Genomic DNA, 57671 nt, shown 5'->3' on the forward strand with positions numbered 1-57671 from the left:
GAAAAAATCGAACAAGCTCTGACGGCGATTTTTAAAGATGTACCCGTTTTACGAATAGATCGTGATAGTACTCAACGGGTTAATTCGTTTGCCAATATGGTTAAACAAATAAATCAAGGCCATGCCGCTATTTTGGTGGGTACTCAGATGTTAGCCAAAGGCCATGATTTTCATGATGTGACATTGGTTGGGGTAGTTGATGCTGATCTGGCATTGTTTAGTGCAGATTTCCGGGCCACAGAAAGTCTTGCACAATTAATTACTCAGGTTACTGGCAGAGCTGGCCGTGGTAAAAAAGCTGGTGAAGTACTGATTCAATCTGAACAACCTGAACATCCATTCTGGCAAAATCTTTTACAACATGGATATGAAAGCGTTGCTGATAATTTATTATCCGAACGAATACAGATGGAATTACCTCCACATGGGTTTTGGGCAGTATGGCGAGCTGAAGCAAAAGAGAAAGACTTGGCGATTGAGTTATTACAACAGGTGGCTGGTTTACTGCAACAATCAAATTCATCCGTTTTAATTTTGGGGCCAGTGCCTGCATTAATGGAAAAAAGGGCAGGTCGATATCGTGCTCAATTACTGATGCGATCCGCAGATCGTGGTGCACTGCATCAATTAATCGATCAACACATTCATTCGGTAACGAAGCTTAAACTGGCGCGAAAAGCTCGTTGGTCGATAGACATTGATCCGACGGAACTAATCTAATCCCCAGGATAGTGTCATCCGTCTGCCTGATCGGTTAAAATTCGCCATCACATTTCTGTTATCTGGACTTCATTGCCTTGAAAGACCAATTGAAAAAAATTATCGACAGCACATTAGCTTCGCTGATATCACAACAAAGCCTTCCTGAAGATATTTCATCGATTGAAGTTAAGCTGGAACGAACCAAAGATCGCAGTCATGGTGATTTTGCCAGCAATATTGCTATGGTATTGGCGAAACCCACCAAAATGAATCCACGTCAGATCGCAGGATTGATTGTAGATGCCCTGCCATCACATGAATTGATCGATAAAGTTGAGATTGCCGGTCCAGGTTTTATCAACTTCACCTTATCAGCAACTGCCAGACAACAAGTAGTGGCTGAGGTATTGAAAAATGCCGGTCAATTTGGCTTGAGTGATTACGGTAAAGGCCATAAAGTCCAGGTTGAGTTTGTTTCTGCCAACCCAACAGGGCCCTTACATGTTGGTCATGGTCGTGGTGCAGCCTATGGTTCAGTGGTCAGCAGTTTACTTAAAGCCGTTGGTTTTGATGTGCATCGCGAATATTACGTTAATGATGCCGGCCGGCAGATGGATATTCTTGCGACCAGTGTCTGGCTGAGATATCTGGAAAAATGTGGCGAACAATTTACTTTTCCAAGTAACGGCTATCGTGGCGAATATGTGTTTGATATTGCTGAAACATTGAAAAACCAGCATGGCGAAGCGTTATTACATCCTGCTGCAGTGGTGTTTGAAAGTGTGCCAACTGACGAACCACAAGGTGGCGACAAAGAATTACACATTGATGGCCTCACAAACCAAGCTAAAAAATTACTCGGTGCTGAGTTGTATCGCCAGTTGTTTGATTTGGGATTAAATGCCATTTTGGATGATATTCGTAATGATTTGGCAGAATTTGGCGCCGAATATGACGAGTGGTTTTCTGAGCGATCGCTGGTTGAAACCGGCGTGGTTGATGAAGCGATTGAACAACTGAAAGCTGCCAATATGCTTTATCAGCAGGATGGTGCCTGGTGGTTCAAATCAACAGAATTTGGTGATGAAAAAGACCGTGTTGTAGTCCGTGATAATGGCCAGGCAACTTATTTTGCTTCAGATGTTGCCTATCATCTTAATAAATTTCAGCGTGGTTTTGATCAGATCATTGATATCTGGGGCGCCGATCATCACGGCTATATTCCACGCGTAAAAGCGGCCATGGCTGGTTTACAGCAAGATGTTAGCAAATTAAAAGTTCTACTTGTTCAGTTCGCAGTGTTATATCGCGGTAAAGAAAAAGTCGGTATGTCGACCCGTAGCGGTGAATTTGTCACCTTACGTGAACTGCGAGATGAAGTTGGTAAAGATGCCGCCCGTTTCTTTTATGTGCTGCGTGGTGCGGATCAGCATATGGATTTTGATCTGGAGCTGGCCAAATCACAGAGTAATGATAATCCGGTATATTACGTGCAGTACGCTCACGCTCGGATTTGCAGCGTGTTCCGTCAATTAGCAGAAAGGCAATTGAGCTGGGATCAACAGCTTGGATTACAGAATTTGTCTTTACTTAGCGAAGAACATGAACAAGCCTTATTGACCATGTTGTCGCGTTATCCTGAAGTCGTGGAGCTGGCGGCAATTACCCACACGCCGCATTTGTTAGCGCATTTTCTAATGGATCTGGCACGTGATTTTCACACGTATTACAACGCGCATCAGTTTATGATCGATGATATCAATGTCAGTCAGGCACGTTTAACGTTAATCACCGCAGTCCGGCAGGTTATTGCTAACGGTCTGGGTTTAATGGGCGTTTCAGCGCCACAATCGATGTAAGAGGTTTTTTGTGGCGGCGAGAAGAAATACCCGTAAACCGACCCCGAAACAAGGTGGAAGTATGCCTTGGGGACCAATGCTTATCAGCTTTGCGGTCGGTGCTTTTGTGATGTTTTTACTGCATCTGAAAGACAATGTGCCTGCTGATCAACAACAGGCAAAAACTACCCAACAACAGCAGAAAAGAGCAGGTGTTGAGCCTACATTTGATTTTTATACTTTACTGCCTGAAACGGAAGTGGTCGTCGAAAAGCCAAAACCTATCGCCAATCAACCGCAAAAACCGATAGTATCATCACCACCGGAAGAGATGGCTGAACCACCACAACCGTTAAACGAAACTCCGCAGCAAACCCAGCAGGCGGCAGTTGAGCAACCGGTAGATGCAGTAACTTATATGATTCAAGTAGGTTCATTTAAAAAACTTGAAGACGCGGATGGATTCCGGGCACGGTTAGCCTTTTTAGGTATTGAATCAAAAGTGCAAACCGTCACAATTGACAATACCGATACCTGGCATCGGGTACAGGTGGGTCCGGTGGCTGGGCGTGAAAAAGCCGATGCTTTACAGAAACAGTTACGAGACAACAATATTGATTCGCTTTTATTGCGAGCAAAACACGGATAGCGATTATCAGTATTGCTGCTAAAAGCTTATTGGAGTTGAAGCAGGTCATAACGACCCAAGTTTATTAAAGCAAGAACTATCGAGGACAGCGATATGACAGAAAACAGCACGGCAACCGTTTGGCATGAAGTTGCCAGTCCTTTTTGTGGGATAGCGTCTGATGATCTGACAATAGAGGTCAACGGAAACAACGTTAAAGTGCTGGAAAACGGCGATGCTGTCACTCGACCCGGATTTGAAACTCCCATTAGCGATATCCAGCCCCGCATCAATGGCAAAGAAGTAACATTGGAGCAGGCGGTATCTCACATTGCAGAGTTATTGATAAACAGTAAACAACCGTTGATTGCCGGTTTAGGAACAGACCTAAATGGTGCTCGTGCTGCAATGGCATTAGCCGATAAAACCGGTGCGACCATTGATAGTTATTATTCCCCAGCCGCTTTTCGCAATATTCTGGTGTTGCAAGACACAGGCTACATGACCACCACTCTCACAGAAGTTAGAAATCGGGTAGATGTGTTACTGGTGGTTGGTACCGATATCGAATCGACTTTCCCACGTTTTTTTGAACGCATGGTGTGGAATAAAGAAAGCATGTTTGGTCAGGAGATTGAGTCTCGTGAAATCATTTATCTAGGCAAAAAACCTAGTGGCGACGCATCCACCTCACCAAACGGTAAAAAAGCTCAGGTCATTGCCTGTGATAATGCGGATTTACCGGAAGTGGTATCAGTATTACGTGCTTTATTGAAAGGCAAACAGATTCAGGCAGAAACTGTTGCTGGTTTAGCAGTCAGTGAGTTACAGGCTTTGGCTGAAAAATTAAAGGCAGCTAAATATTCGGTAGTGACCTGGTCAGCTGGACAATTAGATTTCGATCACGCTGAAGCTACTATTCAAAACGTTTGTGAAATGATCAAAGAAATTAACGCCACCACACGCAGTAATGGTCTGCCATTAGGCGGAAAAGAAGGTGATACCACAGTCAATGCAGTTGCTTCCTGGCAAAGTGGTTATCCGATGCGTACAACGTTTAATCGTCGTTTTCCAGATTACGACCCGTTTTTAAACGATGGTCGACGTATTCTTGTTGATGGCGAAAGTGATGTCGTTATCTGGGTTTCCAGTTTCAACACAGCTGTTACACCACCCGAATCATCAGCTTCTACCATTGTGCTCGGACGTAGTGGCATGCAGTTTAAAACTGAACCGGAAGTTTATATTCCAGTTGGCGTTCCAGGAATTGATCATGAAGGACGCACTTTCCGAACCGACAGCGTTGTTTCAGTTCCGCTTAGAAAATTACGTGACAGCGGCTTACCTAGCGTGTTTGAAGTACTTAGTGCGGTCGAACAGGCCCTGTAAACGGAGATAAAGATGCTTTTAAAACTAACAGGCGGACGTATTTTTGATCCGGCACATGATCTAAACGATGTAGTGCGGGATATTTATATCCGTGATGGCCGCATTGTCGACAAACCGGCTGATGGTCGCATTGATGAAGAAATTGATGTTCGTGGCAAAGTCATTATGGCGGGTGCCATTGATATGCATACCCATATCGGTGGCGGTAAGGTCAATATTGCCCGCACCATGTTGCCGGAAGATCATGCCCAGGCTGTATATGAGCGCACAGAGTTATTACGTTCAGGCACCGGTCATGCGGCCCCCAGCACCTTAACGACCGGTTATCGTTACGCAGAGATGGGCTACACCGCAGGCTTTGAACCAGCCGTATTGCCGATTAATGCCCGTCAGGCTCATATGGAAATGCATGACACGCCGATTATCGATAAAGGTGGTTATGTGATGCTTGGCAGTGATGATTTTCTGCTGCGTATGATGGCAGCAAATTCCGATCAGGAAGCCATTAATAACTATGTCGCTTGGACCATTAATCACGCTCAGGCAGTAGGCCTCAAAGTTGTTAATCCTGGCGGTATCAGCGCCTTTAAATTTAATCAGCGTAAGCTGGATTTAGACGAAAAAAATGAGTTTTATGGTGTCACGCCTCGCGATATTCTGCATAGATTGTCGCGTGCAGTGCAGGAAATTGGCGTACCTCATCCTTTGCATGTACATGGCTGTAATCTAGGTGTACCAGGCAATATGCAAACCACTCTGGATACCATTCAGGGTGCGGAAGGTGTGCCGATGCATCTGACGCATATCCAGTTTCACAGTTACGGCACAGAGGGCGATTTCAAATTTTCCTCCGGCGCAGCTGAAATTGCGGAAGCGATTAATAAACATAAAAACATTACCGTGGATGTCGGGCAGATTCTGTTCGGTCAGACAGTAACTGCTTCTGGCGATAATATGCGTCAGTTCGCTGGAGCACCGCATGCCCACCCTAACAAATGGGTGTGTATGGATATTGAATGTGAAGCCGGTTGCGGTGTAGTGCCATTCAAATACAAAGACCAAAGTTATGTGAACGCATTGCAATGGATGATAGGTCTGGAAACCTTCTTGATGGTCGATGATCCATGGCGTATTTTCCTGACCACCGATCATCCTAACGGTGCACCATTCACCAGCTATCCGCATCTGATTAAGTTATTGATGGATAAATCTTTCCGTAACGATATGCTGTCAACCTTGCATCCGGAAGCACAGAAAGCCACTCATCTTGCGTCTTTGGATCGTGAATATTCGTTATATGAAATTGCCATCATGACCCGAGCAGGCGCAGCCAAATTGGTAGGTCTGGCAGATCGTGGACATCTTGGAATTGGTGCGGCGGCAGATATCACCGTGTATACCGATAACAGTGATCGCGAGAAAATGTTCGAGAAACCGGACTATGTTTTTAAAGATGGTCAGATGGTGGTGCGCAACGGCCAGGTCATCAAAATTACTTGGGGTACAACCCATGTGGTCAAACCGGAATATGACGTCAGCATTGAAAAACCGCTGCAGCAATATTTCGATAAATTCCATACCTTGAAAATCAGCAACTTCAAAATCAGTAACGATGAAATCATCGATGATGGTCGTGGTAGCTTAACCATTCAGCCGCTGCATAAGGGAGGCAGACTATGATCCTCAATGGTGTAAGCATTGATAAAACCTTTGCCGAAGCCTTTCCGATGAAAGAGCACGCGAATCATCATCACAGCCCAGAATCTTGAATGGGCGATGCATTCTGCTACAGCGTTCACCGGGTTTGCGACATCGGTTATTGCCTGCGGTTGTGAAGCAGCTATTGAACGAACTTTGGATCCATCAGAAACCCTGATGGTCGTCCCGGCGTCGCTTGTTTGATTTTTGCCATGGGTGGTAAAGGCTTAGCCAAACAAGTTGAAACTCGTGCCGGTCAGTGCGTACTTACTTCCCCAACATCAGCATTGTTCTCTGGTATTGAGGGCGATGATGGTGCCGAAATCGCATTGGGTAAAAACCTGCGTTTTTTTGGTGATGGTTATCAGATATCCAAAATGATTGACGGTAAACGCTACTGGCGTATTCCGGTGATGGATGGTGAATTCCTTACCCAGGAAAATACTGGGGTAGTTTCATCTGTTGGTGGTGGTAACTTTTTGATTCTGGCCGAATCTCAACCGCAAGCATTGGCGGCGTGTGAGGCAGCTGTTAAAGCGATGAAACAGCTACCGAATATCATTATGCCATTCCCAGGCGGGGTGGTTCGCAGCGGTTCAAAAGTAGGCTCCAAATATAAAGCGTTAAATGCTTCAACCAATGATGCGTTCTGTCCAACCTTAAAAGGTCAGACCAAATCCGAGCTGTCTCCGGAAGTAGAATCGGTAATGGAAATCGTTATTGATGGGTTGAGCAAAGAAGATATCGATAAAGCTATGCGAGTCGGCATTCAGGCTGCCTGTGAGCTGGGCGCGGAAAATGGTATTCGCCGAATCAGCGCCGGTAATTATGGTGGCAAACTGGGTCCATTCCACTTTCATTTGCAGGAGATCATGGCATGAGTGCGCTGACTCTTAAACTCAAAACCGATTTGGCACAGCGTGTCGATTGCTCACCATTAACTCCAGACAAACTGGCGGGTAAAGATGTTGCAGATATCGCGGCGATGGAACTGGTCAGTGGTCGTTTAACGTTACCGGTTGATCAGCTGTTTGATATCAGTGGTGATGATGTAAATGATATTCGTTTTGAAAACAGCTCTGCCAAACTGGATCATATTGGTCATGCAATGAGTCAGGGCCGTATCACCATCGAAGGTGATGTTGGTGCTTACCTGGGTCAGTTTATGACCGGTGGAAATATTGAAATAACCGGAAACACGTTTATTTACACTGGCTGTGAAATGAAAGGTGGCCAAATCAAAATTAACGGTAATGCTGGTGATTTTGTTGGCGCAGCCCGCAGCGGTTATAAAAATGGTATGACCGGCGGCATCATTATTGTGACGGGAAATACCGGAGCCCGTACCGGCGATCATATGCGTCGCGGCATGATTCTGATTGAAGGTAATGCTGGTGAATACTGCGGATCACGGATGATTTCCGGCACTATCGCGGTATTGGGAGATGTCGGTAAGCATTTGGGTTATGCGATGAAACGTGGCACCTTGCTGCTCACTAAAATGCCGCAATATGGCATCACCGCCAACTTTAATGATTGTGGATCGCATACCTTGGCATTTTTACCATTGATGTTTGCATCGTTTAAAAAACTCGACAGCCAGTTTGCCAATGTTGAAGGTTTTTCTCGCGTACGACGTTACGCTGGTGATGTTGGTGGCATCGGTATGGGCGAGATTTTAATTAAAATTTAAAGGCTTTAAACAGGGAATTAGCGTGCTAATTCCCTGAAATCTCTGTTAAGCAAAACGCTTTCTTGGCATTATGCCGTTTTCTGGTTTACTCTCTCATTATCCGCTGTTCAGCATCAGCTCAACCTCAACACCCCCAGCAAAGAGAGAAATTCCATGTCTGATATCGGTAAATCAGTTAATCAGTTTATTGTTGAAGAACAAAGGGCTCATCCCGCTTCGACAGGTGATTTGACTGGCTTGTTGAACGATATCGTTAGCGCCTGTAAAAAAATATCTCACTTGGTTAGTCGCAGTAACATCATTGGCCTAGGTGGTTATGCCGACAGTGAAAATGTACAGGGTGAAACGCAGAAAAAGCTGGATATCGTCACCAATGAAGTGATGGTCGATCATCTGAAATGGACAGGACATCTGGCGGCCATGGCTTCTGAGGAAATTGAAGAAATTATTCAAATTCCCAGCAAATTCCCTAAGGGCAAATATTTGATCTGCTTTGATCCGCTGGATGGATCATCGAATATTGATATTAATCTTTCAGTAGGCACAATTTTTTCCATTCTGCGTTGCCCCAATGATTGCAAAAACCCGACCTTGAAAGATTTTATGCAAAAAGGCACAGAGCAGGTTTGTGCCGGGTTTACCGTATACGGGCCGGCCACCATGCTGATTCTTACCACAGGTAATGGCGTGAATGGTTTTACGCTGGACAGTGATGTTGGTGAATTTATCCTGACCCATCCCAATATGCGTATACCTAAAGATACCGCCGAATTTGCCATCAATATGTCCAACCAGCGTTTTTGGGAAGCTCCAGTGCAGAAATACGTTGAAGAATGTATGAAAGGCTTGGAAGGCGACCGTGAGAAAAATTTCAATATGCGTTGGGTGGCATCGATGGTTGCCGAAGTCTATCGCGTGCTGACACGAGGCGGTATTTTCATGTATCCGATAGACTCTAAAATCGCTAAACAAGGTGGTAAATTACGCTTGATGTATGAAGCAAACCCGATGAGTTTTATTGTTGAACAGGCGGGCGGGGTAAGCTCCACTGGAACAGAGCGTATTCTGGATATTCAACCGGAAAGTATTCACCAGCGAGTCCCAGTTATTATGGGATCGAAAAATGAAGTCGACAGAGTTGTTCGCTACCATCAAGAAACCTAGTTTTATTGCCATCCAATAGATGGCAATTTTTTACCAACTCTGCGGCGATCTTTTGGTCGTAATAATCCATTCATGATTTTTAGGAGATAGCATGTTGCTGAAAAAATGCGTATTGCTGGGCCTCACATGGTTTTCGTTGTCGGCTGCGGCTGGAAATATTGATTATCAGATTAATGGCGAAAGCTACGAAGGTTATTACGTCAGCCCGGCTCAGAATTCACCACTGGTTTTGCTAATTCATGATTGGGATGGTTTGACCGATTACGAGATTAAACGAGCCAATATGTTGGTCGAAGAAGGTTATGCGGTATTCGCTGCAGATTTATTCGGAAAAGGCATTCGTCCGACAGAGGATAAAGATAAAAAACAACATACCGGCGAGTTGTATCAGGATCGGCAGAAAATGCGGTTATTGATAAATGCTGCTTTAGATAAAGCGGTTGAGTTGGGGGCGAATCCACAGCAAGTTGTAGTGATGGGCTATTGTTTTGGAGGTGCAGCGTCGCTAGAAATGGCCCGTTCCGGCAAAGATCTTAAAGGTTTTGTCAGTTTCCATGGCGGTTTAACAACTCCAGAAGGACAGGATTATGCCAATACCACAGCGGAGGTTCTGGTATTGCATGGTGCTGCTGATAAAGCCATCAGCATGCAGGAGTTTGCTCAGCTGAGCACTGAACTTGAAACGCATAATGTACCAAATGAGATGATTGCCTACGGCGGTGCAGATCATGCGTTTACCGTATTTGGTATCGATCGATATCATGCTGCAGCCGATGAAAAATCATGGCAGCGCTTTTTAGCTTTCCTGAACGAAAAACTGAAAAAATAATAAACCGATAGGGCTATTAATTAATGGATGATCATTGGACCTGATAATGGCCTAACTCCCTGATATAAAAGTCAGGTTAATTAATTGATCTCAACGTCTACAACAGATTTGTGGCATGATCCTCAACTAGAATCTGTCGTAAACCGTTTTCATCCCATCAATTGATTTAATGTTCACTGGAGTGGTACATGCCTGCCTTGTTTATTGTGTTATTTATCGTCTCGTTTTTTCCGATGATATTGGCATTTATTGGCGGCTACCTACGCTATAAACACGTTGATATATTTGATAATCGTCATCCCAGGGATCAACAGGCAGAGTTAACCGGTGTGGCTGCCCGCGTATTAGCAGCACAGAAAAATGCTTGGGAAGCGCTGATTTTTTATTCAGCAGTAACCTTGCTGGCTTTTTATTCCAGTGTGAATTTACGTGAGTTAAGTGGTGCTGCCATTCTGTTTTTAGCTTGCCGAGTGTTACATCCAATTTTTTATGCATTGGATATGGCGGTGTTCCGCAGCTTGATTTTTATGGTCGGTTGGTTAAGTTGCGTTTATATTGCGATAAGAGCTTTTACTGCCGTTTAATAAAACGCTAGCGGCTTAGCGTGGTTTATATTGAGTCGGGCAGTAGGCCCGCGAAATACGCGGATCACGCAAAGCTTGATGTTTGGTTTTTCGCCCGGCAACCCGTTCCCGCCATAAACGAAACGAACCAGGTTTCATTTGACGTTGCATTAATTTAATCACCTGATTCTCCGGTAAGCCATACAGCCGGAAAATCGCTTCAAACGGTGTACGATCCTCCCAGGCCATTTCAATGATCCGGGAAATATCCGCCAAACTTAGCGTCTCATTCATACATGTTGTCTCAGATATAAATCCGTAAATTAACCAAAGGTGTGTGAAATATGCGTCTATTTACCTTTCTCCTGCTATCACTGGTGTTAACTGCTTGTACAGGAACACCTAAAGGAGTTGAACCAATCAGTGGTTTTGAACTGGAGCGTTATCTAGGTAAATGGTATGAAATAGCCCGGCTCGATCATTCATTTGAACGCGGCTTAACCGCCGTAACCGCTGATTACAGCTTGCGGGATGACGGCAATGTCAAAGTGATCAACCGCGGCTATGACCAGGGAAAAACTAAGTGGAAAGAAGCAGAAGGTAAAGCCAAATTCGTTAAAGACGCCGACATCGCACAATTAAAAGTATCGTTCTTCGGACCATTTTATGGCAGTTATATTGTGTTTGGTCTGGATAAACAGGATTATCAATACGCTTTTGTGGCAGGCCCAAACCATGGCTATTTATGGTTGTTGGCCCGCACACCGCAGGTGGATGAAGCAATAATTGAGCGCTTTATTAATGAAGCATCACAACGTGGTTTTAATACGGACGACCTAATTTTTGTCGAGCATGATCAGGCAGGTGATGATTGAATCGGTCGACCTCGTTTGCGTTCTGCCCAAGACAAAATCGTTACCAATAAACTTGGTAAAAATGTCAGTGTGATCAATGTGGAAACCGCAATGCCGACCAGGACAACAATACCCACACCACGGTAAAGCTCGGTTCCCGCCCCAGGTATAAATACTAATGGTGCCAGACCGAAAATAGTGGTCAACGTCGACATTAAAATTGGTCGCAGCCGAGTAGCTACCGCTTGATTAACCGCCATATGCACTGAGATAGCTTTATCGGTCAGATTACGTCTGGCTTGTTCGACGATCAGAATCGGATTATTAACTACCGTACCTAATAAAATGACAAAGCCCAGCATGGTAATCATGTCAAACGGCTGAATCAGTGCCGGTAAACCAATCGCGTTTAATAAACTTCCAGACGCATTCACTGCTACTAATCCCACAATACCGCCAGCAATACCTAAAGGCACAGTGGTAAGAATAATTAATGGATAGCCCCAGTGTGAGAAGATCGCCACCAAGACCAGATAAATCAAAATCACTGCGACGATGAGATTTTCAGATAACGATTCCCGGGTTGCATCCAGCTGATCCGAGGCACCCGAAATGGAGAGGTTGATCCCCTTGGCGACTTCACCTTCCGCCTGCATAGCTGGAATCATCTCGTTTCGCACTTTATTGACGGCTGTTTCCAGCGCTACATCACGGGGTGGAATTATCAGTAACGTGACAGTTCGACGACTATCTACTCGTCGAAGCGTTGCACTATCAACCGTTTCAACTAAATCTGCCAAAGCATTCAATGGCAGAATATCGCCATTAGGGGTGAGTACCGGTAAACCGGCTAAGCCAGATAAGTTTTGCTGTTGTCCAGAGGTGCTAAAGAGAAATATATCGACCTTATCATCATCAATAAAAAACTCGTCGACAAAAGCGCCATCACTCAATGCGGCGACAGAATAGCCAAAATCATCCGCGGTGAAGCCGGTTTCCGTTAAACGTGACCAGCGAGGGCGTACTTCAATTAACGGTTGATCCAAAGACAATGATCCCGGAATGGAATCAATCTGCGGGTTTTCAAATAATTGTTCAGCACGTTTGAGAGCAAACTCGGCAGTGCTGTATAGGTTTTCCATATCCGGACCCGCAATATCCAGACTGACGGCACGTGTTCCGCCTTGATCACTGGAGATAATGGAACCGCGACCTGAAAATGCCCGCATTCCCGGATAACTCTCAAATAAGTCCGTTAACGCGTTCATCATTAATTCGATATCCTGGGGTCTGGTCGGTTCGCTAAGTACACGTAAACCAGTCGGTGTCGTCCTTATAAAGTAATAGGCCAAAGAGGGAAGTACAGCTTCACCACGGTCAAATAAGGCAGGATCTGCCCCCTTGGCATCACTGAGAACTTCAATAACCTCCTCACTGATTCGTAACATTTCAGAAATGTTATAGCCTGGGGGAGGGATCATGCTGGTAAAGGCTTTTGGTTCTTCGCCTTCAGGCAGATATTCTGCTGGCGGCATTAAATGCCATGCTGCAACCAGGGTGGCACATACTGTAATCAGCATGGTCATCATTCGCCTGATAACACCGCCGGTCAACCAATTAACGGTATGCAGAATAACGCCACGTCGATGTAAATCCTCCTGCGTACCACGACTTTTGCCAAGTCCGAAATGGGCACATGCCGCCGGTACCACGGTTACCGCAAATATCATGGAAGCCAGGATAGCCACTGAAATCGCAATGGCGATATCGGAATAAAGTTGCCCAGCTTCTTCCTGGACAAATAACACTGGGGCAAACACCAGAATAGTGGTCATACTGGAGGCTAATACAGCGGTCCAGACTTCACGAACACCGGTAATAGCCGCTTCAATTCGATCGAGACCTCGTCGCCGAGCCTGTTCAATGCTTTCTAATACAACAATAGTGTTATCTACCGTCATACCTATCGCAAAAGCGATACCAGCCAGCGAAATAACATTAATGGTGCGATCAAACAGCAGTAACCCAAGAAATGCAGCAATGATACAAACCGGCATACCCATCAAGCCGATCAAGGTACCTCGCGCACTGCGGAGGAATAAAAACAGGATAATGGTAGCCAGCAGAGCGCCCAGCAATAAGTTCTGTGACACATTGCGAATAGAGGATTCGACATAACGCACGTCATCGCCAATTAACACCAAATCCAAACCATTTGGCTGTAACAAGTCTCGTCGCATCTCCTCGACGACCTGCATCATTCCAGCCTTGATATTGATTACATTTGAACCGGGCTCGCGCTTAACGGCCATTGTTAGTCCACGTTCGTTATTAACCACGGCAACTTCGCGCACCTCGTAATGACCCAAATTAATCGTGGCGACATCTTTGAGGAAAATATCAGTGCCATTGCGATGCGCCAGAATCAGCTCTTCTAATTCCTGTTTATTATCAAAACGACCAACCGTGCGGATTAAATAACGTTTTTTCCCGTCATCCAAATCACCAGCCGATGTATCGCTGTTGCGCGCACGAATAGCCTCACGCACTTGCGTCAGGCTTAAGCCACGCTGGGCCAGTTTGGCGGGATCAATAAAGATCTGCATTTGCCTTTCAGCACCACCGCGAAGTTGGACTTCGGAAACTCCCGGCACGCGTTCCATCTGAGTGCGAATATTGTCATCAATGAAATCGGTAATCATGTCGATATCAAGGTTTAACGGGTTGCCCGCCATTGGTGATACCGCAAAGTACATAAATGCATTTTCTGAAAAAGAGTTGCTACGGATACTCGGTTGGTCGACATTTTCCGGATAACTCGGCACTTGGCTCAGCGCATTGGAAACCTCTATCAGAGTTTCATTGATATCCACGCCGAACGGAAAGTCCAGCTCAACGTAGGAGACGCCAGTTTCAGCAAAGGATTCCATGCGACGTAAATTGGGAATATTGCGTAAATACCGCTCTTGTTCAATCAGGATTTCTTTTTCAATATCCTGAGGTGTTGCCCCCGGCCATTGGGTAACAACGCTAATAGTTCGCACATCCAGGTCCGGGATCATCTGTATCGGAATCATGCGTGCCGCAGTGATGCCGAGCACGCACACAATCAGCACCATGACAGTCAATAGTTTTGCGTTACGAATTGGTGCTTCTAACATGTGCGTTGAATTCCCTTATCTAGCATCACTGACGATTTCAACTTCATCGTTGTCGCGAAGTACCTCATTACCACGAACCACCACTAAATCTTCAGCCGTTAGACCATCGGTGATAATAATGCCCTCAGAACTATCGCTTCCCACATTGACACTGCGACGTTGCGCCCGGTTGTTGCTATCGATCACAAAGACACTTCGACCGCCATCAGGGTGACGTAAAACGGCATCACGCGGTACAAGAAAGCCCTTGGCTTTGTCGCCACCGATATAAATGACAGCACTGGCGGAGGTACCGGGCAATAAAGTCACATCCTCTGAATCCACCACGATACGGACTAAAAACGAACGGGCTTGGGCATTGCTTACAGGAACTAAAGCAGTAATTTTTCCGGAAAGTTTTCGTGAAGGCAGTGCATCAGGCAAAATTTCTACCCGTGTCTGCGTGGTTATTTCAGAAAAACGTTCTTGAGGCACATTCACATCCAGTCTCACAGGCTCCAGAGCAACTAATTCCAGTACTTGATTGCCTCGATTAACCCATTCTCCCACTTCGGTCATTTTGGCGCTGATAACGCCGCTGAACGGGGCCGGTAACTCATGACGGCGCAGTTGCTCTGCAGTGGTATTTTGCATGGCTTGGGCTGCGGCAAGAGCAGCCTGACTCAACATAAAGTTAGATTCACGATTAGCCAGTTCTGATGCAGAAATATAATTATCACCACGCAGACGTTTAGCTTCCTCGACCAAGCGTTCGGCTTCATTAGCCGCAGCTTGTGCTTCATTGGTCGCCGCTTTGACCTGTTCTAGTTGCTGTCTGGCAATGGCCGCATCCTGGCGTAGCAGAATGTCGCCTTGTTTCACTTGATAGCCGGCATCTACCAGAACCTCTTTAACCAGCCCATCCACGCGAGGTGAAAGTAAGGCTCTACGCTCAGCGGTTAAAGAGCCTGATAAAGTAAGGGTTTCGGTTGATTCTGATACTATCGGTTTACTGACACTTACCGGGGTTGCTGCAAGACTGGTTTGACTGATGAGCAGTAAAACGAAACTAAAACCTCGCAGGTTATTTGACGAAAATGATTTCAACATGTTTATTCGCATGATTAGTGAATGCAGTTAATGAACAATACCTTAAAGGATAGTTCCTTAAAGATGATATTTAAGCGAGCTTAATACGCCACAAGAGTTATTGGGGTATGCCAAAATAGTAACAGACATTATCAAAGACGAAGAACAGGACCAAAACAGATATGACATTGCGAGCTGTTTTCAAAAATTGGGCAGAAAGATATTTTTCTGATGAAGAAGCGGTCATTTTACTGATTGTTCTGATCATAGGCTTTGCTGCCATCATTTGGTTGGGTGGCATGTTGGCGCCTTTTTTCACAGCTTTGGTTATCGCTTTTTTATTGCAGGGTGTAGTGAATATGCTAACCAGAAGGCATGTTCCGGAAATGATTGCCGTGGCGATAGTATTTCTCGGGTTTGTTGGGGTAATGCTGGCTTTGGCTTTCCTGCTGATGCCGTTGTTGTGGAATCAGTTAGTCAATCTGGTACTGGAAACGCCGAGAATGCTGACCAGTGGGCAGCAATGGTTAGATGAGCTCCAGGCTCAATATCCAACCCTGATAACCCCGGATGAAATTCAAAACTGGATTTCAATGATGGCAAGAGAACTGAGTATGTATGGTCAGCGTGCACTGACTTTGTCCTTATCATCACTTGGCAACGTGATTGGGTTAATTGTTTATCTGGTTCTGGTGCCAATTCTGGTATTTTTCATGCTCAAAGATCGTGAAAAGCTGGTGGGTTTTATTTTATCCATGATGCCGGAAAAACGCGGCTTGATGAGTCGGATCTGGAATGAGATGGATGGCCAGATCGCCAACTATGTTCGTGGCAAGGTGGTCGAGATCATTATTGTGGGCACCGTGGCGTTTATTACTTTTGCTTGGTTTGGTTTGCCGTATTCCGCTTTATTGGCTGTTATCGTCGGCTTTTCAGTATTAATTCCTTTTATTGGTGCAGCCGTTGCAACATTGCCTGTAGCTGCAGTTGCAGGTTTTCACTTTGGTCTTACAGAAGAATTTGCCTACGTGCTGTTGGCCTACGGCATCATCCAAGCCTTAGATGGTAATGTGCTGGTACCTATACTGTTCTCAGAAGCGGTTAATCTGCATCCGGTTTCAATTATTCTGGCTGTGTTGTTCTTTGGCGGAATTTGGGGGTTTTGGGGGATCTTCTTTGCTATTCCACTGGCAACACTATTGAAGGCGTTAGTAACGGCTTGGCCTCGAAGTTTAAAATCGCAATTTGCTTCAAGTTAAGTAAACCTATTTAACTTTTTGATACAAATCTAGCTTTGATTAAAGCGGGATTTATCTATGGATATCAATTTTGGTCTTATTTGGTATCACTCTTATCAGCTTGGGATTGCATTTGTATTGGCTTTACCGATGGCTTTAAATCGTGAATATAAGGCCAAAGGCGCTGGAATGCGAACGTATCCATTAGTATGTATCGCCTGTTGTGCCTTCATGTTGGTTGCTAGAGAGGTCTACAGTGGCGATGATCCAGAAGCCAGGGTTATGTATGGCATTATCACCGGGATGGGGTTTATTGGTGGTGGCGCCATTATGAAAAATAATAGTGGCGTGAATGGCACTGCCAGTGCTGCTGGAATATGGTTAACGGGAGCTATCGGGTTGTCTGTTGCATATGCACGCTATGAGATTGCTATCGTACTCTCAGCTATGGGTTTTTTAATTTTCCAAATAAGCAGTTTCTTTAAGCATGATGACATTTGCTAAGAAACGAATAACGATTAAAAGCCTTTGATTTGTGCTGCAAAACTTAATTAACATAGGTTAATGCTCAGGTCAGGAAAAACTCCCACCATAAAATCGTATAAATCTTTTATAAATCAATTAGGGAACATGCCGTTATTCGTCAGGTCATAACCTTGGATTAAGGAATATTTCCTGGTAGTGTAAAAATTTATTTATTATTTACTCAGTTCAGCATTTGTTCCAATAACTAAAATTTACTGTACAGGAGGCTATATGCCGAAAACTAAACTTGCTTTAACAATTCCTGCAGCGCTACTTTTTATGGCTCAATCGGCATTTGCTGAAACGCATGTTGTCACTGCTGAAGGTATGAAATTTACGCCATTAGTTGTGAAAATTGCACCGGGTGATACCGTTCGTTGGGAGAATATGCCTACTCATAATGTTGAAACGATTGATGGTTTAGTACCCGAAGGAACGGAAAAAATTAATTCGCCTATGGGTGAAAATTATCAGCATACCTTTGAACAAGAAGGTATTTATGTTTACAAATGTACTCCCCATATCGGGGTAGCTATGGGCGGTGCGGTGATTGTTGGAGAGCCTGTAAATCTTGACGATATCAAAGCAGCCGAGGTGTCCGGTGGGGAAGCCCGGATTGTTCGGCAGACGATCAAAGAAGCCGAAGCGATGTAACCCTGAAATTTTTTCTTAAGATAAAACCTTCCGTTGTCATGACGGGAGGTTTTTTTATGTCCCTTGTTTTTGGGATTGTCATCCACATTTAAGTTGCTATAACGGTGCTCGTTATTATATGGTAATAATTCTTATTAACGTTTAGGGGTCAAAATGAAAGTTTTTAATTATCTTGCAGCTGCCGCATTAAGTTTTGGTGTGGCAACAATGGCAAAAGCAGAAACGGTAGAGCATTTTAAAGGTGAATCTGTAGAAACATTGGAAGAGGCGGTTACCCACTTCAAACGTTATAATCATCGGTTGGAAACCTTGCTCAAAAAAGATTCCATGTCAGCAGATGATGTGACGAAAGTACACGAACTGACTTACACCTTGGAAAATGCACTGGCGAAAATTAATGAAGAATTGGATAAGTTAGCCGCGACACTGGAAGAAGTTCATTTGGCGTCTGAAAAGTATGACGCTGATGCAGTCCAAAAGCATGGAGAAGCGTATATGGAAGTCATCAAAACCATAAGCAAGATGGGTGAGTCTTAATTTAATTAATTAAGTCATGCTTTATAGGATTATTAGGTCGCAAGTTCAGTAGTAAAAGCCAAGCCTAAAATTCCAACAAAAAACCTAAACCCACCTTTTCAGGTGGGTTTTTTTGTGCAAAAAAAAGCCCATCTTTAAGAGATGGGCTTGTCGGCAATAGTGATGCAGAAACAGCAAATCTGGGAGAAATGGCTGTTTTTGTTACATATTTAAAACATGTTCTGCATACCGTCTCCGTCAACGTTGAAGCTGATTAAAAGTCGTAAGTAATACCGCCGAAGAACAGACGTTCACGACCTGGTAATTTACCCTCGGTACGACTTGCCAGATATTGTTTATCAAACAAGTTTTCGACACTGGCAAACAATGTCACACCAGTATTTTGTACACGGTAGTTAACAGTAGCATTCCAAATAGTGTAGCTAGGAATGATGCCTGATACGCCTGTGCGACGATCTGGTCTCGGATCATCTCGAATTTCATCGCGGGTGTTAACGTCATCAACAAACTGTTTGCCAACGTGTTGCACACCGATGCGAGCATCAAAACCACTGACATGTTCGTAACCAAAGTCAAGATTCAACAGGTTGCGAGGTGAGTACTGCATGCGGTTACCGCTGATATCGATTTCATCTCCATCATCTACCAAAACGGTGCTCTTATACTTGGCTTGAGGAATATGTGTGTATGCACCAGAGATGTAGAAGTTATTGGTAGTGTTGAAAATTTCACCAAAGTTTGCACGACCAGCGACTTCAAGACCGGTTTGTTGGCTCTTGCCACCATTGGCAAAAAAGTCACCGTAGTCAATGATGGTGTCTTTAATACGATTGTGGAATAGCGTTGTTTCAAAGCTAATACCAGTGAATGACGCATTTCGGAAACCAACTTCATACAAAACGCTTTGTTCTGCATCTGTTTCAGATTGGATGCTTGAGTCACGATTGGCGCGTGCAGGTGACATGCCTTTATGTACCCCGGCAAATACGGTGGTATTAGCAATACCATTCCAGGCCACGCCGATGCTAGGCAGGAATTCAGTATCGCTGTCGCTACCGCGTTCCCCGCTAATGTTGTTGGTATCGCTGCTGCGGATATGTTCCACTCGGAACCCTGGTGTTACAGCCCAATCGCCAATAAATGTCGTGTTTTGAGCGTAGTAGGATGTCGCTTGAGCTTTCAGTGTTTCATGAGTGAATGAATTATTCGCCAGTGCTAAATTATAGTTTTTACGTTCAGCGGCATTTTCAGCAAATACTTGTTTACGGACAGCGGTATCTTCGTGATAACGGATACCGACAATCGCGTCATTCTCAAGACCGAATAAGGTATGAGCAAAGTCTGCGCTAGTTTCAAGCCCCCAGGAGTAATATTGACGTGGCGCATGTCGACCACCGCAAACGCCTACGTCATCAACCTGATCGACTCGTAGGCTGTCGCTGCCATTACAGCGGCGAAGCCTTGACCATGACACACCATCTGCATCAGGCCTACCAGTATTGGATGCACGAAGACCATTGCGGAATACATCCGTGTAATAAGCTTGTGAATTAATCGTTAAGCGGTCGTTAACTTCAAACGCATGGGTTAATTGAATCGAGTCACGATCCTGTTCCCACTCATCCAGATCAACAGTTGGGTGTCTGAATGGATCGCGATCATATTCATCAATCGTAAGGTAATTCTCGGTTTGATTACGGCGATCACGTGTATGAGTAAGTTTTAAACCAAGGGTTTGGCGATCAGTGATATTCAGCTCGCCTTTAAAGCGATAATCTCTTACATCAAACTCACCGCCCTTGAAGATGCCATCACCTTTGTTCTGGGTGAAGTCAAACATCACGCCACCAATTTCGTTACCGAAGCCGACGCTACCATGTAATAAGCGATAATCCTGATTACCAAAAGCGGAAGTTACGCTGCCTTCTATCTCACCATTACGGGGTACAGGTTTTGTGAGAAAGTTGACTGCGCCACCTAAGGTTTGTGGTCCATATAAAATTTGTCCAGCACCTTTAACAACTTCAACACGACTTAATACTTGTGATGGTGGAGAGTAATGATTGACGGGATCAACGTAAGGCGCTAATTGCAACGGCATTCCATCTTCCATCACCATCGTTTTGGCGCTACGGCGTGGGTTTTGACCACGAATACCGATATTTAAATCAAAACTCATGCTGCCATCAGGAACAACCATCACACCTGGTACAGTTCTTAATTGTTCGTTTACGGATACCGGACGGCGTGACTCTAGATATTCTTCGTCGATAATACTATAAGAGCCTGATACTGCTTCAAGGTTATCCGGAAGGATCCCGGTAACCGTCATTCTTCCAGTGTCGATTGCATCTTCTTCAGCTATGGCTGCGTATGGCATCAACATCAGCGAAGACATTATCGCTGTGCTGAGTATTTTTGGTTTTAGGTTCATTTCTCTCTCCAGTTGTAAAAAGCTCATGAAATCTAGCTTTAGCGAATTCAGCTTCATATAGGAAAAATTCCTAAAACAACCAATTTCACAGAGAGAAATTGAAGGATTTTAATGCGATAAATCACGATATTTTTGTGTGGTTATAAACAACCGTTTTGGTTTGTTCGTTTATTTCTCCTGAGCCCTTTTAAATAAAGGTCTTTTTAGTGCAGTATCAAATAGTGGTTATATTTAGCATCTAGATGGTTGTATACAAACTACTCTGTAACTTGTTGTTTCAATGAAAAAAATAATACGCTTTGTTGTTTAAATGCTACGAAAAATGGAAATTTGTTAATTTTTGTAAGGTATTTTTGGGAACTTGCGCACAGATATTCAGGAGTAATGCCCTTTTTTTTGTTAGTAAAACACTTAATTACTTATGAATAAGTGAGCAATTAAGTGAGGGTGTTGTAAAAAAGCCAAGTATTTGAAATGTTGACTTTGAATTGTTCTAGGTCAAGAAAAAGGCGGGAATTGCTTATAAATAGGATCAGGGTGATGGTATGATCGGTGAAAATTTCATTGTTGGAGAGTCAAATGCGTCATTCCCGTTCAATTATTACTGTGAGTATCATTATTGCCATTGCTGTATTTGTGGTGGCTGCCGTTTCATCTTTTATTTCTGGTAGCAGTGAACATTATGACCGTCCAAGTTCACCAGCCGAAGTAATTGAAAAGATGACTGAAGTAGGCGAGTCACTAACTGAAACGAATCAGATCGAAGAAACAACTGAATCCAGCGAGCAGCTTGCTGAAGCAGCGCAGCAAGAAGCAGAAGCTTTGGAAAGCCGTACACAAGAAGAAGTTGTCGAGAATACAACCCAAGCCGTTGAAACGGCTATCGAATCTGCTCAAGAAACAAGCCAAAGTGTCACTGAGCGGGCTAATGAAGCTATTGCTGCCGCTGAAAATGCCGCTGCTGAAGGTCGAGCTGAAGCCGAAGCAAGACTGGAAGAGGTCACCAAAGAAGCAGGAATTTCGGAAGAACCAGCAGAAGTTGCTGCACCTGCTACAGTTGAGTCTAAAAACCACACCGTAACCGCTCAAGGTTTGATTTACGATCCTTTAGTTGTAACTATCGCACCGGGCGATTCGGTATCTTGGACCAACATGAGTACACATAATACTGAATCACTGGAAGGTTTGATTCCTGAAGGTACAGAGATGTGGATATCTGCGATGAGTGAAAACTACAGCCGCACTTTTACCGAAGAAGGCATCTACATTTATAAATGTACACCACATTTTGGTGCTGGAATGGGGGGCGTAATTATTGTTGGTAACCCGGTAAATCTGGATCAAATCAAAAGCTTTGATGCTAAAGGTGCAACTCGCCGTTTAGTTAATCGAGCCATTCAAGCCGCGGAAGCCATGTAAAAAATTTCCCCCGGTTCCACCCGGGGGATATTTTGTCCGAAATTCATCGCCAAGCTAACGGTTTTACTTTCATTAAAATTGCTTAATAGTTTGCATTTCAAAGGCTTATAAAGCGTGCTTAGCTTTTTTCTGACGAACACTAACACCTTTTGAAATTTTGCTGTATTCTTGCACGCTTCCTGACTGGTTAAGTGTTAACCATCAGGTCGCGGAGCGGTAGTTCAGTTGGTTAGAATGCTGGCCTGTCACGCCGGAGGTCGCGGGTTCGAGTCCCGTCCGCTCCGCCATTTTTATGGAAGACCTTCCCATCTAAGTTAAAGCTGTCTGGTTATCAAATTTGTTTCGATCTTTAATCGAGTGAAACATGTGATACACCAGAGGAACCAGTAACAAACTCACCATCATCGAAAAGCTTAATCCCCATACCACGGCTATGGCCAACGGTTGCAACATTTCTGAACCTTCGCCAAATCCAATCGCCAGCGGCAACATCCCCATTACAGTACTCAATGTAGTCATCAAAATTGGCCGCAAACGCAATCTCACTGCTTCAATAACAGCTTCGGTTAAGTTGTTATTATGACGTCGTTCAAGCTCAATATAATTCACCAATAAAATTGCGTTATTCACCACAATACCTATCAACATGATAGTGCCCAGCCAGATTGGCATCGATAAGGGCAGATCAATCCAATAAATTCCCATAGCTACGCCAATGGCGGCAAACGGTACACTCAATAAAATTATTATTGGATTTAACAAAGACTCGTATTGGATTGCCATCACTACCAGAACCAGAAATAACGCCAGACCCAGCAAAATAAGATTTTGATATTGCTGCTGTTCCAAAGCTTCTCGTTGGCCGCCATCATAAATGGTATATCCGGTCGGCAGCTCTATTTCTTGACGCATTTGATCCAGCTGAATCAATGCTTCACCCAATGTAGCGCCATCAGCCAAAGCAGCGGATAGCTCGACAATTCGCATCTGATTTTCCCGACGAATCCGAGAGGGTGTATCAAGCAGTTCTATTTCGGCAACATCACCTAAATATAACGGTGAGCTTCCATCCGACGAAGGAAACAGAATGATGGAACGTAATGCCTGCGGATTATTCATCTCTTCCTGTGGAAGCCTTAGACGGATGTCATAAGAGCGATTACCCTCAAGGAAATCACTGATAACACGACCCTGCAGAGCGGTTTGAGCTGCTTCAGCAAGATCCTGCATATCCAAACCCAGTTCCTGAGCTCTATCCCGATTCAGCTTGATTGAAATTTCAAAGCGTTCCTCCTCTGCAGAATGCTCTACATTCGTCAGTAAGGGAATTTGCCGCATTTTATCGGCGATCTCATCAGCTACGGTTTTCATTACTGCGAAATCCTCGCCTTGTAAGCGCAAGCTGATATCTTCATCACCACTATGAGTGCGTAATCCACGAATACCGCGCTGAAACAAAAATACCCGTAACCCGGCAATCTGTAATTCATCAATTTGTTTACGGATATCTTTTATCCATTCCTGGCTGGAGATATCTCGTTGGTCCGCTGGCACCAGTTCGATGGTCATTTCCGCGCGACTGGGTTCTTCACGTTGAGAACGTCCAAAAACGCTACCACCGACCAGAGTAAAGATGGTTTCCGTTTCTGGTTTCGCATCCATTATCTGTTCAATACGTTGAACATAACTATCCATTTCATCAACAGAAATGCCTGAATCTGAAACCATCCGCACTTCAATACGGCCATCATCAATATTCGGCAGCAAAATCTGATTACCACTGGTAAAGATGGGCAGACTTAAAGCAAATCCACCAATAAATAACGCAATAATAAGCAATTTAATTTTGAGGAAAAAACGAATGACCTTGCCATAGCCAAGCTGTAAAAATCCGATTAAGCCATCCATCATTTTTCGGATGGGGTTATTGCTGATTTGGGTGACTTTGGCGGCATAGGCTGGCACTAGAGTTAGTGCAATCACCATGGACGCAAAAATGGCCGCTGAAATAGTAAAGATCAATTCGCTGAACAACAGGCCGGTTAAGCCCCCAATAAATAAAAACGGCAGAATAGCAGCAAGATTGGTAGAGGTTGAAGCGATAATCGGTCCATTAACTTCTGCAGCAGCGTGTGTGCCGGCTTCTAATGGCTTTTCATGTTTGCATTGATGGCGGTAGATGTTTTCCAGCATAACGATGGTGTTATCAACTAGCATGCCCACGCCTAATGCTAAACCGCCTAGCGTCATGATATTGAGTGTCAGTCCGCCAAGCCCCATCAATACAAAAGTAAACATAATGGCAATCGGGATAGCACTGCCGATGATCAGAGTACGCCGTAAATTACCGAGAAACAGATACACCACCAGCATAGCTAAGATTGCGCCACTGATGGCCGCGGTTGCAGCATTTTTCAAAGATTGCTTGATATACACCGATTGGTCGGTAACCGCCGTCACATTGATACCTGGAGGAATAACATTCTGCTCTTCAAGCCAATCCAGCTGCCGGTTTACCACTTCAACTACATTATTGGTATTAGCATTAGGCTGTTTTTGAATAGCCAATTTAATGCCGCTGATGCCATTAGCTCGGATCCGCAATCTTTCATCCTCACTGCTGTCCACAACCTTAGCGACTTCATGCAATTTGATGATGTTATTGTCTGTGCGGCCAATTGGCAGTTGGCGAATTGCTTCGACTGAATTCAGTCGACCCCCGATTCGTCCAGTGATTTCACTGCCAGGCATTTGTAATCGACCAATCGCAATATCATCATTGGCGCTCTGAATTGTTTCAACAATATTCCGATAACTTAAACCCATTGCCGCCAGGCGTTGTTGATCGGGGATGATCTGAATTTCCCGTTCAACACCACCACCAATCTCTGCGGCGGCAACCCCAGGCAAATTAATAAACCATTTACTGAGAATATCGTCGGTCCAGGTCCGCAAATCGACTAAAGACATCAAATCTGAACTGACGACAAACTCAATAACGGGTATCTGCGAAGGATCGCGTTTGAATATTTCCGGCGGCTGAATCGAGTCAGGTAATTGTGTTTTGGCACGATCCAGTCGGGTGCTGGCATCGCGAAGTGCTACATCAATGTCTTTGCCATAATCGAAGGTAATATCGATTTCAACAATGCCCAGATCTGTTGAGGATTGAACATTTAAGGCATCTTCAGTAATCGCTAGCTGCTCTTCGACAAACCGCGTGACCTGATCTTCCATAACGGTCGCTGGCACACCTTCATCCAGAATTCGAATACGGATATCGGGATAGATAATTTGTGGCAGTAAATCAATCGCCAAACGGCTTAGCACGGCCAAACCCAGCACAATTACTGTCATGGCAATCATCGATACCCCGATAGGGTGTTTAATCGACCATGCTGCCAGGCCGCCACCTTGAATTTTCATGGGGTATTCTCAATGTCCGTCAGGGGTAGCGGTTCCGTCGCAGAGGGAGCATTAACGATTTTGACTTCTTTGTTATCACGAAGATTGGTAAAGCCACGGATCACGACTAACTCACCACCTTCCAGGCCTTCCAGGATCTCTATCTGATCACCAATTTCAAGTCCGGTGGTCACAGGTGTCATTTTTACTCGATTGTTTGCATCAACTGTAAAAACATATTCCTCTTCAACTGAGCGACGCAAAGCAATAAAGGGAACTAACAATCTTTCGGCTTGCTGACTGGTCAGTGTGACTCGAACAAACTGACCAGCTCGTGCGCCTGGAGGAACGGGTGTCAGGGCTATTTCAAGCGTGCCGGTTCGTGTTAATGGATTGATATCTGGGTAAATTCGACTGATTCTGCCGGGCAGAGTTTGATGTTCGCTTTTACCGGCACGCAAAGCATCGATTTGAATACGGACCTCATCGCCAACCTGTAAATTATTTAATAGCAGTTCTGAAAGCTGGACTTCAGTAATCAATGTTTGCTGATCGGCAATGGTCATTAAATGGGAATAGCGCTCGGCAATATTGCCCGGTTCAGTATTTCGATGCGTCACAACGCCGGAAATGGGAGAGCGGATAACAAAATAAGAGAGGCGGGTCTGCAACGCTTCTTGTTCTGCTTCAGCAACTGCCAGCTCCGTTTCGATACGGGTTAATTCATTTTGCGTGGTCAGTTTACGGGCAACCAGATCTTTAATCTGTGCCAGATCGGTTGCAGATTTTCGGGTTAAGGCTTGAGCACGGGTGAGTTGGGAGCGCAGCAAACGATCATCGAGTCTGGCGATAATCTGGCCTTTCTCAACACGATCCCCTTCAAAAAACGGCAATTCAGAAACTTGACCTTCTTCCTGATTAAAGATTTGAATTTCCTGAATGGCTCTTAAACTGCCATTACGTTCTCTTGTAACAGAAATATCTTTTACTTCAGCACGGACGACTTCGACTAAATGCGGTTTGATTTGAGCTGTTGCTGTTGGTCTATCACGCTCACACCCTGTAAGGCTCAAAACAGTAAGCAGCAGAGCTGGCCATAATAGTTTTTGCTTCATTTAAAAGAATGATCTCGAATATTGGAGTAAAGCCGGGATAGGGAGTATTTAAGTCATTTTATGGGCAATTTTCCTATCCCTTAGTTCCTGGTCGATGTTATCCCATCAATGTGTCAAATTATGTAAAGAGGGCGTTTCCAGTGTGGTGATGCGAGGATTATGCATTGCCTGTTTTTTGTCAGCTGACGTGTTATAGCCCCAGTTAGCAAAAAATAACTTAATAGCTGACAGTGATGGCGTTTGAATCACATCCAGCAACGTCGGCAGCCGATCTTCAACAAACAAAATGGTTGCGATTGGGTTTAACCGTTGTAGATCTTCGAGGATTTGTGGTTTTTTCAGCTTACGATCCAAACCATAGATTTGTTGCGGCAAAATATCTATTTGATTGGCTGAGAGGATCTCGGTGACAAAGCGCTCTTGTTTGGTGGTAATGATAAAGCGCTGCTGCAATGGGATTTGTTGTAAAAACTCTCTTACACCAGGATAAAGTGGATTCATCTCTATCCAGCTGGCAAGATCGGTTTTAATCCAGTTATCCCGATATTCACCAAACTGCTTTTTTAAATCAGCGACAGCTAGGTTCTCCCGAAGCAGAATAAGGTTTATCTGCTTGGGAAAGTCATCAATTAGCAGATCTGATGGAGTGCCCTCATACAGCAATCGGCAAATTAAAATGGCCTCATAACCCGTTTCCATAACCGGTCTGACAACGCGAAAATCGCTGAGGATTTGCTCAGGCATTTGTGTTGGCATATCGGGCCAAATTTGGCTTGCCACTTGCCAACCACTGAGTCCTGTTTCAAGCGCGCTATCACAGAGAACACCATCAAAATCAAGCGCGAATAACTGGGTCTGCATGACTTTTAAAGCAAACAATGCTCTGCATAATCACCCGCTTCATTAGCCGTCCAGTCACCTTTCGGTTTTTCTTTCATATGCACACACCAGGCATCTGAACCAACTTCAGGTGTGCAGGCTGAAAATAGCAGGGTTAATAACGCAATAGCAAAAAAACGCTGAATGTTCATTTTATGACTCCGAAAAGTTATTAAGCCGAGCGTTGATAAACGACTTTGCCTCTTTGCCCTGAAACAGGGTATGGCTGACTTGATGTTGAAACAACCATCCACCAAACGGACTGTTTTTGCCGGCACTGATAAATGATGAAGGCTGACAGTCGTATTGCACATCCGCATCGATAATACAGATATCGGCGCTGGCACCGACTTTAAGTTGTCCGGCATCGATGCCCAAAATCGCTGCTGGTTGGCAGGTCAAACTTGCAATAGCTTGATGCAAGGTGATTTCATCATCTTCTACCAATTTCAGTGTCAACGGTAACAAGGTTTCCAGTGCTGAAAGACCTGGTGTTGTCTCAGCAAACGGACCTAATTTGGCATCAGCATCCAATGGCTGATGATGAGACGAGACAGCTTGGATAACGCCATCGCGTAATCCTTGTTTGAGTTGTTCGCGATCTCTTACACCTCTTAACGGCGGCATAACATGACTGAAACTGTCGTAATTACCTAAATCATGTTCGCAAAGATGTAGATGATGAGCACTGACATCAGCAGTCACTGGCAGGCCACGTTCTTGTGCTTCACGAATAAGTTTGACTGCTTTTCCTGTTGATAAACTATGAAAGTGAGCGCGTACTCCGGTTTGTTCAATCAGAATCAAATCACGACTTACCGCAATAGTTTCGGCGCTTTCTGGAATACCCGATAGACCTAACCGGGCACTGACCGTACCTTCGTGAACACAACCTTGTTTTTGTAGCCATGGATCGGCGGCGTTAATAAACACGGTTAAATCCAGCGTGGCTGCATATTCAAGTGCACGACGCCAAACCACGGTATTTTTGATTTCGGACACACCATTACTGACACCAACACAACCCGCCGCTTTTAGTGCAGCCATCTCGGCTAGCAGTTCACCATTTAATTTTTGTGTCAGTGCTCCGATGGTAAGCACCATCGTTCGGCCAGCTTTTTTGGCCCGATCTTCAATTAATTCCACTACCGCTGGTGTATCAATAACCGGATCAGTATCGGGGGGAACAGCCAATGTGGTAATACCACCAGCGGCTGCCGCACGAGTTTCACTTTCAATAGTCGCGGTATGCTCCTGACCGGGTTCACGTAATCTGGCACTCAGATCAACGAGTCCAGGACAGACGATTTTATTGTAGGCGTCGATTTCAATATCGGCATCAAAGCCAGCCAAATCTTCAGCTATAGCCACAATCCGCCCATCTTCAATATAGACATTGTGATCAACATCCAGCTGGCTGGCAGGATCAATGACACGACCATTTTGAATACAAATCTTCATTATTCAATCTCTGCCTGTTCTGATTGGCTGGCTAGCGCCATCGACATAACGGCCATACGAATAGCGATACCGTGAGTGACCTGCTCGAGGATAACTGATTGCGGTCCATCGGCAACAGATGAGGCGATTTCAACGCCGCGATTAATAGGTCCTGGGTGCATCACAATGGCATCCGGTTTGGCGTATTTGAGCTTTTCTTCGGTCAGTCCGTAACAACGAAAGTATTCACGAGCACTGGGTAGTAATGCACCTTGCATACGTTCCAGTTGCAAACGAAGCGTGATGATTACATCAACGTCTTTCAAGCCAGAAGCCATGTCATGATAGACATGCACGCCTAATGTATGGCTGTCACGAGGTAATAAGGTTTGTGGCCCAATGACCCTAATTTCACCTACGCCAAGCGTCGCTAATGCCTGAATTTGTGAACGCGCAACCCGCGAGTGCAAAAGATCGCCGATGATAGCTACCCTAAGGTTGGCAAAGTCCTGTTTATGACGACGAATGGTAAACATGTCCAGCATCGCCTGGGTAGGATGTGCATGACAGCCATCGCCAGCGTTGATGACACTGACATGAGGTGCAACATGCTGGGCAATAAACTCGGCAGCACCACTCTGATCATGGCGAACGACAAACATATCGGTATGCATGGCTTCGAGGTTATGCAGTGTATCGAGCAGGCTTTCGCCTTTGGAGGTAGCAGAGGTGCTGATATTAAAGTTCATCACATCCGCTGATAGGCGTTTAGCCGCAAGCTCAAAGGTAGAACGGGTGCGTGTACTGTTCTCAAAAAACAGATTGATAATGGTTTTACCGCGTAATAGCGGGACTTTTTTTACCTGGCGATGACTGATGCTGGAAAACTGCTCAGCTCGATCCATGATTTCGGTTAACAGTGGGCGTTTCAGACCTTCAATTGTCAGAAAATGCCGAAGCTGGCCACTCTCTGTCAGTTGATTACTCTGCATATGGCGCTCCTGCAGCGCGGATTTCCAACTGCAAACCATCTTTATTACGTAATTTCAGATGTTGGTTACGGGGCAATATCACTGAGGCACCGACAATATCCGGTCGAATAGGTAATTCACGGCCATCGCGCTCAATCAGTACCGCGAGTGTCACACTGGCCGGACGCCCATAATCAAAAATCTCATTCAAAGCGGCTCGTGTGGTTCGGCCGCTGTAAAAAATATCGTCTACCAATACCAAATGACGATTATCAACCTCAAAGGGCAGGTCGGATGGAGACACTTGTGGATGCATGCCGATACGGGTGAAGTCGTCGCGATAATAGGCGATGTTCAAAGTGCCCAGAGGCGCATCAAAAAAGTCTTCTCCAAGAATCTTCTGCAAGGCTTTTGCTACCCATACACCACCAGTATGGATCCCCACCAGCAGAGGATCTTTATCGGCAAGTTCCTCGCGTATGGTTTCAGCCATTTCTTCGAGCAGGTTTTGAATTTCCGCTGTAGTTTTGGGCATTGTCATTGTTGGTCCAACCATGATTGAAGAATAATTTGAGCCGAGAGTTTATCGACATCACTGCGTTTATCGGTGTGCATTTTACTGCGTATTCCCATTTGATCGAGCGCTTCAAAGGTAGTTAAACGCTCATCCTGCCAGACCACCGGAATATTAAATCGATTGTTCATGCGGTTGCCAAATTTACGCGCGGCAGCGGTCATTAATTGTTCTGTGCCATCCATATTCAGCGGCAAGCCCACAACAATCAGTCCAGGTTGCCATTCGGCCATTATTTTAGCGATGTTATCCCAGTCTGGAATACCATCTCGGGCGGATAAGGCGGCAATACCTCTGGCGGAGTTTGTTAATTGATGGCCAACCGCCACGCCAATGGATTTCATACCAAAATCAAAGCCGAGAATGTTTTTATCAGAACTCATGCATGGCCTGTGGTATTAGACATCAGATTGATGTCGATGCCCAGTAATTTTGCTGCAGCATGCCACCGGTCTTCTGCACGGGTTTGATAGAGCAGTTCAGCGGTTGCCGCAACCGTAAGCCAACTGTTTTCGGCTATTTCCTGTTCCAATTGACCTGCTTCCCAAGCGGCATAACCCAGAGTAACAATGGAATTTGGTGGTCCTTTATCGGTACCTAATGACTCTAAAATATCGCTGGAAGTGGTTAAAAAAGTTTCATCGGTAATCTTCAGGGTATTTTTCCAGCGTTCACCGCCATCATGCACCACCATACCTTGGTCTTTTTGTACTGGGCCACCAAATAAGACGGCGGTGTTATTAGCCCATTCGGAATTATTGGTGATTTGAAGATGGTTGAGCAGCTCTCGCATCATGATTCGGGTGGGGCGGTTAATGATTAGACCCATTGCACCATCTTCATCGTGTTCGCACAGATACACCACCGAGTGATAGAAAAAACTATCTATCAGCGTGGGCATGGCAATGAGGAAATGGTGTTTGAGATAGGTCATAAGCGTTAAAAGAACGTAAATCCGACCTGGAATAGTCGTTCTACTTCCTTGATATAACGCTTGTTGGTCAAAAACAAAATGACATGATCTTCAGCTTCGATCATGGTGTTTCGATGCGCGATGATAACTTCGTCACCCCGGACAATGGCACCGATTGAGGTGCCCGGCGGTAAATCGATTTCATCAATCCGTCGGCCTACTACCATTGATGAGCCTTTATCGCCATGAGCAATGGCTTCCAATGCTTCGGCTGCACCGCGACGCAATGAATGTACCGCTACAATATCGCCACGGCGTATATGGGCAAGCAAGCTACCGATAGTCGCTTGTTGTGGTGAAAGTGCAATATCGATGGTACCGCTTTCAACCAAATCCACATATGCGGCACGATTGATTAACGATAAAACTTTGCGGGCACCAAGCCGTTTGGCGAGCATAGCCGACAAAATATTTGCTTCGTCATCATTGGTGAGAGCACAGAACATATCCACATTGTCGATTTCTTCTTCGAGTAATAACTCCTCGTTCGCGACATCGCCCAGCAAGACAATACTTTTAGATAATTCTTCTGATAGATAATCGGCTCGGGCGCTATTGGCTTCGATAATCTTGATCTGATAGTCGTTTTCCAGTGCTCTAGCCAACCGGATACCAATGTTGCCACCACCAGCTAACATGATGCGTTTATAAGGTTTTTCCAGGCGGCGTAATTCAGCCATTACCGAGCGAATATCTTTACTGGCAGCGATGAAAAACACTTCATCATCGGCTTCAATGACGGTTTCGGCTTCCGGCAGGATGGCTTTGCCATTACGGAAGATTGCGGCCACACGGGTTTCGGTTTTAGGAATATGTTTACGTAAATCGCGTAGCGGATTGCCGACTAACGGTCCGCCATGAAACGCTCTTACTGCCACTAATTGAACCAAGCCATCGGCAAAATCCAGTACCTGTAACGCATTAGGATGGCTGATTAGCCTTTCGATATATTCCGTGACCAATTGCTCAGGGCTAATTAATACATCAATGGCAAAGGCATCATTGTTGAATAGTTCTGGTTTTCCAAGATATTCCGGTGCACGAATCCGAGCAATTTTGGTGGGCGTGTTGTAAAGCGTATGGCATATCTGACAGGCAACCATATTGGTTTCATCGCTATTGGTCACTGCCAGTACCAGATCTGCGTCAGCCGCTCCGGCCCGAGCCAGAACATCCGGATGTGAAGCTAGGCCTTGAATGGTTCGTATATCATAATGATCCTGGAGTTTGAGCAGGCTATTGGCGTCAGTATCCACTAAGGTGATGTCATCATCTTCACGGGCCAGCGTGGCAGCAACTGAGGCACCCACTTGACCGGCACCGAGAATGAGAATCTTCATTGCAAATCCTTAAACTTGTTTACTATCAATGCCTAGCGCCCGCAGTTTCCGGTATAGATGGGTGCGTTCCATCCCCGCTAATTTAGCGGCTTTACCTACATTACCATCGGTTTCCTGTAATTTTTGCAGCAAATAAATTCGTTCAAACTGTTCGCGTGCTTCACGTAACGGTTGATCAAAATTGATACCGGTTACATCATCGGCCTGGGGGGGCTGCTCGGCTTGCAGGGCGGATTCCACATCCTCAACATCAATATCATCTGAATCCCCGAGCACCAATAGTCGCTGAATAACATTTTTCAACTCCAGTACATTGCCCGGCCAAGCATAATTTCGCAGACGATTCTGGGCTGCCACAGTAAAACGACGATAAGGCAGATCGGCCTGTGTGGTTTGCTGATCGACAAAGAAATGCACCAGTTCAGGGATGTCTTCAACATGATCGCGCAGAGCCGGTAATTGCAGCGTGATGGTATTCAGTTGATAAAACAAACCTTCACTGAAGTCACCGCGGGCAATCACTTTGTCTAAGCCAAGTTGGGTAGCGCAAATCAACTGACATTCTTTGAGGCGACCGCTTTCCAAGAGATGTTGCAGCAAAGCTTGAGCTTCATCACTGAGCAAGGCAACGTCATTAATGTAAAGCGTGTTGTTTTGGGCCAGAGAAACTAGTTTATGACTATCAAGCGGGAAACTCTCAGGGCTGACTTCAATAAACTTACCGCTGTTGTATAAACCCAGTCGATGCAGATAATAAGCAAAGCAGTGTTTACCTGTACCGCCTTCACCAATCAGTAAAATCGGCATTTCATGACCGGCAACCCGTTCAGCCTGTTCACGAAGTTGTGCCATTTTTGGGCTTTTGCCAACAGGTTCCAAAGCAAACTCATGGCGTTGGGCTGCTTGTTTAGCGCGGTTTTCTATGGCTAATTCCACGGCGCGAAGTAATTTCGCCATCGATAACGGTTTTTCAATAAAATCACTGGCACCGGAACGGGTGGCTTCCACGGCAGTTTCGATAGTGCCATGTCCAGACATCATAACGATCGTAACACCAGGATTTTGTTGCTTGAATTCTTTGAGCAGGCTGATACCGTCAACATCAGGCATCCAGATATCGAGCAACACTAGTTGCGGTTGTTGCTGGGTAAAAACCAGCCGAGCTTCTTCTCCATTACTCGCAGTGACGACCCTGTAGGCTTCATCTTCGAGAATGTCTTTAATGAGCTCCCGGATATCCGGTTCATCATCTACAACTAAAATAAGTGGTTTTTCAGTACTCACGCCTAATCTTCCTCCAGTGGTAGCCGAATTATTATACCTGCTCCGTCGGGGTTAAGGTTTTCTGCCCAGACATCCCCGCCATGTTCTTCGATAATTTTTTTGACTATTGCCAAGCCCAATCCGGTGCCTTTGATTTTGGTGGTGGCATAGGGCTCAAACAGTTTGTCCACCATGTCTTTTGGGAAGCCCGGCCCATGATCGTTAATGATGATTTCCAGCCACGGTAAATGTTGCTGCATTATTAAGTGGTAACTGATCACTATATCAACGGGTTTATTTGCTTCTTCGCTGGCTTCGATAGCGTTTTTCAACAAATTGTGGAAGACCTGTCGCATCCGGTTTTTATCAACATTGACACGAATTTCAGCCGGACTGTTCAATAAGGTGAACTGATGGTTGGCATGACTTTGATACAAGGTCAAAACTTCACGGAGTAATTGGCCAATCGACACTTTTTCCAGTTGTAATCCAGGGCTACGGGCATAGTCGGAAAACTCGTTGACCATATCTTTCATTGCTTCAACTTGCTGCACAATCGTATCGGTGAGCTTTTGTAATGTTTCGGTTTGATCAGGTGGTACCAACGAAGCATATTTATGTTGTAAACGTTCAGCCGATAGCTGGATTGGCGTTAACGGGTTTTTAATTTCATGCGCTAACCGGCGTGCTACTTCACCCCATGCCGCATTGCGCTGCGCCTGAAGCAATGTGGTGATGTCGTCAAACACGATGACCCAGCCAGTTTCGGCCGGTAAAGGCGTGCCATGGCACATCAGCGTTTGTCGCCCTTTGGTTTGCTGCAGTTCAATCTGCTGTTGCCAGGCAACAGCTTTGAAGGTGTAGTTTTGGATTAATAAGGAAAAGCTATGCAAATTATCGTTGAGCTTTCCTAAAGAATCCAAAGAGCTTTCCAAACGTTGCTGCAGATTAACACCAAGGATCTTGCTACTGGCAACATTCGCTGTTCGAAGATACAGATCGTTATCAATGGTAATAACGCCACTGGATAAACTGCCAAGTACGGTGGTTAGATAGCTGGTTTGTTGTTCAAGTAACCGATGACTTCTGTCCGAGGCGTTTCGGGCTTGAGTAAGACGTTGTGTCATCTGATTGAATGAGCGCACCAGAAAGCCGATTTCATCGTGCCCCGAAGCGGTAAGTTGCATATTGTAGTTACCGGAAGCAACCGCCTGCGTACCGGCAGCCAGCTCTTGTAACGGCTGAACCATGCGTCGGGAAATCCAAACCGCAAACCAGATAGAAGCCAGCATGGTCAGGAACACGATCAGACTTAAAGTTAAGGTAAAAATGGTGACCAAGGGTTTGCGTAAATAACTCAATTCTTTGTAGTCGGTATAAGCATCCTGAACATTTTTACCCAGAGAGCTCAAATGATCATTAACCGGAAAAGACACATGTAAATAGCGTTCTTCGGTCAGTATCGATTTCCGCGGTAACATCACTGCGGCACTTAATTCCAGCTCATCATTCGCGGCCGGGTCCAGACCAATATAGTCTTCGCCCTGTAGCAAGCGACGAACGATTGATTCATCCGGTGCTTCAGGAATAAAAATAGCCGGATTTTCGATGCTGGAAACCACGAGTTGTCCATTAGTATTCCAAATAGTGATTTCCAGCGCGCCACTTAACTGTGTCAGTTCTCGCAAACTATGTGAAAGGCGTGCATCCGGTAATTCAGACAATACGCCAGCCATCATTCGGGTCTGCCTCAATAATGTGCGCATGCGGATACCAAAGGCATTACGACTTAATTCCAGTGAATCTTCTAACGCCTGCTCCACTTTTACATCGAACCAACTGTTGATGCCTCGTTGCAGAAAGTGAACAGAGAATCCGTAAACAATGCTGGTGGAGCCAACGATCAATAAGACAAATAAACTGACCAGTTTCAGTGTGAGTCGAGAACCAGGTGCTTTGCGTTTAAAATCGCGATAAAGCCGGTATAAGCCTCGGCCAAGAATGATGGCCAGCAGTAACAGACATACCAGCCCTAGTCCGAAGATATAGAGAAATAAATCGCTCAGTCTGGAAGTATCCTGGGTCGCCGCACTAAGTAGATAGGCCAGAACAAGTAATAATAAGGCCAGTGAAAAATACGGCGCGGTCCCGCTACTTAGTCCTCTAATTAATTGGAAGGCCATGCCACCTCATACCAGTCGCTGGCTAAGTCCCACTTACTGGACAAAAAGGCCCCTGGACGCATCGGTGATGGAAGGGCATTCAAATCAAGTTGACTGCGTAATCTTAGAATTAGGTTATCGGTTTCAAGAGTATGTTGGGGCGGCAGACTTAAATCTTTTATCTCTCCCATAGCATTTAATGCGCCCTCCATCGTAGGAAAATTACGATGGGTTTTAGTTGCCATGGAATGTAATAAATACTGTTGCGACAGATCGTGGTAACGCAACACATAACGTATTTCAGTTGACCAGATATTGTTGCGCCATTGCCACCATTCACCCAGCACCGGGTAAACCCGAATGAGTTGAATTTCCTGAACAAAGGTGATGGGTACGCCGTTATAGAGCGCTTCTTTTACCCGAGCGTTTAGTGGGTAATTAATTTCGGCATTCAGTAAATAGCCATTGCCGGCGGGAGAGGTGTGTGCATCAGCTATGTAAAACGATTCTGCCTGAACGGTTTGTACCGATACAAACACAAATACAATAGACGTCAGTAGACGTTTAACGGTGACGTAAGCAGGCATAATAGAAACCATCCAGATCGTTATCTCCCGGTAGCAATTGATAGCCGAAGCCTGCTCTTCGTGCTGGAGCCATCGCTGGAATATGCTCCATCGCATCAGGCTGACGTAACAAAAATGCTTCTATCTGTAATTCGTTTTCCTGCTTAAATGCAGAGCAGGTGGTATAAACCAGCAAGCCATCGGGTTTCAGTAATGGCCACAATTTATCCAGTAAATCTTGTTGTTGTCGTGCTAATTGCTGGATATCCTCATGCTTTCTGAGCAGCTTGATATCCGGATGCCGACGAATGACTCCACTGCCGCTGCACGGCGCATCGATCAATATACGGTCAAATTGCTCACCATTCCACCAGTTTTGTGTGTCGCTGGCATCTGCTGCCAAACAAGTTGCACTCAAATGTAATCGAGACAGGTTTTCGTCGACCTGTTTAAGCCGCTCATCACTGATATCAAGCGCCGTCACATGGTTGGTCGGAAATCTTTCCAGAATATGACAGGTTTTTCCGCCGGGAGCTGCACAAGCGTCTAAAATGCGCAGCCCTTGCTGTAAATCAAGTAAATCAACAACTTGTTGCGCAGCACCATCCTGGACCGATACGGCACCATCGACAAATCCCGGCAAGCTAAAAACATCACAGGCTTGTTCCAATAAAATGCCTTGAGCACAATTTTCAATCGCTGAGGCGGCGATGTTTGCCGCTGCTAATAATTCCAAATACTCTGTTTGTGAATATTCTCGGCGATTGACTCGCAGCATCATTGGCGGCTGCTGGTTATTAGCCTCCAAAATCTGCTGCCAGTGATCCGGCCAATCGCTTTGGTATTTTTCAATCAACCAGGCTGGGTGAGCAAAGTTGCTGACGAGCTGTTGTTTAACGGATTTTTCCAGTACATCTTGTTGACGCTGATAATTACGCAGACAGGCATTGATTAATCCGCTGGCCCACTGTTTGTTGAGCAGTTTGCTGGCGTTAACGGTTTCAGACAATGCTGCATGATCTGGAATTCGCAATGAGCGCAGTTGATAGATGCCCATCAGCAATAAGGCAAAAACATCTCCGTCTTTAGTCTTTAGTGGTTTGGACAGTAATTGCTTGCCCATGAATTCAAGCGTGGGATACCAGCGAATCACGCCATAACTGAGCTGCTGAAATAAGCTACGTTGAGATTCATCCAAACGCTTGCTGATATCCACAAAAGCAGTATTTAACGATTGGCCCTGAGTGACTCGCTGAATCACTAAGGCAGCTGCACTTCGTGCACATAAGGTTTTGCTTTTAGCCAAAATGATCACCGGCTTTTAAGGTATGAGCATTAAGAAAGTCTCTTACCGGCATGGCTTTTTTTCCCGGAGCCTGGAGAGTCAATACTCGGATGACTCCGTCTCCAGTAGCAATATCAATTCCATCACGATCGATCTGGATAATCGTGCCAGGTATTGCCTTTGGATCGTGATGGTCAATCACGGCAGCGTTCCAGATTCTCAGCATTTTGTCATGCCAGAGTGTTTGAGCAACCGGCCAGGAATTAAATGCACGAATTTGGCGATCGATTTGCAGAGCGGGTTGTGTCCAGTCGATGTTGGCTTCGGCTTTTTGTAATTTTGCCGCATAACAACTTTCGGCATCATTTTGCGGGCTGGCTTTAGCTTGTAGTTGCTCAAAATTATTCAGAGTTTCAAGTAGCGTATCTGCTCCGAGTTTGGCAAGTTTATCGTGCAGTTGCTCACCGGTATCGGTAGCTTCGATGGGTATTTCCGCGCGCTGCAGAACGGGGCCGGTATCGAGTCCGGCTTCCATTTGCATAATACAAATCCCGGTTTTACTGTCTCCAGCCAGAATTGCACGTTGAATCGGTGCTGCACCGCGCCAGCGTGGTAATAAAGAAGCGTGAACATTGATACAGCCCAATCGAGGCGTATCCAAAACAATTTGTGGCAGTAACAGGCCATAAGCCACCACGATCATTAAATCAGCCTGATAACTGGCAAGTTTTTCCCTATCGGTTTCTTCTTTGAAATTGAGCGGTTGTTCAACAGTAATATGATGTTGTAACGCTAGTTGTTTTACCGGGCTGGCGGTCAGTTTACGACCACGACCAGCAGGTCGATCCGGTTGTGAGTAGACTGCGCAGATTTCATGTTCTGTCGTCAGTAAAGCGGCCAGCGTGGTTGCAGCAAAGTCAGGGGTGCCGGCAAAAATGATGCGCATGGATATCCTTATAGTTTTTGTTTCTGGTGTTTCTCCAGCCGTTTTTTGATGCGTTGACGTTTGAGATTACTTAAATAATCAACAAATAACTTGCCTTCCAGGTGATCCATTTCATGCTGAATGCAGGTAGCCAAAATGCCGTCCGCCTCCATTTCAAACATTTCACCTTGCAGATTTAATGCGCGAACGCGAATCTTATCGGCACGGGTAACCATCTCATAAGCTTCTGGAACAGACAGGCAGCCTTCTTCGAAATCACGTTCACCTTCTGTGACCAGTAATTCCGGGTTGATTAGAAACAACGGGCTATCTTTTTCTTCTGAAACATCAATGACGATTAAACGTTTTTGTTCGTTGACCTGAGTTGCCGCCAGACCAATGCCCGGAGCATCGTACATGGTTTCCAGCATGTCGTGAGCCAGCTGCCGAATGTCGTCATCAACCTTCTTTATCGGCAAGGCTTTCTGGCGCAGCCGGGGATCGGGGAAATGCAATATATTTAATAAAGCCATGTTAATACCTGCAATGAATCAATGAAGCAGCAGTTTTTGTTAGTTCAAACTTGCGTAGTAAGCGGCAAGGTTTGCAATATCTTCATCTGATAAGTTTGTAGCCTGCATCTGCATAATAGCCGCCATACCACCTTGACGCTGTTTATCACGGTAGGCTTTGAGTGCTGACTCTAAATACTCAGCATTCTGTCCGGCGAGATTAGGATAAACCGGCATAATTGCAATACCATCGGCACCATGACAGGTTGCGCATACGGCTGATTTAGCTTTACCGGCAGATACATCACCTGCTGCACTGACTAATGCACTCATACTACTTACAGTAAAACCAAGGATAATGCAGGCCGTTAATTTCATCTTGTACTCCGTCAATATGGCTGGCCTTTTCAGGCAGAAAAAGTTTAACCAGTCGAGATATCGACACATTATAAACCAAGTTTGTTGCCGGATTACTTGATTAGTGCAAACGCTTATTAGACACTATGAGCCGTTGCTGTCTGTCCAGGGATATGCTGCCCTGTAGCGTCCATGAGGATTTTATGATGATGCGTCACATCTGTTTGGGTTTAATGGCCCTGTTGATGAGTTCTACGTTGTTGGCAAACCAGGTAGCCCTTAATCCAAACCATCCTGAACGTTATGTGGTGGTCAAAGGCGATACGCTTTGGGATATTTCAGCAAAATTTCTCCAATATCCCTGGCATTGGCCTGAAATATGGCAGGTCAACCCACAAGTCGAAAATCCCCACCTTATCTTTCCCGGCGATGAATTAACGTTGGTCTACCGTGATGGTCGACCAGTACTAGAGTTAAATCGTGGCCAGCAGACTTTCAAGCTTTCGCCTGAAATGCGTGAAATCAGAATGGATGAAGCAATCCACACCATTCCCTTATCAATTATTCGTCCGTTTTTAACCAAACCGCGGGTGGTAGGAACAGAGGTATTGGATGCGGCCCCTTATGTAGTCTCGACAGCAGATGAAAGGTTGCTATCCGGTGCGGGTGATTATGTGTACGTGCGGGGTATCACCGATCCGGATGATACTGAGTTTAGTGTGTTTCGCGGCGGGAAGATTTATTTTGATCCTAACACCGGTGAAGAGCTGGGTGTGGAGGCAATCTACTCTGGCGATGGAGTAATAAAACAACCGGGAGAAATCTCCACTCTGGATTTAACCTATACCGATCGTGAAGTCATGGTAGGTGATAGATTATTAGCCATTGAAGAAGAAGATTTTGAACTCAACTTCTTTCCAAGAGCCCCTTCCCAGCCGATGGAAGGCATGATTATTTCGGTTTTTGATGGCGTCTCGCAAGTCGGACAATATCAAATCGTGGTGTTAAACCTAGGCACTCGCGATGGCCTGGAAAGCGGGCATGTTCTGTCGGTTTATAAAGCCGGAAAAACTATTCGAGACACGGTTAGTGCTGATCGAAAAGCGACAGTAACATTACCGGATGAGCATGCCGGTGAAGCTATGGTATTCAAGCTTTATGACAAAGTGAGCTATGCCATCGTGATGAAAGCGACCACATCCATGCATCTGTTTGACAAGGTGCGTTCTGCAGAATAAAGGAAACAGCTTGCATAGATTCTCTGATTCGCAACTGTTCTTAGCATGTCATCTGGCCTTGCAGCGTATTCCCGGTGTTGGGCCAGTAACCTTTAATAAGTTGGTAAATCAGGTTCATCATCCAGCAGATATTTTCCGTGAAACTCGACTGTTAAAAGGTATTGATCAGACAGTTCTACAGTTATTGCAATCTCCTGACTGGGATCAGGTAGAGCGGGATCTCGAATGGTTATCGGCAGATAACCGCCACGTCATTGATCAACGGCACCCATCTTATCCAGAGTTGTTAAAGCAGATAGCGGATCCTCCTGCATTATTGTTTGTGCAAGGTGATGTCACGTTACTCAGTAAGTGGCAGTTGGCTATTGTCGGCAGTCGAAATCCATCAGCGTCTGGACGTGATAGTGCATTTGAGTTCGCCCGCTATTTGGTGCATGGCGATATCGTGATTACCAGTGGATTAGCCACTGGAATTGACGCAGCAGCACATAAAGGCGCTTTAGCAGCATCGGGTAGGACCATTGCCGTGATTGGTACCGGATTGGATCGAGTGTATCCGGCTGCACATCGTGACTTGGCACATCATATCGCTGAGAATGGGGCCATTGTTTCTGAGTTTCCGCTTGGTACGTCTCCTAAAGCTGAAAATTTTCCCCGCCGTAATCGCATTATCAGTGGATTAAGTTTAGGCACACTGGTGGTTGAGGCCGCCGTAAAAAGCGGATCATTGATAACGGCAAGAATGGCGATGGAACAAGGCCGGGAAGTTTTTGCTATTCCTGGCTCCATTCATAACCCGTTATCTCGAGGCTGTCATCAATTGATACGGGAAGGAGCCAAGCTGGTTGAAACGGCAAATGACATTATCGAAGAGCTTGGTGCCCTGGCTGGAGTGATACCGCAAACTGATCAAAAGATTGATCAAGCAGAAGAGGTTGCCGGGCCAGCGGAATTTGATGAAGATTATCAGCAACTGTTTGAGTTTTTGGGTTATGACCCTATTCACATCGATATACTTATTGACAAAAGCGGATTGACGGTTGATGCCGTTTCATCCATGCTGTTATTACTGGAGCTGCAAGGTCAGGTTGCATCATTGCCCGGAGGACGATACGTCAGAACCGGAACCTGATCGGGCCCACAATAGAGAAGCCGATGAAAGAAAATGTAATTGATGTGTTGCTCTATCTGTTCGAAAACTATATCGATACTGAAGATAGCAGCCAACCTGATAAAGATGTCCTGGAACTTGAATTAGAGCAGGTAGGCTTTCAGGAATTAGAGATACACAAAGCACTTGATTGGCTTGACAACATGACTGTGGTGGCACCGCAGACAGACATTCCCAATACACATATCCGTGTTTTCAGTGACAGTGAAATAGAGCGTCTCGATATTCATTGTCGTGGCTATTTATTGTTTCTGGAACAGGTTGGTGTTTTGGATGTCGAAACCCGCGAAGTTGTTATTGAGCGTGTGTTGGCCTTGGATAGTGAAGAAATTGATCTGGAACAGCTTAAATGGGTCGTGCTCATGGTGCTGTTCTACCAACCGGGCAGGGAAGTCGCTTATGCCTGGATGGAAGATTTAGTGTTTGAAGATTTGGAAGCGGTTATTCACTGAATTTGACCGCTCTTATTATGCATAACACTGCCCGTTTTACACGGGCAGTGTTATTTAGAGCGTCTATTTTTGGTACAGGATTTTATGGGAAAAAAACTCGTCATTGTTGAGTCGCCGGCCAAGGCCAAGACCATCAAAAAATATCTGGGCAAAGATGTAGAAGTCTTGGCATCTTATGGTCATGTCCGGGATTTACTGCCTAAAGAAGGTGCAGTCGACCGTCGAATGATTTTGCAATGAAATATCAGATTATCGATCGCAACAGTAAACATGTTGAGGCGATTGCCAAAGCCATGAAAAAAGCCGACACGCTCTATCTGGCAACGGATCCGGATCGTGAGGGAGAGGCTATCTCCTGGCATTTGTATGAGTTATTAAAAAAGAAAGGCGTATTAAAAGATAAAGAAACCTTTCGTGTTGTTTTCCACGAGATCACCAAACAAGCCGTCAATGATGCGGTAGCGAATCCACGCGAACTGTCGATGGATTTGGTCAATGCTCAGCAAGCGCGTCGAGCGCTCGATTATCTGGTTGGCTTTACCCTTTCGCCACTGTTGTGGAAAAAAGTTCGTCGAGGCTTGTCTGCGGGCAGGGTGCAAAGTCCAGCGCTTAGAATGATTGTCGAGCGAGAACTGGAAATTGAAGCGTTCAAAGCTCAAGAATATTGGACCATCGAAGCTGATGCTGCAGCTGAGAAAATACCGTTTCAAGCAAAATTAACCCAATACAAAAATGAAAAACTTAGTCAGTTCAGTATTGAACATACTGAGCAGGCAGATGAAGTCGTTAAAACATTAAACAAAGCTTCTGAAGGCAAACTGTTAGTTACTCACGTTGAGAAAAAACAACGTAAACGTAATCCCGCTGCACCATTCACCACTTCAACATTGCAACAGGAAGCTTCCCGTAAATTAGGCTTTGGCGCACAGCGCACCATGAGTGTTGCTCAACAGTTATATGAAGGTGTGGATACAGGCGAGGGGGCAGAAGGTTTGATCACCTACATGCGTACCGACTCGGTAACGCTGGCGGCAGAAGCAATCGAAGAAATCCGCATATTTATCGGTCAGCGATATGGCGCTAAATCGGTGCCGAGCAAGCCGCAGGAATATAAAACCAAATCCAAAAATGCCCAAGAAGCGCATGAGGCGATCCGCCCAACCTCAGTGTTGCGCACGCCAGATGAAATGAAGGCGTATTTATCTGCCGATCAACACAAACTGTATAACCTGATATGGCAGCGTACTTTAGCCAGTCAGATGATCCACGCGACTTTGAATACCGTTGCAGTGGATTTGGGCTGTGGCAAGGGAAATACATTCCGTGCCAATGGTTCTACCGTAGTTAATCCTGGCTTTATGAGTGTTTATCTGGAAGGTAAAGACGATACCAAAGGCGACAAAGACGAAACTATTTTGCCGCCGATGGAAGTTGGAGAAGTTATCGACTTAATTGCCATCCGTCCTGAGCAGCATTTTACCGAGCCACCACCGAGATACAGTGAAGCCAGTCTGGTCCGCAGTCTTGAAGAGCATGATATTGGCCGTCCATCAACCTATGCCAGTATTATTTCCACCCTGCTGCAACGTGAATATGTTGAGTTAATTACAAAACGCTTTCATCCAACCGATGTGGGGCGTGTTGTCGGCAAGTTTCTGGTTGAGCATTTTACCCGCTATGTGGACTATGACTTTACCGCCAAACTGGAAGATGATCTGGATGCGGTATCGCGCGGTGAGGCGGAATGGATTCCATTGTTACGCAATTTCTGGGGACCGTTTAAAGAACAGGTCGAAACCAAGGATAAAGAAGTTCAGCGTAGCGATGTGACGCAAGAACTGTTGGATGAAGACTGCCCAAAATGCGGCAAAAAATTATCCAGCCGGTTGGCCGAAGTGGCCGATTTATCGGTTGTACCGGTTACCCTGAATGCGATTACACACGCAACATTGATGGCGAAGAAACTACTGCAAGTGAACCTGAAGTAGTTGAAGGTCGTAAATGTCCTAAATGTGAATCAGATCTCTGGGTACGTACCGGTAAGTATGGCAAATTCATCGGCTGCAGCAGTTATCCGAAATGCAAGCATATTGAATCATTGGAACAGCCGGATAAAACCGGTGTTGAATGCCCGAAATGTAAAAAAGGTGAGATCCTTACCCGTAAGTCCCGACGCGGCAAGGTGTTCTATTCCTGTTCGGAATACCCAACCTGTGATTATGCGATATGGAATGAGCCGGTTGCCGAGCCGTGTCCTAACTGTAATTGGCCGATTTTGAGTATCAAAACCACCAAGAGTAAAGGCACAGAAAAAGTCTGTCCGCAGAAAGAGTGCGGTTACAGCGTCAAAGTGGAAGATGCATAACAAAAAAAGGGACGTGAAAACGTCCCTTTTTTATCTTCTCAGACTCAGCGATTACTTTTTCTTATCGGAATGACCTAAATCCTGCTCGGGAGCAATAACATCACGAACACGTTGTTTCAGCTCGGTAATATCCGGGAAGCGACCTTCCTGTTTTCTTGACCAAACCAACTCACTATCCGCCGTTACTTCAAACACTCCGCCGGTACCCGGTTTCAACGTTAATTCTGCAATCTCGCCATCAAAAGTACTGAGTAATTCTTGGGCCATCCAAGCTGCTCTGAGCATCCAACGGCATTGTGTGCAATAGGTAATCGTAATGTTGTGCATTAATCAGCTTTGATGGCTTCAAAAGTTTGACTGGCCAGCTCCATTGCTTGAGATGTTTCAGCAGCAAGCACATTAAAATGACCCATTTTGCGACCAGCACGTGCTTCTTTTTTTCCGTATAAATGCAGCTTGATATCGGGCTGGGTAAGCAGTTTATTCCAGTGTGGCTGGCTATTGCCCCACACATCACCTAATAAATTAATCATCACAACAGGCGAGATAAGCTCAGCATTTCCAGCGGGCAAACCGCAAAGCATTCTTACTTGTTGTTCAAATTGTGATGTGCGACAAGCATCCAGGGTGTAATGGCCGGAATTATGTGGTCTCGGTGCGATTTCATTAGCAATAATGTCACCTTGTTTCGAGACGAAAAATTCGACTGCCATGGTGCCAACGTATGCAAGGCCTTCAGCAATTTTACTGGCCATTTCAATCGCCGTTTGCTGAAGTGATTCTGCCGCAATGCTCGGCACAGTGGTCGAATGGAGGATGCCATTGATGTGCACATTTTCTGCAACCGGGAAAGGCGTTATCTGTCCATCCTGGCCACGAGCCAACACAACGGATATTTCACGTTCCAGATCAATACGCTGTTCCAGAACACATTCTTTTTGACCCATTGCATCAAATGCTGCATACACGGCTGATAAATCTTCACAAACAATCTGACCTTTTCCATCGTAGCCAAAAGTCGCTACTTTCAGTATGGCCGGGAAAGTAACTTGATTGTTGAGGCTATCAATATCGCTGCTGGACTGTATTTTGACAAAAGGTACTGTCGAGATGCCTTGAGCAAGAATAAAGTTTTTTTCAACATTACGATTCTGTGTGCTGGCCAGAGCCGTTGAGGATGGATGAACAACAGTGCGTTGCTCAAGAAAGGCCAAGGTGCTGGCAGGAATGTTTTCGAATTCGGTAGTGATCGCTGCACAAAGTTGGGCAAGTTCGGCGAGGGCTGATTCATCGGTATAAGCTGCACAGATATGTTGATCAGCAATAATGCCTGCTGGACTGTTTTTATCCGGATCCAGCACAATGACTTTATAACCCATTGTCTGAGCTGCGGTGGTAAACATGCGACCTAATTGGCCGCCGCCCAGCATTCCTAGTGTGGCACCTGGTAAGATCATTTACGTCCTCAGTTTTATGCTAATGGTGGCAGCGTCATGTCCAGAACGGCCTGATGCTGACTTTTACGAAACTGCTCAAGTTTTGCTTCCAGTTTTTTGTCATGGATAGATAACTGGGCAATAGCAAATAGGGCTGCGTTGGCGGCACCAGCTTCACCAATGGCAAAGGTCGCCACAGGTATTCCCTTCGGCATTTGCACAATGGATAATAAAGAATCCTGACCTTTCAGGTAGCGAGATGGAACTGGTACTCCCAGAACGGGTACCAATGTATTCGCAGCGAGCATGCCAGGTAAATGAGCAGCACCTCCGGCACCAGCGATAATACAGCTTAATCCTTTAGCTTTTGCCGTTTTAGCATACTCGGTTAACAGGTCAGGTGTTCGGTGGGCAGAGACAACTTGAGTTTCATAGGCTACGCCGAAAGCTTCAAGTTGCTCGACGGCTTTTTGCATGACAGGCCAGTCACTGTTGCTGCCCATCACTACACCTACCAGTGGTTTGTCCATTGTTAGTCCGATTGTATTGTCAGAAAAGCAGTGCATTTTAGCTATTTTATTGAAAATAGGAAAATTTACTGCTGATAGCACGGTCTAAAAGTGTAGCTAGAATTGAATGGTGCCGGATCAATCGTTATACTAGGTGATCCTTTCTGCCGTGTTTTTGTGCGACGCTCCTCAGTTTTGACATAGCTGTGCTGGTTTAACCACCGGAATGGAGCTGCGACGGCGCTAACAAACGATGAAGGTATGTGACGTGAGTCAGCCAACAGAACTAACACAAGGTCTTTACAGACCTGAATTTGAGCGCGATAACTGCGGATTCGGCCTGATTGCCCAAATGGATGGTAAGCCAAGCCACTGGCTGGTTAAAACCGCCATTGAAGCTTTGGGTAACCTGACCCATCGAGGTGCGATCGGTGCTGATGGTAAGACCGGCGACGGTTGCGGTTTATTGCTGAAAAAGCCTGACAGCTTCTTTAAAGCGATTGCCGAAGAGCTTGGCTTTTCATTGGCAGAGCATTATGCAGTCGGTATGGTTTTTCTGTCACAGGACGACGACAAAGCACAGTTAGCGCAAGATGCGGTGAGCGAAAAACTGACTGAACAGGGTTTGCATGTATTGGGCTGGCGCGAAGTGCCGGTTGATGCTGAAACAGCCTGCGGTCAGGAAGCATTACGTTTACTGCCGAAGATGCGCCATGTATTTGTTAATGCCGGTGAATCAATGGATGCTGCCGCTTTTGAGCGCAATCTATACATCGCTCGCCGTAAAGCAGAAAAAGCAATCACCGACGATAAAGACTTTTACATTCCAACCCTGTCATCACAAGTGGTGTCTTATAAAGGCTTGGTAATGCCGTCTTATTTGCCGGTGTTTTACAAAGACCTTGGTGATGAGCGGATGGAAACGGCTATTTGCGTATTCCACCAACGTTTCTCCACCAATACCTGGCCGCAATGGCGTTTGGCTCAGCCTTTCCGTTATCTGGCACACAATGGTGAAATCAATACTGTTCAAGGTAACCGTAACTGGGCTTTGGCCCGCGGTGCCAAGTTTGCGACATCGTTGATCGAAAACATGGAAGACATTCGTCCATTAGTTGGTACCACCGGTTCTGACTCATCTAGCATGGATAATATGCTGGAAGCATTGTTGGCGGGTGGCGTTAGCATGTTCCGTGCAATGCGTTTGTTGATTCCACCAGCTTGGCAAAACGATCCGACCATGGATGCGGATCTGAAAGCATTCTACGATTTTAACTCGATGCATATGGAACCATGGGATGGCCCTGCCGGTGTCGTTATCACCGATGGTCGTTATGCAGCGTGTACATTGGATCGCAATGGTTTACGTCCAGCGCGCTATGTCATTACCAAGGATCGCCATATCACACTGGCATCAGAAGTCGGCGTGTATAACTATCAGCCAGAAGATGTCGTAGCAAAAGGTCGCCTGAAACCAGGTCAAATGCTGGCGGTAGACACTCAGACCGGTGAATTGTTGATGCCAGAAGATATCAACAATATGCTGAAAAACGCTCAGCCTTATGGCGAGTGGCTGAATAATAATTTGCAGCGTCTGGAAGACACCGAAAGAGACGATGAGCATACCTTGCCGGAAATTCAGGGTGAAGAGCTGGAAATCTTTGAAAAAATGTTCGGCGTCAGCTTCGAAGAGCGCGATCAAGTTCTGCGAGTTTTAGGTGAGATCGGTCAAGAAGCCGTTGGTTCGATGGGTGATGATAGCCCGTTTGCGGTCATGTCACAGAAAGTCCGTTCGTTGTATGACTTTTTCCGTCAGCAGTTCGCTCAGGTAACCAATCCGCCGATCGATCCGTTGCGTGAAAACATTGTTATGTCGTTGGAGACCTGTATCGGTCAAGAGCGCAACCTGTTTGAAGAAGGTGAAGATCACGCTCAACGTGTGGTGTTGGATTCTCCGGTACTGACTGAAAAGCTGTTCAATCAGATCCTTAAACTGGGTGACAACGATCCAGAATACAAATCCTATCGTATTTCGTTGAATTACCAGCCAGAAATCGGCCTGGAAAAAGCAATTGATGCGATTTGTGCAGATGCAGAACTAGCTGTCCGTAGTGGCAATGTTGTATTGGTTCTTAGTGATCGTGATATTTCCAAAGATACACTGCCGGTACATGCCCTACTGGCAACTGGTGCGGTACATCAGCATCTGATTAAATCCGGTTTGCGCTGCGATGCCAACTTGATTATTGAAACCGCAACCGCCCGTGATCCACATCATTTCGGGGTGCTGCTGGGTTATGGCGCAACTGCAATTTACCCTTATCTTGCATACGCTTGCTTGCAGGATCTGCGTGCCACCAATGAAATCAAAGATATTGAGCATGCCAAGTTATGCCGTCACTACCGTAAAGGCATCAATAAAGGATTGTTCAAAATCACCTCGAAAATGGGTATCTCAACGATTGCCAGCTACCGTGGCGCTCAACTGTTTGAGATTGTCGGTTTGAACGATGCCGTGGTTGAAAAATGTTTCACTGCCACAACCAGCCGAGTCAACGGAGCTGATTTTGAAGCCTTGCATGAAGATCAGTTGCAACTATCTAAATTGGCTTGGAATCAACGTAAAAAACGTGAACAAGGCGGTTTGCTGAAATTCATCCATGGTGGTGAATATCACGCCTATAACCCTGATGTTATCGGCACCCTGCAGAAAGCCGTTCAGGGTGGCAGTTATGATGACTACAAAACTTATGCGGCTCTAGTCAACGAACGGCCAGCGATGGTTTTACGCGACCTGCTTGATGTCAAATTGGCCGATACACCGCTCGATATTGAAGAAGTTGAAGATACTGGCGCTATTCTCAAACGCTTTGACAGCGCAGGTATGTCTTTAGGTGCTTTATCGCCCGAAGCTCATGAAGCGTTGGCGATTGCGATGAACCGTTTAGGTGGTCGTTCAAATTCTGGTGAAGGTGGTGAAGATCCGGATCGTTTTGGTAACGAGCGTGTCTCCAAAATCAAACAGATTGCTTCAGGCCGCTTTGGTGTAACACCACATTATCTGGTCAACGCAGAAGTATTGCAGATCAAAATCGCTCAAGGCGCCAAGCCTGGCGAGGGTGGTCAGTTACCTGGTGGCAAAGTCAATCAGATGATTGCGACACTGCGCCATTCTGTACCAGGCGTAACACTGATTTCACCGCCGCCACATCATGATATCTATTCGATTGAAGATCTGGCGCAGCTGATTTTTGACTTGAAACAGGTCAACCCGGATGCCTTGGTATCAGTAAAACTGGTATCGCAAGCAGGTGTCGGAACCGTTGCCGCAGGTGTGGCAAAAGCCTATGCCGATTTGATTACTATTTCTGGTTATGACGGTGGTACCGGTGCCAGCCCGCTGACATCGGTCAAATATGCTGGCGGTCCTTGGGAGCTTGGCTTGAGTGAAGCCCACCAGACTCTGCGTGCCAATGATTTACGTGACAAAGTTCGTCTGCAAACAGATGGTGGTTTGAAAACTGGTTTGGATGTCATTAAGGCAGCGATTCTGGGAGCAGAAAGTTTTGGCTTCGGTACTGGTCCAATGGTGGCATTAGGTTGTAAATACCTGCGGATCTGCCATTTGAATAACTGTGCGACCGGTGTTGCAACGCAGAATGAAAAGCTGCGTACACAGCACTTTATCGGTTTGCCACAAATGGTGATGAACTACTTCCAGTTTGTGGCTCGTGAAACCCGTGAGTGGTTAGCTAAACTCGGTGTTCGCAGTTTGCAGGACTTGATTGGTCGTACTGATTTACTGGAAATTTTGCCAGGCACTACGGACAAGCAACGCGGATTGAATCTGCAACCGTTATTGTCAAACGCTGGTGTTCCGGCCGATAAACCCCAGTTCTGCCTTGAACCGAAAAATGAACCTTATGACAAAGGTGAGTTGGCTGAGCAGATGGTGGTTGATATTAAAGAGACCATCGTTAATAAAACTGGCGGTGAATTCAGTTACAGCATTCGCAACATAAACCGTTCAATTGGCGCACGGTTGTCCGGTGAGATTGCCAAGCTTCATGGCAATTACGGCATGATTGATAAGCCTATCCGTCTGAATCTGAAAGGTTCTGCCGGACAAAGCTTTGGTGTATTCAATGCCGGCGGTCTGGAAATGCGTCTTGAAGGCGATGCCAATGACTATGTCGGTAAAGGCATGGCGGCAGGTAAATTGACCATTTATCCATCACCTGAAAGTGATTTTGAAACGCAGAATGCCAGTATTATTGGTAACACCTGCTTATATGGTGCGACTGGCGGTGAATTGTATGCAGCAGGTAAAGCTGGTGAACGCTTTGCAGTACGTAATTCCGGCGCAGTAGCTATTGTCGAAGGCGTCGGCGATCACGGTTGTGAGTATATGACTGGTGGGGTTGTTGTCGTGCTGGGCGAAACCGGCCTGAATTTTGGTGCGGGTATGACTGGCGGTCTGGCTTATGTGCTGGATTTGGATAACACCTTTGCTGAGCGTTATAACGAAGAGCTGGTTGAATTGGTGCGGATTGACAGCGACGAAATGTCCGAAGCTGCTCTGCATCTAAAAGGCCTTATTGAAGACCACGTGCGTGAAACCGGTAGTATCTGGGCGCACCAGATCCTGGATCGCTTTGAACAGGCGATTAAAGAATTCTGGCTGGTCAAACCCAAAGCAGCGTCATTGGATGGTTTATTGAAAATCGCCACCAAAGCGGCCTGATACAACTGGTAAAACAAAATAACGATGAAAAAAAATACGTTTCAATTTTTAGATGTAGGTCGTGTTGACCCCAAAAAACTCGATGCAAACGTTCGCAAACAGCAATTTGGTGAAATTTACGGGCAATTTGATGCGCCTCAGGCGGCTGAACAGGCTGACCGTTGTCTGGAATGTGGTAATCCGTACTGTGAATGGAAGTGCCCAGTACACAACTATATTCCAAACTGGCTGAAACTGATTAGTGAAGGCAATCTTGAACAGGCTGCTGAACTGGCCCATCAGACGAACACTTTGCCAGAAATTTGTGGTCGGGTATGTCCTCAAGACCGTCTATGTGAAGGCGCCTGTACCTTGAATGACGGCTTTGGCGCCGTGACCATTGGCTCTGTAGAAAAATACATTACCGATACCGCTTTAGCTCAAGGCTGGCGTCCGGATTTATCCAAGGTTGTCGATACTGGTAAACGTGTTGCGGTGATTGGCGCGGGCCCTGCAGGTTTAGGTGCCGCTGACGTATTAGTTCGCAATGGTGTAAAACCAGTAGTGTTTGATCGCTACCCTGAAATTGGTGGCTTACTGACCTTTGGTATTCCAGAATTTAAATTAGAAAAAGACGTTGTTAAACGCCGCCGTGAAGTCATGGAAGGTATGGGAATTGAATTCCGTCTGAATACCGAAGTAGGTAAAGACGTTGAATTTGATGCTTTGCTTGACGAATACGATGCTGTTTTCCTCGGTATGGGAACCTACACTTACATGAAAGGTGGCTTCCCTGGCGAAGAATTGCCAGGCGTATATGAAGCGTTACCGTACCTGGTGGCGAACAACAAAAAATTGCTGGACTTACCTTCAGAAAATTATGTTTCGCTGGAAGGTAAGAAGGTAGTTGTGCTCGGTGGCGGTGATACAGCAATGGACTGTAACCGTACGGCAATTCGTCAAGGTGCAACTAACGTTATCTGTGCATACCGTCGTGATGAAGAAAACATGCCGGGTTCACGCCGTGAAGTAAATAATGCGCGTGAAGAAGGCGTTGAATTTATGTGGAACCGTCAGCCGATTGAAATTGTTGGCGATGGCAATAAAGTAACCGGTGTCAAAGTGGTCACTACAGCAATGGGTGAGCCCGACGAGCGTGGTCGTCGTCGTCCTGAACCGGTAGCTGGCAGTGAAGAAATTATTCCTGCTGATGCAGTCGTCATCGCTTTTGGTTTTCGCCCAAGCCCAGCACCATGGTTTGAAAAATTCAATGTCAGCATTGATGATGGTGGCCGTGTTGTTGCCCCTGCTGAAGGTGCTTGCGCTTATCAAACCACTAATCCGAAAATCTTCGCCGGTGGTGATATGGTTCGTGGCTCTGATCTAGTGGTTACCGCTGTTTGGGAAGGTCGCCAGGCGGCTGAAGGTATTCTTGAATATCTGGAAGTGTAAAACTCCAGTTTTTATCTGAAAAATAGTGGCAATCTTATCGCACTGAGTTGGTCATACTCGATTGAGTCTGATCTCTCAGTGCGATTTTGTTTCTGAGTTAGGGCTTGTTTATCTTTCATATCCGCCTCTGTTGTGAGCTGAAAAAGCGTCAATCAAGGCACGAGGAGCGCCTTTTAGTTATTCTAAATAAGCGACGAGCAACGCAGAGTGACGCTTTTTCAGTCACAACCCGAAGGGCTGAGGCTATTTTTGCGGCCGCTGCGTTGTCAATCACTTATGTAGGGTGGCTACACTGCGTGCTTTCCGCCTTGTCGGACACAAAAATAGCCGCCAGCAGTGGTGGATATGAAAGATCAACAAACCCTAGTAATTGCCATCAACAAAAAAGGTGCTCCGGTGTCCGAATTAAAAAATGATCGTTATCTGCGTGCTTTATTAAAACAACCTGTCGATAAAACCCCGGTTTGGATTATGCGTCAGGCTGGCAGATACTTGCCCGAGTACCGTCAGGTGCGTGAGAAGGCCGGTAACTTTATGACTTTGTGTACTACGCCAGAACTGGCCTGTGAAGTCACTTTGCAGCCGCTTCGACGTTACGATCTGGATGCCTCGATTATCTTTTCCGATATTTTGACAATTCCTGATGCAATGGGGCTTGGTCTGCATTTTGTTGCCGGAGAAGGGCCCAAATTTCATAAAACCATACGCAGTGCAGCAGATGTAGCCAATCTCAGCGTTCCGGATATGGAAGATAGCCTGGGATATGTAATGGATGCGATCCGTCTGACCCGCAGAGAAATTGATGGCAAGGTACCATTAATCGGTTTTAGTGGCAGTCCGTGGACCTTGGCTTGTTATATGGTTGAAGGTGGTTCGAGCAAGGATTTCGCCAAAATCAAAGCCATGATGTTTGATGAGCCAAAAGTGATGCATAGTTTGTTATCGGTACTTGCCGAGTCAGTAACTGCTTACTTAAATGCTCAAATTGCTGCTGGGGCACAGGCTTTAATGTTATTCGATACCTGGGGTGGGGCCTTAAGCGGACCGAATTACAAAGAATTTTCATTAGCCTACATGCAGCAAATTATCAGCGGCTTAACCAAAGAAAATGAAGGTAGACGCGTGCCGGTGACCATGTTCACCAAAGGTGGTGGCCAATGGTTAAGTCATATGGCCGAAGTGGGGGCAGATGCCTTAGGGTTGGATTGGACCACGGATATCTCGCTGGCGCGTTACCAAGTCGGTGATAAAGTGGCCTTACAGGCAATATGGACCCTTGTGTTTTGTATGCTCAGCCGGAAAGAATAAAAACAGAAGTAAAAGAAATTCTCAAAGCCTATGGTCATGGCAGTGGCCATGTGTTTAATTTGGGCCATGGTATTCATCCGACGATTAATCCGGAACACGTTGCAGCGTTAGTGGATGCAGTGCATGCAGAAAGTGTTCAATATCATCAGTAATGGTTATCTATTAAAGCTGTAACAAGCCTTTGGGCTTGGTAAATTTCAGATATAAAAAAGGGCAGGATAAACCTGCCCTTTTTTGTTGTGTCGAGAATGACTTAGTTAGAATTATTAGTGAACTCTGGGTATGCTTCCATACCACATTCCACCAAATCCACACCTTCGTATTCTTCTTCTTCGGTCACACGCAGACCCATAATCATTTTCAGTACTGCCCAGACAATGAAGCTGGAAACAAATACCCAAACAAAGATGGTTACGGCACCGATGATTTGTGCAGAGAAACTGGCATCAGCGTTTGTCAGTGGCACTGCTAGCAGACCCCACAGACCAACCACACCATGCACAGAAATTGCACCGACAGGGTCATCAATCTTCACTTTATCCATAAAGACGATTGAGAACACTACAATCGCACCACCCACAGCACCAATGATGGTTGCCATCAATGGAGTCGGAGTGTCAGGGCCAGCAGTGATTGCAACCAGACCAGCCAGAGCACCATTCAGAATCATGGTTAAGTCAGCTTTACCGAATAACAATTTGGCAACAACCAGAGCAGCAAGTACACCACCAGCTGCTGCAGCATTTGTATTCAGGAATACCATTGCCACTGCGTTGGCACTAGCCATATCACCTAATTTCAATACGGAACCGCCGTTGAAGCCGAACCAACCCATCCACAGGATGAAGGTACCTAAAGTTGCTAAAGGCAGGTTTGCGCCAGGGATCGGGCGAACTTCACCGTTAGGACCATATTTACCTTTACGAGCACCCAGTAAGATAACACCAGCTAATGCTGCAGCAGCACCCGCCATGTGAACAATACCGGAACCAGCAAAATCCAGGAAGCCAAGGTCACCCAAGTTGTACATGCCAAATACATCAGCACCACCCCAAGTCCAAGAACCTTCCATTGGGTAGATGAATGCAGTCATTACAACGGCAAATGCAGCGAAAGCCCACAATTTCATACGTTCAGCAACCGCACCTGAAACGATAGACATTGCTGTAGCAACAAACACAACTTGGAAGAAGAAGTCTGATGCAGAAGAGTAAACTGCGCCGCCTTCAAAGCCTTCTTCAGCAGATAATGCCAATGCATCAGCTACCAGTGTTTCACCACCGTCAATGCCAGCAAGGAATAAACCGCCGCCGTACATGATGTCATAACCTACAACCAGATAAGAGGTACAGGCAATAGCAAACAGCATTACGTTTTTGGTCAGAATTTCAGTGGTATTTTTAGCACGAACCAGACCTGCTTCAAGCATTGAGAAGCCGGCCGCCATCCACATAACCAAAGCACCACATACTAAAAAGTAAAAGGTGTCCATGGCGTATTGGAGTTGGAAGATTTCATTTTCCATTATCTATACTCCCTAAGCTTACAGAGCTTCTGGGCCGGTTTCGCCAGTGCGAATCCGAACCACTTGCTCAAGTGGGTAAACGAAGATTTTGCCATCACCGATTTTGCCAGTGTTAGCACCTTTAATGATAGCTTCGATAACTTGTTCTACGATGCCATCATCAATTGCGATTTCCAGTTTCAATTTTGGCAGGAAATCCACAACATACTCCGCACCTCTGTATAGCTCAGTGTGCCCTTTTTGACGTCCAAAGCCTTTTACTTCAGAAACCGTTAAACCTTGTACGCCGATTTCGGAGAGTGATTCGCGGACATCATCAAGCTTGAAAGGCTTGATAATTGCTACAACTTGTTTCATAAGCGTATTCCTTCTTTAGAAAAGAAGGCCCTGATTATCAGGGCCTTCTGCTTGAGCTGTTTAGAATGATGAGCTGACACTTACTACGAAACGATCATCTGCATTGCTTCTACTTGCAGCAAAGTCTTTACCATCGCTGTCAGTTCCTACGTAAGCAACAGACCAATCCAAACCGACAAAGCTTTTAGTCAAACCAATGCTGTAATCAGTGTAACTATCATCTAAATCGGTACCAGTATTACGATCAGAGTCGGTATAGCCATAATGTGCTGATAGCGCTAAACCGTACGGAAGATCATAATCAAATCCAAGTTTATAATAAATTTCATCTTCACCAGTATTACCCCAGTCGTTTGTATAGAAAACAGTAGCACTGAAATAGCTATAAGAAAGACCAGCATAATATTCGTTATAGTCTAAGCTGTCTGAGCCACGTGAACCTGGATACATATAACGAAGAGCACCTACGTCATAGCCGATACCACTTTCACCAAACTCATTGGCAAAGCCAGCATAGATGTCGATTTCAATGTTGGTTTCTTCATCGATAGAGAGATTCGAAGCCCAGGTGCCGGCATAAAAACCTGATGTGTGCGCGTAATCAAATCCACCTTGAATAGCAGGTTTATCATCAGTGAAAGAAATACCTCTAAAGATGTAATCACTAAACAGACCGATATTTGCACTGGTAGAATGCGCGCCGTCTTCGCTTTCCCATGCCATTGCTGATGAAGTAGCTAAAACTGTAGTTGCAGCAAGACACATTGCTGAGAGCGTTTTGAATTTCATTTAAATCTCCTCGTTTGAATTGTTTTGTAGTCTTGTTGAATCCGATGCGTTGATTTTTTACAACATCGTGTATTCAGACTGCCACAACTAACGCAGTTTACATGCCAGTTTTAAAAAACAATTAAAATACATATGCTTAGGTTAATTTGCAGACATTGCGCTGCTATCAAAAGAGTTATTTTGGT

47 protein-coding genes, 1 tRNA gene and 3 pseudogenes are annotated in these 57671 nt (G+C 45.5%); 24 read left to right on the forward strand and 27 right to left on the reverse strand.

From position 1 onward, the window contains the following. The 10 genes and pseudogenes from E8Q33_RS06840 to E8Q33_RS06885 form a co-directional block, all read left to right on the forward strand. Nucleotides 1–720 (forward strand): helicase-related protein (locus E8Q33_RS06840; protein WP_256369443.1); only part of this gene is annotated, 720 nt, incomplete at its 5' end. Between the two features lie 77 nt (nt 721–797). Further along, nucleotides 798–2561 carry an arginine--tRNA ligase gene (gene argS, locus E8Q33_RS06845; RefSeq protein WP_136553779.1) on the forward strand — a complete coding sequence of 588 codons (1764 nt, stop codon included), beginning with the start codon at nt 798–800 and terminating at the stop codon, nt 2559–2561. A gap of 10 nt (nt 2562–2571) precedes the next feature. After that, nucleotides 2572–3189, forward strand: coding sequence for an SPOR domain-containing protein (locus E8Q33_RS06850; protein WP_245651997.1), 618 nt, complete (start codon nt 2572–2574; stop codon nt 3187–3189). 93 nt (nt 3190–3282) lie between these two features. Next, on the forward strand, nt 3283–4557 hold the full coding sequence (locus E8Q33_RS06855; protein WP_136553781.1) for a formylmethanofuran dehydrogenase subunit B: 1275 nt from the start codon (nt 3283–3285) through the stop codon (nt 4555–4557). 12 nt (nt 4558–4569) lie between these two features. Continuing rightward, entirely contained in the window at nt 4570–6237 is a 1668-nt protein-coding gene (locus E8Q33_RS06860) for a formylmethanofuran dehydrogenase subunit A (protein ID WP_136553783.1), read from the forward strand. Between the two features lie 96 nt (nt 6238–6333). Then, nucleotides 6334–7136, forward strand: a pseudogene (gene fhcD / locus E8Q33_RS06865) (formylmethanofuran--tetrahydromethanopterin N-formyltransferase). Next, nucleotides 7133–7948: a formylmethanofuran dehydrogenase subunit C gene (locus E8Q33_RS06870; protein WP_069294865.1), complete on the forward strand. Its 816-nt coding sequence runs from the start codon at nt 7133–7135 to the stop codon at nt 7946–7948. The pseudogene fhcD and the gene E8Q33_RS06870 overlap by 4 nt, the downstream one beginning before the upstream one ends. Before the next feature lie 153 nt (nt 7949–8101). Then, a complete protein-coding gene (locus tag E8Q33_RS06875) occupies nt 8102–9112 on the forward strand; it encodes a class 1 fructose-bisphosphatase (RefSeq protein ID WP_136553784.1) in 1011 nt (336 codons plus the stop codon). A 91-nt stretch (nt 9113–9203) separates the two neighbouring features. Further along, nucleotides 9204–9941, forward strand: coding sequence for a dienelactone hydrolase family protein (locus E8Q33_RS06880; protein ID WP_136553786.1), 738 nt, complete (start codon nt 9204–9206; stop codon nt 9939–9941). 188 nt (nt 9942–10129) lie between these two features. Then, nucleotides 10130–10525: an MAPEG family protein gene (locus E8Q33_RS06885; RefSeq protein WP_069294862.1), complete on the forward strand. Its 396-nt coding sequence runs from the start codon at nt 10130–10132 to the stop codon at nt 10523–10525. A 15-nt stretch (nt 10526–10540) separates the two neighbouring features. Here the strand turns inward: E8Q33_RS06885 and E8Q33_RS06890 are convergent, their stop codons facing one another. Next, on the reverse strand, nt 10541–10798 hold the full coding sequence (locus E8Q33_RS06890; RefSeq protein ID WP_136553788.1) for a TIGR03643 family protein: 258 nt from the start codon (nt 10796–10798) through the stop codon (nt 10541–10543). Nucleotides 10799–10848: 50 nt separating this feature from the next. Here E8Q33_RS06890 and E8Q33_RS06895 point away from each other — a divergent pair, with 50 nt between their 5' ends. Beyond that, nucleotides 10849–11379 carry a lipocalin family protein gene (locus E8Q33_RS06895; RefSeq protein ID WP_136553790.1) on the forward strand — a complete coding sequence of 177 codons (531 nt, stop codon included), beginning with the start codon at nt 10849–10851 and terminating at the stop codon, nt 11377–11379. On the opposite strand, the gene E8Q33_RS06900 is transcribed toward E8Q33_RS06895, so the two are convergent. Both E8Q33_RS06900 and E8Q33_RS06905 read right to left on the reverse strand, forming a co-directional pair. Further along, entirely contained in the window at nt 11361–14519 is a 3159-nt protein-coding gene (locus E8Q33_RS06900; RefSeq protein ID WP_136553792.1) for an efflux RND transporter permease subunit, read from the reverse strand. The two genes, E8Q33_RS06895 and E8Q33_RS06900, sit on opposite strands and share 19 nt — an antisense overlap. Nucleotides 14520–14534: 15 nt before the next feature. Further along, nucleotides 14535–15608: an efflux RND transporter periplasmic adaptor subunit gene (locus E8Q33_RS06905; RefSeq protein WP_211116115.1), complete on the reverse strand. Its 1074-nt coding sequence runs from the start codon at nt 15606–15608 to the stop codon at nt 14535–14537. 161 nt (nt 15609–15769) lie between these two features. Here E8Q33_RS06905 and E8Q33_RS06910 point away from each other — a divergent pair, with 161 nt between their 5' ends. The 4 genes from E8Q33_RS06910 to E8Q33_RS06925 all read left to right on the forward strand — a co-directional run bounded on the left by E8Q33_RS06910 (nt 15770) and on the right by E8Q33_RS06925 (nt 18541). Then, entirely contained in the window at nt 15770–16846 is a 1077-nt protein-coding gene (locus E8Q33_RS06910) for an AI-2E family transporter (RefSeq protein ID WP_069294857.1), read from the forward strand. A gap of 57 nt (nt 16847–16903) precedes the next feature. Beyond that, on the forward strand, nt 16904–17329 hold the full coding sequence (locus E8Q33_RS06915; RefSeq protein ID WP_136553794.1) for an MgtC/SapB family protein: 426 nt from the start codon (nt 16904–16906) through the stop codon (nt 17327–17329). A gap of 252 nt (nt 17330–17581) precedes the next feature. Next, nucleotides 17582–18004: a plastocyanin/azurin family copper-binding protein gene (locus E8Q33_RS06920; RefSeq protein ID WP_069294856.1), complete on the forward strand. Its 423-nt coding sequence runs from the start codon at nt 17582–17584 to the stop codon at nt 18002–18004. A gap of 153 nt (nt 18005–18157) precedes the next feature. Further along, nucleotides 18158–18541 (forward strand): DUF6746 family protein, encoded by a 384-nt coding sequence (locus E8Q33_RS06925; RefSeq protein ID WP_069294855.1) that lies wholly within the window; start codon nt 18158–18160, stop codon nt 18539–18541. A gap of 253 nt (nt 18542–18794) precedes the next feature. On the opposite strand, the gene E8Q33_RS06930 is transcribed toward E8Q33_RS06925, so the two are convergent. Continuing rightward, nucleotides 18795–20975 carry a TonB-dependent receptor domain-containing protein gene (locus E8Q33_RS06930; protein ID WP_069294854.1) on the reverse strand — a complete coding sequence of 727 codons (2181 nt, stop codon included), beginning with the start codon at nt 20973–20975 and terminating at the stop codon, nt 18795–18797. A gap of 579 nt (nt 20976–21554) precedes the next feature. On the opposite strand from E8Q33_RS06930, the gene E8Q33_RS06935 reads away from it, so the two are divergent. Then, nucleotides 21555–22394: a plastocyanin/azurin family copper-binding protein gene (locus tag E8Q33_RS06935; RefSeq protein ID WP_136553796.1), complete on the forward strand. Its 840-nt coding sequence runs from the start codon at nt 21555–21557 to the stop codon at nt 22392–22394. A gap of 210 nt (nt 22395–22604) precedes the next feature. After that, nucleotides 22605–22681 (forward strand) — tRNA-Asp (locus tag E8Q33_RS06940). A 22-nt stretch (nt 22682–22703) separates the two neighbouring features. Here the strand turns inward: E8Q33_RS06940 and E8Q33_RS06945 are convergent. The 17 genes from E8Q33_RS06945 to E8Q33_RS07025 form a co-directional block, all read right to left on the reverse strand. Then, on the reverse strand, nt 22704–25820 hold the full coding sequence (locus E8Q33_RS06945; protein WP_136553797.1) for an efflux RND transporter permease subunit: 3117 nt from the start codon (nt 25818–25820) through the stop codon (nt 22704–22706). After that, entirely contained in the window at nt 25817–26914 is a 1098-nt protein-coding gene (locus E8Q33_RS06950) for an efflux RND transporter periplasmic adaptor subunit (RefSeq protein ID WP_136553799.1), read from the reverse strand. Before E8Q33_RS06950 ends, E8Q33_RS06945 begins: the two co-directional genes overlap by 4 nt. Before the next feature lie 105 nt (nt 26915–27019). Continuing rightward, a complete protein-coding gene (locus E8Q33_RS06955) occupies nt 27020–27793 on the reverse strand; it encodes an HAD family hydrolase (RefSeq protein WP_247869963.1) in 774 nt (257 codons plus the stop codon). Next, nucleotides 27781–27945: a DUF3012 domain-containing protein gene (locus E8Q33_RS06960; RefSeq protein WP_136553801.1), complete on the reverse strand. Its 165-nt coding sequence runs from the start codon at nt 27943–27945 to the stop codon at nt 27781–27783. The genes E8Q33_RS06955 and E8Q33_RS06960 overlap by 13 nt, the downstream gene beginning before the upstream one ends. Before the next feature lies 1 nt (nt 27946). Next, nucleotides 27947–29254: a dihydroorotase gene (locus tag E8Q33_RS06965; RefSeq protein ID WP_136553803.1), complete on the reverse strand. Its 1308-nt coding sequence runs from the start codon at nt 29252–29254 to the stop codon at nt 27947–27949. Beyond that, entirely contained in the window at nt 29254–30225 is a 972-nt protein-coding gene (locus E8Q33_RS06970; RefSeq protein WP_136553805.1) for an aspartate carbamoyltransferase catalytic subunit, read from the reverse strand. Before E8Q33_RS06970 ends, E8Q33_RS06965 begins: the two co-directional genes overlap by 1 nt. Then, nucleotides 30215–30745 carry a bifunctional pyr operon transcriptional regulator/uracil phosphoribosyltransferase PyrR gene (pyrR, locus tag E8Q33_RS06975; RefSeq protein WP_136553807.1) on the reverse strand — a complete coding sequence of 177 codons (531 nt, stop codon included), beginning with the start codon at nt 30743–30745 and terminating at the stop codon, nt 30215–30217. The genes E8Q33_RS06970 and pyrR overlap by 11 nt, the downstream gene beginning before the upstream one ends. Next, nucleotides 30742–31161 (reverse strand): Holliday junction resolvase RuvX, encoded by a 420-nt coding sequence (ruvX, locus tag E8Q33_RS06980; protein WP_136553808.1) that lies wholly within the window; start codon nt 31159–31161, stop codon nt 30742–30744. Before ruvX ends, pyrR begins: the two co-directional genes overlap by 4 nt. After that, nucleotides 31158–31712 carry a YqgE/AlgH family protein gene (locus tag E8Q33_RS06985; RefSeq protein WP_069294846.1) on the reverse strand — a complete coding sequence of 185 codons (555 nt, stop codon included), beginning with the start codon at nt 31710–31712 and terminating at the stop codon, nt 31158–31160. The genes ruvX and E8Q33_RS06985 overlap by 4 nt, the downstream gene beginning before the upstream one ends. Before the next feature lie 5 nt (nt 31713–31717). Continuing rightward, nucleotides 31718–33091 carry a Trk system potassium transporter TrkA gene (gene trkA, locus E8Q33_RS06990; protein ID WP_069294845.1) on the reverse strand — a complete coding sequence of 458 codons (1374 nt, stop codon included), beginning with the start codon at nt 33089–33091 and terminating at the stop codon, nt 31718–31720. A gap of 9 nt (nt 33092–33100) precedes the next feature. Next, a complete protein-coding gene (locus E8Q33_RS06995; RefSeq protein ID WP_069294844.1) occupies nt 33101–34375 on the reverse strand; it encodes a sigma-54 dependent transcriptional regulator in 1275 nt (424 codons plus the stop codon). A 2-nt stretch (nt 34376–34377) separates the two neighbouring features. After that, on the reverse strand, nt 34378–36537 hold the full coding sequence (locus E8Q33_RS07000; protein ID WP_136553810.1) for an ATP-binding protein: 2160 nt from the start codon (nt 36535–36537) through the stop codon (nt 34378–34380). Next, complete coding sequence (locus E8Q33_RS07005) at nt 36522–37103, reverse strand: DUF4390 domain-containing protein (protein WP_247869964.1); 582 nt, start codon at nt 37101–37103, stop codon at nt 36522–36524. The genes E8Q33_RS07000 and E8Q33_RS07005 overlap by 16 nt, the downstream gene beginning before the upstream one ends. Then, entirely contained in the window at nt 37081–38388 is a 1308-nt protein-coding gene (gene rsmB, locus E8Q33_RS07010) for a 16S rRNA (cytosine(967)-C(5))-methyltransferase RsmB (protein WP_136553814.1), read from the reverse strand. Before rsmB ends, E8Q33_RS07005 begins: the two co-directional genes overlap by 23 nt. Beyond that, complete coding sequence (gene fmt, locus E8Q33_RS07015; RefSeq protein WP_211116116.1) at nt 38381–39313, reverse strand: methionyl-tRNA formyltransferase; 933 nt, start codon at nt 39311–39313, stop codon at nt 38381–38383. Before fmt ends, rsmB begins: the two co-directional genes overlap by 8 nt. 8 nt (nt 39314–39321) lie before the next feature. Further along, nucleotides 39322–39825, reverse strand: coding sequence for a peptide deformylase (gene def, locus E8Q33_RS07020; protein ID WP_136553818.1), 504 nt, complete (start codon nt 39823–39825; stop codon nt 39322–39324). A 39-nt stretch (nt 39826–39864) separates the two neighbouring features. Further along, nucleotides 39865–40182 carry a cytochrome c gene (locus tag E8Q33_RS07025; protein ID WP_069294838.1) on the reverse strand — a complete coding sequence of 106 codons (318 nt, stop codon included), beginning with the start codon at nt 40180–40182 and terminating at the stop codon, nt 39865–39867. A gap of 182 nt (nt 40183–40364) precedes the next feature. Between E8Q33_RS07025 and E8Q33_RS07030 the strand changes: the two genes are divergently transcribed. From E8Q33_RS07030 to topA, 4 genes and pseudogenes are all read left to right on the forward strand, one after another. Then, nucleotides 40365–41399 (forward strand): LysM peptidoglycan-binding domain-containing protein, encoded by a 1035-nt coding sequence (locus tag E8Q33_RS07030; RefSeq protein WP_069294837.1) that lies wholly within the window; start codon nt 40365–40367, stop codon nt 41397–41399. A gap of 10 nt (nt 41400–41409) precedes the next feature. Further along, entirely contained in the window at nt 41410–42531 is a 1122-nt protein-coding gene (gene dprA, locus E8Q33_RS07035) for a DNA-processing protein DprA (protein WP_136553820.1), read from the forward strand. A 23-nt stretch (nt 42532–42554) separates the two neighbouring features. After that, nucleotides 42555–43022: a DUF494 family protein gene (locus tag E8Q33_RS07040; RefSeq protein ID WP_069294836.1), complete on the forward strand. Its 468-nt coding sequence runs from the start codon at nt 42555–42557 to the stop codon at nt 43020–43022. 84 nt (nt 43023–43106) lie between these two features. Further along, nucleotides 43107–45387: pseudogene (gene topA / locus E8Q33_RS07045) on the forward strand (type I DNA topoisomerase). A gap of 51 nt (nt 45388–45438) precedes the next feature. Here the strand turns inward: topA and E8Q33_RS07050 are convergent. The 3 genes from E8Q33_RS07050 to purE are packed head-to-tail and all read right to left on the reverse strand — an operon-like array spanning nt 45439 to nt 47353. Then, complete coding sequence (locus E8Q33_RS07050; RefSeq protein WP_069294834.1) at nt 45439–45714, reverse strand: SelT/SelW/SelH family protein; 276 nt, start codon at nt 45712–45714, stop codon at nt 45439–45441. Beyond that, nucleotides 45714–46844 carry a 5-(carboxyamino)imidazole ribonucleotide synthase gene (locus E8Q33_RS07055; protein WP_136553822.1) on the reverse strand — a complete coding sequence of 377 codons (1131 nt, stop codon included), beginning with the start codon at nt 46842–46844 and terminating at the stop codon, nt 45714–45716. The genes E8Q33_RS07050 and E8Q33_RS07055 overlap by 1 nt, the downstream gene beginning before the upstream one ends. A gap of 14 nt (nt 46845–46858) precedes the next feature. After that, the gene (purE, locus tag E8Q33_RS07060; RefSeq protein WP_136553824.1) at nt 46859–47353 is read right to left on the reverse strand and encodes a 5-(carboxyamino)imidazole ribonucleotide mutase; all 495 of its coding nucleotides are present in this window, start codon (nt 47351–47353) and stop codon (nt 46859–46861) included. A 232-nt stretch (nt 47354–47585) separates the two neighbouring features. Here purE and gltB point away from each other — a divergent pair, with 232 nt between their 5' ends. The 3 genes and pseudogenes from gltB to hemE all read left to right on the forward strand — a co-directional run bounded on the left by gltB (nt 47586) and on the right by hemE (nt 54967). After that, nucleotides 47586–52076 carry a glutamate synthase large subunit gene (gene gltB, locus E8Q33_RS07065; RefSeq protein WP_136553826.1) on the forward strand — a complete coding sequence of 1497 codons (4491 nt, stop codon included), beginning with the start codon at nt 47586–47588 and terminating at the stop codon, nt 52074–52076. A 24-nt stretch (nt 52077–52100) separates the two neighbouring features. After that, a complete protein-coding gene (locus E8Q33_RS07070) occupies nt 52101–53507 on the forward strand; it encodes an FAD-dependent oxidoreductase (RefSeq protein ID WP_136553828.1) in 1407 nt (468 codons plus the stop codon). A gap of 396 nt (nt 53508–53903) precedes the next feature. Beyond that, a pseudogene (gene hemE, locus E8Q33_RS07075) lies at nt 53904–54967 on the forward strand (uroporphyrinogen decarboxylase). A gap of 101 nt (nt 54968–55068) precedes the next feature. Here the strand turns inward: hemE and E8Q33_RS07080 are convergent. Genes E8Q33_RS07080 through E8Q33_RS07090 form a run of 3 tightly spaced genes read right to left on the reverse strand, consistent with a single transcriptional unit; the run spans nt 55069 to nt 57486 of the window. Beyond that, nucleotides 55069–56340 (reverse strand): ammonium transporter, encoded by a 1272-nt coding sequence (locus E8Q33_RS07080; protein ID WP_136553830.1) that lies wholly within the window; start codon nt 56338–56340, stop codon nt 55069–55071. 18 nt (nt 56341–56358) lie between these two features. Next, on the reverse strand, nt 56359–56697 hold the full coding sequence (locus tag E8Q33_RS07085) for a P-II family nitrogen regulator (protein ID WP_069294829.1): 339 nt from the start codon (nt 56695–56697) through the stop codon (nt 56359–56361). A gap of 60 nt (nt 56698–56757) precedes the next feature. Then, entirely contained in the window at nt 56758–57486 is a 729-nt protein-coding gene (locus tag E8Q33_RS07090; RefSeq protein ID WP_069294828.1) for a TorF family putative porin, read from the reverse strand. Between the last annotated feature and the right edge of the window lie 185 nt (nt 57487–57671).

Origin of the sequence: Methylophaga sp. SB9B (genome assembly GCF_004832235.1) — a bacterium.
Taxonomy (GTDB): Bacteria; Pseudomonadota; Gammaproteobacteria; order Nitrosococcales; family Methylophagaceae; genus Methylophaga; species Methylophaga muralis.

Bases quoted from the DNA above. Each gene is read 5' to 3' on its own strand.
- E8Q33_RS06855 (WP_136553781.1), top strand. From the start codon at position 3,283: ATGACAGAAAACAGCACGGCAACCGTTTGGCATGAAGTTGCCAGTCCT.
- E8Q33_RS06860 (WP_136553783.1), top strand. From the start codon at position 4,570: ATGCTTTTAAAACTAACAGGCGGACGTATTTTTGATCCGGCACATGAT.
- E8Q33_RS06870 (WP_069294865.1), top strand. From the start codon at position 7,133: ATGAGTGCGCTGACTCTTAAACTCAAAACCGATTTGGCACAGCGTGTC.
- E8Q33_RS06875 (WP_136553784.1), top strand. From the start codon at position 8,102: ATGTCTGATATCGGTAAATCAGTTAATCAGTTTATTGTTGAAGAACAA.
- E8Q33_RS06880 (WP_136553786.1), top strand. From the start codon at position 9,204: ATGTTGCTGAAAAAATGCGTATTGCTGGGCCTCACATGGTTTTCGTTG.
- E8Q33_RS06885 (WP_069294862.1), top strand. From the start codon at position 10,130: ATGCCTGCCTTGTTTATTGTGTTATTTATCGTCTCGTTTTTTCCGATG.
- E8Q33_RS06890 (WP_136553788.1), bottom strand. From the start codon at position 10,798: ATGAATGAGACGCTAAGTTTGGCGGATATTTCCCGGATCATTGAAATG.
- E8Q33_RS06895 (WP_136553790.1), top strand. From the start codon at position 10,849: ATGCGTCTATTTACCTTTCTCCTGCTATCACTGGTGTTAACTGCTTGT.
- E8Q33_RS06900 (WP_136553792.1), bottom strand. From the start codon at position 14,519: ATGTTAGAAGCACCAATTCGTAACGCAAAACTATTGACTGTCATGGTG.
- E8Q33_RS06905 (WP_211116115.1), bottom strand. From the start codon at position 15,608: ATGTTGAAATCATTTTCGTCAAATAACCTGCGAGGTTTTAGTTTCGTT.
- E8Q33_RS06910 (WP_069294857.1), top strand. From the start codon at position 15,770: ATGACATTGCGAGCTGTTTTCAAAAATTGGGCAGAAAGATATTTTTCT.
- E8Q33_RS06915 (WP_136553794.1), top strand. From the start codon at position 16,904: ATGGATATCAATTTTGGTCTTATTTGGTATCACTCTTATCAGCTTGGG.
- E8Q33_RS06920 (WP_069294856.1), top strand. From the start codon at position 17,582: ATGCCGAAAACTAAACTTGCTTTAACAATTCCTGCAGCGCTACTTTTT.
- E8Q33_RS06925 (WP_069294855.1), top strand. From the start codon at position 18,158: ATGAAAGTTTTTAATTATCTTGCAGCTGCCGCATTAAGTTTTGGTGTG.
- E8Q33_RS06930 (WP_069294854.1), bottom strand. From the start codon at position 20,975: ATGAACCTAAAACCAAAAATACTCAGCACAGCGATAATGTCTTCGCTG.
- E8Q33_RS06935 (WP_136553796.1), top strand. From the start codon at position 21,555: ATGCGTCATTCCCGTTCAATTATTACTGTGAGTATCATTATTGCCATT.
- E8Q33_RS06945 (WP_136553797.1), bottom strand. From the start codon at position 25,820: ATGAAAATTCAAGGTGGCGGCCTGGCAGCATGGTCGATTAAACACCCT.
- E8Q33_RS06950 (WP_136553799.1), bottom strand. From the start codon at position 26,914: ATGAAGCAAAAACTATTATGGCCAGCTCTGCTGCTTACTGTTTTGAGC.
- E8Q33_RS06960 (WP_136553801.1), bottom strand. From the start codon at position 27,945: ATGAACATTCAGCGTTTTTTTGCTATTGCGTTATTAACCCTGCTATTT.
- E8Q33_RS06965 (WP_136553803.1), bottom strand. From the start codon at position 29,254: ATGAAGATTTGTATTCAAAATGGTCGTGTCATTGATCCTGCCAGCCAG.
- E8Q33_RS06970 (WP_136553805.1), bottom strand. From the start codon at position 30,225: ATGCAGAGTAATCAACTGACAGAGAGTGGCCAGCTTCGGCATTTTCTG.
- pyrR (WP_136553807.1), bottom strand. From the start codon at position 30,745: ATGACAATGCCCAAAACTACAGCGGAAATTCAAAACCTGCTCGAAGAA.
- ruvX (WP_136553808.1), bottom strand. From the start codon at position 31,161: ATGAGTTCTGATAAAAACATTCTCGGCTTTGATTTTGGTATGAAATCC.
- E8Q33_RS06985 (WP_069294846.1), bottom strand. From the start codon at position 31,712: ATGACCTATCTCAAACACCATTTCCTCATTGCCATGCCCACGCTGATA.
- trkA (WP_069294845.1), bottom strand. From the start codon at position 33,091: ATGAAGATTCTCATTCTCGGTGCCGGTCAAGTGGGTGCCTCAGTTGCT.
- E8Q33_RS07000 (WP_136553810.1), bottom strand. From the start codon at position 36,537: ATGGCCTTCCAATTAATTAGAGGACTAAGTAGCGGGACCGCGCCGTAT.
- E8Q33_RS07005 (WP_247869964.1), bottom strand. From the start codon at position 37,103: ATGCCTGCTTACGTCACCGTTAAACGTCTACTGACGTCTATTGTATTT.
- fmt (WP_211116116.1), bottom strand. From the start codon at position 39,313: ATGCGCATCATTTTTGCCGGCACCCCTGACTTTGCTGCAACCACGCTG.
- def (WP_136553818.1), bottom strand. From the start codon at position 39,825: ATGGCTTTATTAAATATATTGCATTTCCCCGATCCCCGGCTGCGCCAG.
- E8Q33_RS07025 (WP_069294838.1), bottom strand. From the start codon at position 40,182: ATGAAATTAACGGCCTGCATTATCCTTGGTTTTACTGTAAGTAGTATG.
- E8Q33_RS07030 (WP_069294837.1), top strand. From the start codon at position 40,365: ATGATGATGCGTCACATCTGTTTGGGTTTAATGGCCCTGTTGATGAGT.
- E8Q33_RS07040 (WP_069294836.1), top strand. From the start codon at position 42,555: ATGAAAGAAAATGTAATTGATGTGTTGCTCTATCTGTTCGAAAACTAT.
- E8Q33_RS07050 (WP_069294834.1), bottom strand. From the start codon at position 45,714: ATGCACAACATTACGATTACCTATTGCACACAATGCCGTTGGATGCTC.
- E8Q33_RS07055 (WP_136553822.1), bottom strand. From the start codon at position 46,844: ATGATCTTACCAGGTGCCACACTAGGAATGCTGGGCGGCGGCCAATTA.
- purE (WP_136553824.1), bottom strand. From the start codon at position 47,353: ATGGACAAACCACTGGTAGGTGTAGTGATGGGCAGCAACAGTGACTGG.
- gltB (WP_136553826.1), top strand. From the start codon at position 47,586: ATGAAGGTATGTGACGTGAGTCAGCCAACAGAACTAACACAAGGTCTT.
- E8Q33_RS07070 (WP_136553828.1), top strand. From the start codon at position 52,101: ATGAAAAAAAATACGTTTCAATTTTTAGATGTAGGTCGTGTTGACCCC.
- E8Q33_RS07080 (WP_136553830.1), bottom strand. From the start codon at position 56,340: ATGGAAAATGAAATCTTCCAACTCCAATACGCCATGGACACCTTTTAC.
- E8Q33_RS07085 (WP_069294829.1), bottom strand. From the start codon at position 56,697: ATGAAACAAGTTGTAGCAATTATCAAGCCTTTCAAGCTTGATGATGTC.
- E8Q33_RS07090 (WP_069294828.1), bottom strand. From the start codon at position 57,486: ATGAAATTCAAAACGCTCTCAGCAATGTGTCTTGCTGCAACTACAGTT.